Source organism: Aquamicrobium soli (assembly GCF_042646345.1).
Classification (GTDB): Bacteria; Pseudomonadota; Alphaproteobacteria; order Rhizobiales; family Rhizobiaceae; genus Mesorhizobium; species Mesorhizobium soli_A.
Map to the genome: position 1 here is coordinate 1 of NZ_JBHRTK010000030.1, position 55,705 is coordinate 55,705.

The 55,705-nt window shown below is 65.1% G+C and carries 53 protein-coding genes and 1 tRNA gene (1 of these 54 cut by a window edge); 36 read left to right on the forward strand and 18 right to left on the reverse strand.

Going from position 1 to position 55,705, the window contains the following annotated elements:
* Window positions 1-244 precede the first annotated feature (244 nt).
* Window positions 245-1,567: a thymidine phosphorylase gene (gene deoA, locus ACFOHJ_RS21830; RefSeq protein WP_378224769.1), complete on the forward strand. Its 1,323-nt coding sequence runs from the start codon at window positions 245-247 to the stop codon at window positions 1,565-1,567.
* A gap of 1 nt (window position 1,568) precedes the next feature.
* Here the strand turns inward: deoA and ACFOHJ_RS21835 are convergent, their stop codons facing one another.
* Together ACFOHJ_RS21835 and upp are read right to left on the reverse strand one after the other, a co-directional pair.
* On the reverse strand, window positions 1,569-2,111 hold the full coding sequence (locus ACFOHJ_RS21835) for a TIGR02281 family clan AA aspartic protease (protein WP_378224771.1): 543 nt from the start codon (window positions 2,109-2,111) through the stop codon (window positions 1,569-1,571).
* A 128-nt stretch (window positions 2,112-2,239) separates the two neighbouring features.
* Window positions 2,240-2,869: a uracil phosphoribosyltransferase gene (gene upp, locus ACFOHJ_RS21840; protein WP_378224886.1), complete on the reverse strand. Its 630-nt coding sequence runs from the start codon at window positions 2,867-2,869 to the stop codon at window positions 2,240-2,242.
* A gap of 233 nt (window positions 2,870-3,102) precedes the next feature.
* On the opposite strand from upp, the gene ubiE reads away from it, so the two are divergent.
* The 5 genes from ubiE to coaBC are packed head-to-tail and all read left to right on the forward strand — an operon-like array spanning window position 3,103 to window position 7,443.
* Entirely contained in the window at window positions 3,103-3,879 is a 777-nt protein-coding gene (ubiE, locus tag ACFOHJ_RS21845) for a bifunctional demethylmenaquinone methyltransferase/2-methoxy-6-polyprenyl-1,4-benzoquinol methylase UbiE (RefSeq protein ID WP_378224774.1), read from the forward strand.
* A 19-nt stretch (window positions 3,880-3,898) separates the two neighbouring features.
* Window positions 3,899-5,473, forward strand: coding sequence for a 2-polyprenylphenol 6-hydroxylase (gene ubiB / locus ACFOHJ_RS21850; RefSeq protein ID WP_378224775.1), 1,575 nt, complete (start codon window positions 3,899-3,901; stop codon window positions 5,471-5,473).
* 55 nt (window positions 5,474-5,528) lie between these two features.
* Window positions 5,529-5,792 carry a FitA-like ribbon-helix-helix domain-containing protein gene (locus tag ACFOHJ_RS21855; protein WP_378224777.1) on the forward strand — a complete coding sequence of 88 codons (264 nt, stop codon included), beginning with the start codon at window positions 5,529-5,531 and terminating at the stop codon, window positions 5,790-5,792.
* Between the two features lie 2 nt (window positions 5,793-5,794).
* Entirely contained in the window at window positions 5,795-6,220 is a 426-nt protein-coding gene (locus tag ACFOHJ_RS21860; RefSeq protein ID WP_378224888.1) for a type II toxin-antitoxin system VapC family toxin, read from the forward strand.
* Window positions 6,217-7,443: a bifunctional phosphopantothenoylcysteine decarboxylase/phosphopantothenate--cysteine ligase CoaBC gene (gene coaBC / locus ACFOHJ_RS21865; RefSeq protein ID WP_378224780.1), complete on the forward strand. Its 1,227-nt coding sequence runs from the start codon at window positions 6,217-6,219 to the stop codon at window positions 7,441-7,443. The genes ACFOHJ_RS21860 and coaBC overlap by 4 nt, the downstream gene beginning before the upstream one ends.
* Before the next feature lie 181 nt (window positions 7,444-7,624).
* On the opposite strand, the gene ACFOHJ_RS21870 is transcribed toward coaBC, so the two are convergent.
* The 4 genes from ACFOHJ_RS21870 to ACFOHJ_RS21885 form a co-directional block, all read right to left on the reverse strand.
* Window positions 7,625-8,095 carry a DUF992 domain-containing protein gene (locus ACFOHJ_RS21870; RefSeq protein ID WP_378224783.1) on the reverse strand — a complete coding sequence of 157 codons (471 nt, stop codon included), beginning with the start codon at window positions 8,093-8,095 and terminating at the stop codon, window positions 7,625-7,627.
* 113 nt (window positions 8,096-8,208) lie between these two features.
* Entirely contained in the window at window positions 8,209-9,054 is an 846-nt protein-coding gene (locus tag ACFOHJ_RS21875; RefSeq protein ID WP_378224786.1) for a tetratricopeptide repeat protein, read from the reverse strand.
* 141 nt (window positions 9,055-9,195) lie between these two features.
* Window positions 9,196-9,456: a 30S ribosomal protein S21 gene (gene rpsU, locus ACFOHJ_RS21880; RefSeq protein WP_378224789.1), complete on the reverse strand. Its 261-nt coding sequence runs from the start codon at window positions 9,454-9,456 to the stop codon at window positions 9,196-9,198.
* Window positions 9,457-9,610: 154 nt separating this feature from the next.
* Window positions 9,611-11,119, reverse strand: coding sequence for a helicase HerA domain-containing protein (locus tag ACFOHJ_RS21885; protein WP_378224791.1), 1,509 nt, complete (start codon window positions 11,117-11,119; stop codon window positions 9,611-9,613).
* A 216-nt stretch (window positions 11,120-11,335) separates the two neighbouring features.
* On the opposite strand from ACFOHJ_RS21885, the gene ACFOHJ_RS21890 reads away from it, so the two are divergent.
* The 5 genes from ACFOHJ_RS21890 to ACFOHJ_RS21910 all read left to right on the forward strand — a co-directional run bounded on the left by ACFOHJ_RS21890 (window position 11,336) and on the right by ACFOHJ_RS21910 (window position 16,800).
* The gene (locus tag ACFOHJ_RS21890; RefSeq protein ID WP_378224793.1) at window positions 11,336-12,589 is read left to right on the forward strand and encodes a sarcosine oxidase subunit beta family protein; all 1,254 of its coding nucleotides are present in this window, start codon (window positions 11,336-11,338) and stop codon (window positions 12,587-12,589) included.
* Between the two features lie 13 nt (window positions 12,590-12,602).
* Window positions 12,603-12,899, forward strand: a complete 297-nt coding sequence (locus tag ACFOHJ_RS21895; RefSeq protein ID WP_378224795.1) for a sarcosine oxidase subunit delta — start codon at window positions 12,603-12,605, stop codon at window positions 12,897-12,899.
* Window positions 12,896-15,892: a sarcosine oxidase subunit alpha gene (locus ACFOHJ_RS21900; RefSeq protein WP_378224797.1), complete on the forward strand. Its 2,997-nt coding sequence runs from the start codon at window positions 12,896-12,898 to the stop codon at window positions 15,890-15,892. Before ACFOHJ_RS21895 ends, ACFOHJ_RS21900 begins: the two co-directional genes overlap by 4 nt.
* Window positions 15,885-16,511, forward strand: coding sequence for a sarcosine oxidase subunit gamma (locus ACFOHJ_RS21905; RefSeq protein WP_378224799.1), 627 nt, complete (start codon window positions 15,885-15,887; stop codon window positions 16,509-16,511). The genes ACFOHJ_RS21900 and ACFOHJ_RS21905 overlap by 8 nt, the downstream gene beginning before the upstream one ends.
* 70 nt (window positions 16,512-16,581) lie before the next feature.
* Window positions 16,582-16,800: a hypothetical protein gene (locus ACFOHJ_RS21910; protein WP_378224800.1), complete on the forward strand. Its 219-nt coding sequence runs from the start codon at window positions 16,582-16,584 to the stop codon at window positions 16,798-16,800.
* A gap of 208 nt (window positions 16,801-17,008) precedes the next feature.
* On the opposite strand, the gene ACFOHJ_RS21915 is transcribed toward ACFOHJ_RS21910, so the two are convergent.
* The 4 genes from ACFOHJ_RS21915 to ACFOHJ_RS21930 form a co-directional block, all read right to left on the reverse strand.
* Window positions 17,009-17,488, reverse strand: coding sequence for a MaoC family dehydratase (locus tag ACFOHJ_RS21915; RefSeq protein ID WP_378224802.1), 480 nt, complete (start codon window positions 17,486-17,488; stop codon window positions 17,009-17,011).
* Between the two features lie 73 nt (window positions 17,489-17,561).
* Window positions 17,562-20,699, reverse strand: a complete 3,138-nt coding sequence (locus ACFOHJ_RS21920; protein WP_378224803.1) for an efflux RND transporter permease subunit — start codon at window positions 20,697-20,699, stop codon at window positions 17,562-17,564.
* Window positions 20,696-21,847 (reverse strand): efflux RND transporter periplasmic adaptor subunit, encoded by a 1,152-nt coding sequence (locus tag ACFOHJ_RS21925; RefSeq protein WP_378224804.1) that lies wholly within the window; start codon window positions 21,845-21,847, stop codon window positions 20,696-20,698. Before ACFOHJ_RS21925 ends, ACFOHJ_RS21920 begins: the two co-directional genes overlap by 4 nt.
* Before the next feature lie 185 nt (window positions 21,848-22,032).
* Complete coding sequence (locus tag ACFOHJ_RS21930) at window positions 22,033-22,860, reverse strand: MurR/RpiR family transcriptional regulator (RefSeq protein WP_378224806.1); 828 nt, start codon at window positions 22,858-22,860, stop codon at window positions 22,033-22,035.
* A gap of 143 nt (window positions 22,861-23,003) precedes the next feature.
* Between ACFOHJ_RS21930 and ACFOHJ_RS21935 the strand changes: the two genes are divergently transcribed.
* The 14 genes from ACFOHJ_RS21935 to ACFOHJ_RS22000 all read left to right on the forward strand — a co-directional run bounded on the left by ACFOHJ_RS21935 (window position 23,004) and on the right by ACFOHJ_RS22000 (window position 37,468).
* Window positions 23,004-23,816, forward strand: a complete 813-nt coding sequence (locus tag ACFOHJ_RS21935; RefSeq protein WP_378224808.1) for an N-formylglutamate amidohydrolase — start codon at window positions 23,004-23,006, stop codon at window positions 23,814-23,816.
* Window positions 23,809-24,321 carry a TRAP transporter small permease subunit gene (locus ACFOHJ_RS21940; RefSeq protein WP_378224809.1) on the forward strand — a complete coding sequence of 171 codons (513 nt, stop codon included), beginning with the start codon at window positions 23,809-23,811 and terminating at the stop codon, window positions 24,319-24,321. The genes ACFOHJ_RS21935 and ACFOHJ_RS21940 overlap by 8 nt, the downstream gene beginning before the upstream one ends.
* Window positions 24,318-25,646 carry a TRAP transporter large permease gene (locus ACFOHJ_RS21945; RefSeq protein WP_378224811.1) on the forward strand — a complete coding sequence of 443 codons (1,329 nt, stop codon included), beginning with the start codon at window positions 24,318-24,320 and terminating at the stop codon, window positions 25,644-25,646. Before ACFOHJ_RS21940 ends, ACFOHJ_RS21945 begins: the two co-directional genes overlap by 4 nt.
* A gap of 131 nt (window positions 25,647-25,777) precedes the next feature.
* Entirely contained in the window at window positions 25,778-26,842 is a 1,065-nt protein-coding gene (locus ACFOHJ_RS21950; RefSeq protein ID WP_378224813.1) for a TRAP transporter substrate-binding protein, read from the forward strand.
* An 87-nt stretch (window positions 26,843-26,929) separates the two neighbouring features.
* Window positions 26,930-28,300, forward strand: a complete 1,371-nt coding sequence (locus ACFOHJ_RS21955; RefSeq protein WP_378224815.1) for a glutamine synthetase family protein — start codon at window positions 26,930-26,932, stop codon at window positions 28,298-28,300.
* 64 nt (window positions 28,301-28,364) lie between these two features.
* The gene (locus ACFOHJ_RS21960; RefSeq protein WP_378224817.1) at window positions 28,365-29,753 is read left to right on the forward strand and encodes an aldehyde dehydrogenase family protein; all 1,389 of its coding nucleotides are present in this window, start codon (window positions 28,365-28,367) and stop codon (window positions 29,751-29,753) included.
* A 188-nt stretch (window positions 29,754-29,941) separates the two neighbouring features.
* Window positions 29,942-31,108 (forward strand): iron-containing alcohol dehydrogenase, encoded by a 1,167-nt coding sequence (locus ACFOHJ_RS21965; RefSeq protein WP_378224819.1) that lies wholly within the window; start codon window positions 29,942-29,944, stop codon window positions 31,106-31,108.
* A 246-nt stretch (window positions 31,109-31,354) separates the two neighbouring features.
* Window positions 31,355-32,455: an ABC transporter substrate-binding protein gene (locus ACFOHJ_RS21970; protein WP_378224821.1), complete on the forward strand. Its 1,101-nt coding sequence runs from the start codon at window positions 31,355-31,357 to the stop codon at window positions 32,453-32,455.
* Between the two features lie 61 nt (window positions 32,456-32,516).
* On the forward strand, window positions 32,517-33,425 hold the full coding sequence (locus ACFOHJ_RS21975) for an ABC transporter permease (protein WP_378224822.1): 909 nt from the start codon (window positions 32,517-32,519) through the stop codon (window positions 33,423-33,425).
* Window positions 33,422-34,213 carry an ABC transporter permease gene (locus tag ACFOHJ_RS21980; RefSeq protein ID WP_378224823.1) on the forward strand — a complete coding sequence of 264 codons (792 nt, stop codon included), beginning with the start codon at window positions 33,422-33,424 and terminating at the stop codon, window positions 34,211-34,213. Before ACFOHJ_RS21975 ends, ACFOHJ_RS21980 begins: the two co-directional genes overlap by 4 nt.
* 16 nt (window positions 34,214-34,229) lie before the next feature.
* On the forward strand, window positions 34,230-35,294 hold the full coding sequence (locus ACFOHJ_RS21985) for an ABC transporter ATP-binding protein (protein WP_378224825.1): 1,065 nt from the start codon (window positions 34,230-34,232) through the stop codon (window positions 35,292-35,294).
* Between the two features lie 135 nt (window positions 35,295-35,429).
* A complete protein-coding gene (locus ACFOHJ_RS21990) occupies window positions 35,430-36,350 on the forward strand; it encodes an endonuclease/exonuclease/phosphatase family protein (RefSeq protein WP_378224826.1) in 921 nt (306 codons plus the stop codon).
* Window positions 36,347-37,192 carry an EamA family transporter gene (locus tag ACFOHJ_RS21995; protein WP_378224828.1) on the forward strand — a complete coding sequence of 282 codons (846 nt, stop codon included), beginning with the start codon at window positions 36,347-36,349 and terminating at the stop codon, window positions 37,190-37,192. The genes ACFOHJ_RS21990 and ACFOHJ_RS21995 overlap by 4 nt, the downstream gene beginning before the upstream one ends.
* Window positions 37,193-37,309: 117 nt before the next feature.
* Window positions 37,310-37,468: a hypothetical protein gene (locus ACFOHJ_RS22000; RefSeq protein WP_378224830.1), complete on the forward strand. Its 159-nt coding sequence runs from the start codon at window positions 37,310-37,312 to the stop codon at window positions 37,466-37,468.
* A gap of 19 nt (window positions 37,469-37,487) precedes the next feature.
* Here ACFOHJ_RS22000 and ACFOHJ_RS22005 read toward each other — a convergent pair whose 3' ends face one another.
* Window positions 37,488-39,152 carry an FAD-dependent oxidoreductase gene (locus tag ACFOHJ_RS22005; RefSeq protein ID WP_378224831.1) on the reverse strand — a complete coding sequence of 555 codons (1,665 nt, stop codon included), beginning with the start codon at window positions 39,150-39,152 and terminating at the stop codon, window positions 37,488-37,490.
* A 211-nt stretch (window positions 39,153-39,363) separates the two neighbouring features.
* Between ACFOHJ_RS22005 and ACFOHJ_RS22010 the strand changes: the two genes are divergently transcribed.
* Entirely contained in the window at window positions 39,364-39,537 is a 174-nt protein-coding gene (locus ACFOHJ_RS22010; RefSeq protein ID WP_378224833.1) for a hypothetical protein, read from the forward strand.
* A gap of 305 nt (window positions 39,538-39,842) precedes the next feature.
* On the opposite strand, the gene ACFOHJ_RS22015 is transcribed toward ACFOHJ_RS22010, so the two are convergent.
* Both ACFOHJ_RS22015 and ACFOHJ_RS22020 read right to left on the reverse strand, forming a co-directional pair.
* A complete protein-coding gene (locus ACFOHJ_RS22015; protein WP_378224835.1) occupies window positions 39,843-40,160 on the reverse strand; it encodes a hypothetical protein in 318 nt (105 codons plus the stop codon).
* Window positions 40,161-40,274: 114 nt separating this feature from the next.
* Window positions 40,275-40,718, reverse strand: coding sequence for a hypothetical protein (locus tag ACFOHJ_RS22020; protein ID WP_378224837.1), 444 nt, complete (start codon window positions 40,716-40,718; stop codon window positions 40,275-40,277).
* Between the two features lie 21 nt (window positions 40,719-40,739).
* On the opposite strand from ACFOHJ_RS22020, the gene ACFOHJ_RS22025 reads away from it, so the two are divergent.
* The 5 genes from ACFOHJ_RS22025 (at window position 40,740) to ACFOHJ_RS22045 (ending at window position 44,252) form a co-directional block, all read left to right on the forward strand.
* Window positions 40,740-40,940, forward strand: coding sequence for a hypothetical protein (locus ACFOHJ_RS22025; RefSeq protein ID WP_378224840.1), 201 nt, complete (start codon window positions 40,740-40,742; stop codon window positions 40,938-40,940).
* 31 nt (window positions 40,941-40,971) lie between these two features.
* A complete protein-coding gene (locus ACFOHJ_RS22030; protein WP_378224841.1) occupies window positions 40,972-41,349 on the forward strand; it encodes a VOC family protein in 378 nt (125 codons plus the stop codon).
* Between the two features lie 106 nt (window positions 41,350-41,455).
* Window positions 41,456-41,893: a YqaA family protein gene (locus tag ACFOHJ_RS22035; RefSeq protein WP_378224843.1), complete on the forward strand. Its 438-nt coding sequence runs from the start codon at window positions 41,456-41,458 to the stop codon at window positions 41,891-41,893.
* 142 nt (window positions 41,894-42,035) lie between these two features.
* Window positions 42,036-43,265, forward strand: a complete 1,230-nt coding sequence (locus ACFOHJ_RS22040; RefSeq protein WP_378224845.1) for a TadE/TadG family type IV pilus assembly protein — start codon at window positions 42,036-42,038, stop codon at window positions 43,263-43,265.
* Between the two features lie 321 nt (window positions 43,266-43,586).
* Window positions 43,587-44,252, forward strand: a complete 666-nt coding sequence (locus ACFOHJ_RS22045; RefSeq protein ID WP_378224847.1) for an outer membrane protein — start codon at window positions 43,587-43,589, stop codon at window positions 44,250-44,252.
* Window positions 44,253-44,395: 143 nt separating this feature from the next.
* Here the strand turns inward: ACFOHJ_RS22045 and ACFOHJ_RS22050 are convergent, their stop codons facing one another.
* Window positions 44,396-45,301 (reverse strand): outer membrane protein, encoded by a 906-nt coding sequence (locus ACFOHJ_RS22050; RefSeq protein ID WP_378224849.1) that lies wholly within the window; start codon window positions 45,299-45,301, stop codon window positions 44,396-44,398.
* Between the two features lie 428 nt (window positions 45,302-45,729).
* Between ACFOHJ_RS22050 and ACFOHJ_RS22055 the strand changes: the two genes are divergently transcribed.
* On the forward strand, window positions 45,730-46,041 hold the full coding sequence (locus ACFOHJ_RS22055; protein ID WP_378217858.1) for a hypothetical protein: 312 nt from the start codon (window positions 45,730-45,732) through the stop codon (window positions 46,039-46,041).
* 418 nt (window positions 46,042-46,459) lie between these two features.
* Here ACFOHJ_RS22055 and ACFOHJ_RS22060 read toward each other — a convergent pair.
* Window positions 46,460-46,534: transfer RNA gene (locus ACFOHJ_RS22060), tRNA-Val, on the reverse strand.
* A gap of 184 nt (window positions 46,535-46,718) precedes the next feature.
* Window positions 46,719-47,081, reverse strand: coding sequence for a cell cycle two-component system response regulator CpdR (gene cpdR, locus ACFOHJ_RS22065; RefSeq protein ID WP_006199474.1), 363 nt, complete (start codon window positions 47,079-47,081; stop codon window positions 46,719-46,721).
* A gap of 162 nt (window positions 47,082-47,243) precedes the next feature.
* Here cpdR and ACFOHJ_RS22070 point away from each other — a divergent pair, with 162 nt between their 5' ends.
* Both ACFOHJ_RS22070 and hisN read left to right on the forward strand, forming a co-directional pair.
* Window positions 47,244-48,185 (forward strand): N-formylglutamate amidohydrolase, encoded by a 942-nt coding sequence (locus tag ACFOHJ_RS22070; protein ID WP_378224867.1) that lies wholly within the window; start codon window positions 47,244-47,246, stop codon window positions 48,183-48,185.
* A 39-nt stretch (window positions 48,186-48,224) separates the two neighbouring features.
* The gene (gene hisN, locus ACFOHJ_RS22075; protein ID WP_378224870.1) at window positions 48,225-49,001 is read left to right on the forward strand and encodes a histidinol-phosphatase; all 777 of its coding nucleotides are present in this window, start codon (window positions 48,225-48,227) and stop codon (window positions 48,999-49,001) included.
* A gap of 58 nt (window positions 49,002-49,059) precedes the next feature.
* Here the strand turns inward: hisN and ACFOHJ_RS22080 are convergent, their stop codons facing one another.
* A complete protein-coding gene (locus tag ACFOHJ_RS22080; protein ID WP_378224873.1) occupies window positions 49,060-50,019 on the reverse strand; it encodes an alpha/beta fold hydrolase in 960 nt (319 codons plus the stop codon).
* Window positions 50,020-50,477: 458 nt separating this feature from the next.
* On the opposite strand from ACFOHJ_RS22080, the gene ACFOHJ_RS22085 reads away from it, so the two are divergent.
* On the forward strand, window positions 50,478-50,948 hold the full coding sequence (locus ACFOHJ_RS22085; protein WP_378224876.1) for an Hsp20 family protein: 471 nt from the start codon (window positions 50,478-50,480) through the stop codon (window positions 50,946-50,948).
* 61 nt (window positions 50,949-51,009) lie between these two features.
* Here the strand turns inward: ACFOHJ_RS22085 and ACFOHJ_RS22090 are convergent, their stop codons facing one another.
* Window positions 51,010-52,062 (reverse strand): threonine aldolase family protein, encoded by a 1,053-nt coding sequence (locus ACFOHJ_RS22090; protein WP_378224879.1) that lies wholly within the window; start codon window positions 52,060-52,062, stop codon window positions 51,010-51,012.
* Window positions 52,063-52,528: 466 nt separating this feature from the next.
* Here ACFOHJ_RS22090 and gltB point away from each other — a divergent pair, with 466 nt between their 5' ends.
* Window positions 52,529-55,705, forward strand: the 5' portion of a protein-coding gene (gene gltB / locus ACFOHJ_RS22095; RefSeq protein WP_378224882.1) for a glutamate synthase large subunit. The gene runs 1,545 nt beyond the window's last position; 3,177 of the gene's 4,722 nt are visible here — the first part of the coding sequence; the start codon lies at window positions 52,529-52,531; the stop codon falls past the right edge of the window.

Here is a 55,705-nt window from a genome sequence, read left to right on the forward strand (position 1 = left end):
GACATAACCCTCGCCCTGTTCTTCAACAGACACCTCATCACGAGTCCAATGTAAACACTGCCCTCAAAAGGGGAGAGGAAGGGCGCCGCGCTTGTGATTGGCGTTTCCTCTCCCCCGTCGATCGGGGGAGAGGTGGCGCGCGAAGCGCGACGGAGTGGGGGTCGGACCTCATAGGCAGTAGCCTTGCCGGCGGGCCAGAGGGAGACGGCATGGGGCGCTGCCCTCAATTGCGTCGGTGAATCCCATGCTGCCACAGGAGATCATCCGCAGGAAACGCGACGGCCAGAGGCTCGCAGCCGAGGAGATCGCGGCTTTCATCGGCGGGCTGGCGGTGGGAACGGTTTCCGACAGCCAGGCGGCGGCCTTTGCCATGGCCGTCTTCTTCAACGGCATGAGCCGCGACGAGGCGGTGGCGCTGACCCTGGCGATGCGCGATTCGGGGACCATGCTCGACTGGTCGCACCTGCCCGGCCCGGTCACCGACAAACATTCCACCGGCGGCGTCGGCGACAACGTCTCGCTGGTGCTGGCGCCCATCGTCGCTGCCTGCGGCGCCTATGTGCCGATGGTTTCGGGGCGCGGACTCGGCCACACCGGCGGTACGCTGGACAAGATGGATTCCATTCCTGGCTATAAAAGCCAGCCCGACCTCGCGCTTTTCCGCAAGGCGGTGCTGGAAACGGGCTGCGCCATCATCGGCCAGACGGCCGACGTCGCGCCAGCCGACCGGAAGCTCTACGCCATCCGCGACGTGACGGCGACCGTCGAATCGGTGCCGCTGATCACCGCCTCCATCCTGTCGAAGAAGCTGGCTGCCGGGCTGGGCTCGCTGGTGCTGGACGTGAAACTCGGCAACGGCGCCTTCATGGAAAAGTCGCGCGATGCGACCGCCTTGGCGACCAGCCTAGTCGAGGTCGCCAACGGGGCCGGCCTGAAAACCTCTGCGCTGATCACCGGCATGGACCAGCCGCTGGCCTCGGCTGCCGGCAACGCGCTGGAAGTAAGGAACGCGGTCGACTTCCTGACCGGCCGTGCGCGCGATCCGCGTCTTGAAACGGTGACGTTGGCGCTGGCCGCCGAAATGCTGGAATCGGCGGGCCTGGCGCCGACCCATCAGGACGCCGCCCGACGCGCCGTAGATGCGCTGGACAGCGGACGTGCCGCGGCGGTGTTCGGACGGATGGTGGCGGCGCTCGACGGGCCGGCAGATTTCATCGAGAAGATGGAAACCTACCTGCCGAAAGCGCCGGTCGAACATCCGGTGCGGGCGCCGGCCGGCGGTTTCGTCACCGAGATCGCTACCCGTGACCTCGGCATTGCGGTGGTCGCTCTCGGTGGCGGACGCAGCCGGGCGGAAGATGCGATCGACCATTCGGTCGGGTTCGACCGGTTGTTGCCGCTGGGTGCGGAAGTGGCGGCGGGCGAGGCGCTGGCCGTGGTCCATGCGCGCTCGCAAGACGATGCCGAGCGGGCGGCCGCGGCCGTTCTGCGCTGCTACGGGATCGGTCCGGCAAGGCCGACGGCGAAGAAGGCGGTGCTGCGGCGCATCGGCCCGCGCGAGGCGTAACCTACTGCGCCAGCAGCAATTCGCCGTCCTTTGCCTGGAATTTTTCCAGGCGGTTGAGGAAGCTCATGCCGATCAGGTTGGTCTGAAGCGCGTGGTCGTCGAGCACCACGGCCTGCACGTCGTCGAGTGAGATGCGGCCGATCTCCAGCCGGTCCAGCGTGACCAGCGCGGCCTTGGTGACGCCATTGGCGGTGGACACCGATTGCCGGAAATCCGCAGGATTGAGCGACAGGCCGACACGGCGCGCGGTCGAACTGGTGATGGCGACCAGCGTTGCGCCGGTGTCGATCAAGGCGTCGATCTGCCGGCCGTTCAGCCGGAACGAGGCCGCGTAGTGGCCGCGCGCATCGGCGGGAACGCTGACCTTGCGGCCGAGCGGTTGCGCCGTGACCGGGTGAACCGCCGCCACGGTAGAGGCGGGCGCCTCGTCGCGCGGCGCGGGAGAAAACAGGGCGTGGAAAGCATCCGGGTTCGATTGAAAGACAACCGGTACGGCCGCGAAGGCGACGGCTATTCCACCCAGGACGACGAGATTGCGTAGCATGCCGATACCCTCCGAAGGCAGCATGCTGGATCGGCAATGGTGTTTTTCGCCTTTACCCGGCGCGCAACGCGTGCGCGTGGCCGGGAAAACCGTTTGTTTCGGTCAATGGACGGTAAAGGAAACCCAGCCTATTTGGTGCCGTAGAGGCGGTCGCCGGCGTCGCCGAGGCCGGGCAGGATGTAGCCCTTCTCGTTGAGCTGGCGGTCGATGGACGCGGTATAGACCGGAACGTCGGGATGCGCCTTGGTGAACCGCTCGATGCCCTCGGGGGCTGCCAGCAGGCACAGGAAGCGCAGGTTGGTGGCGCCGCGTTCCTTCAGCTTCTCGACCGCCGCGATGGCCGAATTGGCGGTCGCCAGCATCGGGTCGACGACGATGACCAGACGGTCGCCGAGGTCGCTGGGCGCTTTGAAGAAATATTCGACCGCCTCCAGCGTCTCGTGGTCGCGGTAAAGGCCGATATGGGCGACGCGCGCCGCGGGCACCAGGTCGAGCAAGCCTTCGAGCAGGCCGTTGCCGGCGCGCAGCACCGAGGCGAACACCAGCTTCTTGCCCTCGAGGATCGGCGCTTCCATGGTTTCCATGGGCGTCTCGATCGTGGTGGTCGTCAGTTCGAGGTTGCGCGTCACCTCGTAGCCGAGCAGCAGCGATATTTCGCGCAGCAGGCGCCGGAAGCCGGCCGTGGAGGTTTCCTGCTTGCGCATGATGGAAAGCTTGTGCTGCACCAGCGGATGATCGACGACGGTGACGCCCTGCATGATGTGCTCCGGCAAAAGGTGATCCTTCGTGAATAGTGAATGGCGCATGGTTTGGCGAGTCCTTGTCGAAGCCGAACAGGGCCAACTCCACAACTGATCCTGATTTGGCCCCGCCCTGCCTTGCCCCGCCACCTTCCCGCCTGCGGCCGCGCGGCGCACCGCCGCGCCTTAAACGATAGCGCCCGCTATCCTGATCGGTTATGGTCGCGCCCGTTTCAAGGCGGATCGGAATAATGTCAGTTGAGCGAACCAAAGCCACCGGCGGCATGGAAACCTCCTATGGCTTCAGGCAGGTGGCTGAGGGCGAGAAGCAGCCGCTGGTCAACGAGGTGTTCCACAAGGTCGCCGACCGCTACGACCTGATGAACGACCTGATGTCGGCCGGCATGCACCGGGTCTGGAAGGACGCCGCCGTCGCCTGGCTCAACCCGCCGAAGCGGCCGGGCTGGCGTTCGCTCGACGTCGCCGGCGGTACCGGCGACATCGCCTTCAAGATCATCGAGGCCAGCCAGCGAAACGCCCATGTGACGGTGCTCGACATCAACGGTTCGATGCTTTCGGTCGGCCGCGACCGGGCCGGGAAGCGGGGCCTTGCCGCAAACGTCGATTTCGTCGAGGCCAATGCCGAGGAACTGCCGTTCGAGGACGCCAGCTTCGACGCCTATACGATCGCCTTCGGCATCCGCAACGTGCCGCGCATCGACACCGCCCTTTCCGAGGCGTTCCGGGTATTGAAGCCGGGCGGGCGCTTCCTGTGCCTGGAGTTTTCGGAAGTGGACATGCCGCTGCTCGAAAAGGTCTATGACGCGTGGTCGTTCAACGCGATCCCGAAGATCGGCAAGGCCGTCACCGGCGACGGCGAGCCTTATTCCTATCTGGTGGAATCGATCCGAAAATTCCCCAACCAGGCCAATTTCGCCGCCATGATAACGCGCGCCGGCTTTGGCCGCGTCACCTGGCGCAACTATTCCGCCGGCATCGCCGCCGCCCATTCGGGCTGGAAGCTTTGATTTCGAGAATGAGGTGGCGATGAGCAGGTTCGGCGCCGGGTTCCGGCTCGCGAAGGCCGGCTGGGTGCTGGTGCGCGAGGGCGTGGTCGCGGCGCTGCCCGGCGACCAGCTTTCCGGCCTGCCGAAATTCGGCTGGCGGATGGCGCGGCTCGCCACCCGCCGCAGCGCGCGGCGCTACCGGCGCAGCGACCGGCTGGCCAAGGCGGTGGCGCGGCTCGGTCCCTCCTATGTCAAGCTCGGCCAGTTCATGGCGACGCGGCCCGACGTGGTCGGCAACGACATCGCGCTCGACCTCGCCCTGCTGCAGGACAAGATGCCGACCTTTCCCAAGGTCGAGGCGCTGGCCGCCATCGAGTCGTCGCTCGGACGCGCGCCCGAGGACCTCTACACCAGCTTCGGCGAGGCGGTGGCCGCCGCCTCGATCGCCCAGGTGCATCCTGCGGAAGTGGCTGGAGAGAACGGCAGCACGACGGTGGCGGTAAAAATCATCCGGCCTGGCGTGCGCCGCCGTTTCGCCCACGATCTCGAAAGCTTCTTCCTCGCCGCGCGCCTGCAGGAAAGATACATCCCCTCGTCGCGCCGCCTGCGTCCGGTCGAGGTTACGGAGACGCTCGCCCAGACCACCAAGATCGAGATGGACCTGCGGCTGGAGGCGGCGGCCCTTTCGGAACTCGGCGAGAATACGAAGGACGATCCGGGCTTCCGCGTTCCCGTGGTCGACTGGGAGCGTACCGGCCGCGACGTGCTGACGATGGAATGGATCGACGGCATCAAGATGAACGACGTAGCCGGCCTTGCCGATGCCGGCCACGATCTCAAGGTCATCGCCGCCAACCTCATCCAGTCGTTCCTGCGGCACACGCTGCGTGACGGCTTCTTCCATGCCGACATGCATCCGGGCAACCTGTTCGTGGAGGCGAACGGCACCATCGTCGCCGTCGACCTCGGCATTGCCGGGCGGCTCGGCAAGAAGGAGCGGCGGTTCCTGGCCGAAATCCTCTACGGCTTCATCACGCGCGACTACCTGCGGGTCGCCGAGGTGCATTTCGAGGCCGGCTATGTGCCGATGAAGCATGACGTCGCGGCCTTCGCACAGGCCATCCGCGCCATCGGCGAGCCGATCCACGGCCAGCCGGCGGAAACCATTTCCATGGCCAAGCTGCTGACGCTTCTGTTCGAGGTGACGGAACTGTTCGACATGCAGACGCGGCCCGAACTGATTCTGCTGCAAAAGACCATGGTGGTGGTGGAAGGGGTGGCGCGCACCCTCGACCCCGCCTTCAACATGTGGAAGACATCCGAGCCGGTGGTCGGCGGCTGGATCCGCGACAATCTCGGCCCGCGCGGGATTTTGAGCGATGCACGCGAAGGCGTCGGCGCGCTGATGCACCTGGCGCGCCAGGCTCCGGAGTTTGCGCAGCGCACCGAGCGGCTGTCGCGGGAAATCGACCTGATGGCCGAGCACGGCCTGCGCTTCGACGACGCGACGGCAAGGGCGATCGGCAAGGCCGAAGCGCGCGCCACACGCTCCGGCCGGGTGGCGCTGTGGGTGATCGCGCTGGCGCTGGTGTGGCTGGTGTGGAAATTGGCGTGATTTGACTGCAATGCATGCAGTGCATACATTGCAGTCATGGCAGGAGGATTGTTCGATGGCCACGCTGACGGTTCGGAATGTCAAGGAATATACCAAGCAGGCGCTGAGGTTGCGAGCGGCACGTAAAGGCATATCCGTCGAACAGGAGGTACGGTCCATTCTCGATCGCGCTGCGGATGAGCCTGTCGGCGAAAACGACGAGCCGCGCGAAGGTGCGAGCCTGTATGAGGCGATCAGAAATCTGGTGGAATCCTATGGAGGCTTTGAAATCGAATTGCCGGAACGCGGTCCACCCCGTGACCCACCGATATTCGAGTGACCATGTTCGTCCTCGATACGAACGTGATATCAGAAAGTTTCCGGCCGCGTCCCGATCCCGGGGTTGCCGCATGGATGGATGCCGTAATTCCGGAAAACATATTCGTGACGTCTCCAAGCAAGGCTGAGTTGCTCTTAGGCTTGGCCTACATGCCTGCGGGAAGGCGCAAAGCGGAGTTCGGCTTGGTCATCGGAGCATTTTTCAGCCGCTGGTTGAAAACGCCCGTCTTGCCATTCGGGACTTTGGAGGCCGAGGCTTATGCTGGGATCGTTGCCGACCGGCGACGGATCGGGCGGCCTGTCGCACAGTTCGACGCGCAAATCGCCGCAATCACCAAAACGCGAGGTTTCGCTATCGTTACCCGCAATGTCCGTGATTTCGAACATTGCGGCGTCGAAATCATCAACCCTTGGGAAGCAGCGGCATGATCCTTTCCGGCAAGCGCGTCCTGTTGATCGTGGGAGGCGGCATCGCCGCCTACAAGGCGCTCGATCTCATCCGGCGGCTGCGCGAGCGCGGTGCGGCAGTGCGTTGCGTGATGACGGCGGCGGCGCAGGAATTCATCACGCCGCTGTCGGTTGGAGCCCTGAGCGCCGATCATGTCTTCACCGACCTGTTTGACCGGCAGGACGAGCAGGATGTCGGCCATATCAGGCTCGCCCGCGACACCGATGTCATCGCCGTGGCGCCCGCTACCGCCGACCTGATGGCGAAGCTGGCGAACGGACTGGCGAACGATCTGGCCTCCGCCGTGCTGCTTGCCGCCGACCGGCCGGTGCTGATGGCGCCGGCGATGAACCCGAAGATGTGGGCGCATCCGGCGACGCGGCGCAACCGCGCGACGCTGGAAAGGGACGGCATCGCCTTCGTCGGGCCGGGCAGGGGCGAGATGGCGGAAAGCGGCGAGGCGGGCGAAGGGCGCATGGCCGAGCCGCTGGAGATCGTTGCCTCCGTCGAGGCGCTTGTTGCCGGCGGCGGCAGGCCATTGACGGGGAAGAAGATCATCCTGACCTCAGGCCCGACGCACGAGCCGATCGACCCGGTGCGCTATATCGCCAACCGTTCGTCGGGCAAGCAGGGCCATGCCATTGCCGCGGCATTGGCGAAGCTCGGCGCGGAGGTACACCTCGTTTCCGGCCCGGTGACGATCCCCGATCCGGCGGGCGTTCGCACCATCCACGTGGAGACCGCGCGCGAAATGCAGGCTGCGGTGGAAAAGCTGCTGCCGGCCGATGCGGCCGTGTTCGTCGCCGCCGTGGCCGACTGGCGCATGGCGGATTCGGCCGGCGAAAAGATCAAGAAGGTTGCGGGCGAGGGGCCGCCGGCCCTGCAGATGGTCGAGAATCCCGACATCCTCGCCGGCGTCGGACATCACAGGAACCGACCTGCGCTCGTCGTCGGTTTTGCTGCCGAGACGCAGAACCTGATCGCCAACGCGCAAGCCAAGCTGAACAAGAAAGGCGCGGACTTCATCGTCGCCAACGACGTTTCGCATGGTGGCGGCAAAGCTGGCGTGATGGGTGGCGAGCGTAACCGCGTGCGCATCGTCTCCAAGGCAGGCGTCGAGGAATGGCCGGAAATGAGCAAGGACGAAGTGGCCACGAAGCTGGCCGCGCTCATTGCCGAAAAGCTGGGCGCGGCGGGCGGCTGACGGGACCTTTCTGTAGGGCATTTACCTGGCAAGATACCCCCACCCCTACCCCTCCCCACAATGGGGAGGGGAGTGGAAAGGTCGCAACCAAGTCCCCCTCCCTCTTGTGGAGAGGTGCTGGAGCCGGCAGGAGGGTGGTTTCTTGGCAGGTGGCGCCCCACTCCCTGTCAGCGAAATCCCGCTACTTGAAGGAGCGGATGAGTTCCAATTGGGTCACCGCCACGGCGAGGTTGAGGCCGGTCTGTGCCTGGACGCTCAATGGCTGCAGGGTGATGGAATCGTGAAAGCCGCCGACCAGGAGGTTGGCGCCGCCGCCAGTCACCACCGAGGCTTCAGCGTTGACGCCGACATAGTTGCCGGCGAGCTTGTCGCCTACGCCGCCCCGGGTGGCCGCGAGCACGGCCCATTGCAGGCTGCCCTGGTTGGTGGCGCCGAGATCGACGCCCAGCTTGCTGATCATGCCGGTGTAGACTTCCGAGCCGCCGCGATGCGGCCGGAAGGTGCAGGTCACGCCCTTGTTGGAGGTGACGACATAGCCGGTACCGCCGTCGATGGCACAATCGAGGATGCCAAGTTCGAGGGCGGCGGCGCTGGCCGGAGCGGCCATCAGCGTGGCGAGAAGCGCGGTGGCGCAGGCGAGTTTGATTGTCATCGGGAAATCCCTCGTTTCAGTTCACTGGAATAATGATGAACTGGCAAAAGGGTTCCTGCCCAACCGTGGCACAAGCATGGCAGGACAGGCATGACGGGGTGGCCGATGCGGCGTCAGCCGGCGCTGGTGCGGCTGAGCCCGTCCTTGGCCGGCTGGTAGTTCGGGTTGAGGCGCACCGCCTCGCGGTAGGACTTCGCTGCCTTCGCCTTGTCGCCGCGCCGCTCGTAGACCAGCGCCTGGTTGGCCCAGGCCTCGGCGTTCTTGCTGTCGAGCTTGATGGCCATGTTGAAGTCGGCGAAGGCGTTGTCTTCCTGGTTGAGCGCCAGGTAGGACAGGCCGCGGCCGTTGTAGGGTTCGGAGGCGTCGGGCGCCAGCGAGATGGCCGTCGAGAAGTCCTCGATGGCGAAGTTGTGCTGGCCCTGCTGCTGGTAGATCAGGCCGCGATTGTGGTAGGCGCGGGCGTCCGTGGTGTCGAGCTGGATCGCCTTCTGGAAGTCGTTGAAGGCATCCCGTGTGCGGCCCGCCTTGCGGTACAGGTTGCCGCGCCCGATATAGGCCGCGTCATAGCTGGGGTTGATCTGGATGGCGCGGTTGTAGTCGTTGAGCGCGCTCGCCTGGTCGCCCATGAAGCGGTAGATCAGCGCGCGGTTCGAATAGGCCTGGTAGAAATCCGGCTTGAGCTGGATCGCGGTGTCGAAGTCCTTCAGCGCCGCCGGGTACTTGCCGCCACGGCCGAGCGCCGAGCCGCGCACGTTGTAGCCTTCCGGGTCGCGCGGGTTGGCGTTGATCACCTGCGTCAGCGAGGAGATGTTCTCGCTCGATCCCTGCGCCGTGTCGATCCTGGAAAGTTCGCCGGCAGGGCCGCTCTGGCAAGCCGCCAGGGCCAATCCCGAAAACAGGGCTGCCGTCAGAGCCAATGCGCGTGCTGCGCCCCCGCGCTTTTCGGTCACTGCGTTCATTTCGTCCTGATCCTCACTGGCTCGCCGCCGTTAAGATCCGGGTCCCCCTCCGGGCCTGGTCAATTAAAAACAAAAAGGTGGCGACGATTTAACATCGCGCCACCTCGGGGTATTCGTCGAAAGGGACGAAAGATAGGCGCTTCAGCGCGCCGGACGCGCGGCACCCGCAGCGCCGACGGCCGGACGGGGCGTCATCGGCAGCAGGCCTTCGCGCTGGGCGCGCTTGCGCGCCAGCTTGCGGGCGCGGCGGACGGCCTCGGCCTTCTCACGCGCCTTCTTCTCGGAAGGCTTCTCATAATGACCGCGCATCTTCATTTCGCGGAAGATGCCCTCGCGCTGCATCTTCTTCTTCAGCGCGCGAAGCGCCTGGTCAACATTGTTGTCGCGGACGAGTACCTGCACGGGCAATCCTGTCTTTCGTGTTTGAAATCAGAAGGCAAGCGGCCACGGCCACCCGCCTCCGCGGGGAAATCCGCCGCGAATTGCGGGGGCTGATAGCAGAAAGCGGGAAAGCTGTCCACAAAAAGAGTGCGTGCCGGGCACGATTTCGCAACCGCTATTCGGCGGCGTCGCGCGTCGGCGTGGCCGTGTCGGGCGCGTGCGGGTCGCCGGGAGCGGTTTCGCAGCCGAGATCGGGGAATGCCAGCACGCGGCGGCCGTGGAAATCGGTGCGTGATACGAGCAGGTCGCGCTCCTCGAAATAGGCGAGCAGGCGTGCGGCGCGGCGGGCGGAGTGACTGCCATAGATGCGCGCCAGCGTCGCGTCCGGCGGGCAGGGGGCGCCGGCAAGGGCCGCCTGCGCGACGAACAGGAAGACCCCTTGCAGGTCCGCCGGAAGCCCTTCGGAAAGCTTCAGCGCGACCGGCCAGCCTTCGCCGTTGGCCGTGCTGCGGTCGACCCCGGCGCGAGCGACCGCGAACATCCGGCGAAAGGCCGCAAGGTCGAGCGGCTCGCCCGGCACGCGGCGGATGCGGCAGCGAACGAGGAAATCCTGGTAGAGCACGGCGTCGGTGCGGAACGCCGCGTCCGGGTCGTCCAGAATCTCCTGCAGAACCGTTTCTATTCCCGCCGTGCGCTCCGCCTCGTCGATGATGGCGAACACCGGTTCGGCGGGCGGCTCCGGCGCCGGCGCGGGGCGCGCCAGCTGCGCCAGCAGTTCGGCGGTGGGCACCGGGGCCGGTGGCGGCGGGCGGCGCACCGGCATGCGGGCCTCTTCCGGGCCGGGCGTGAAGATGAGGTCGTGGGCGTCATCCTGCGCCTGCGGCAACGGCGTCAGCTTGGGGCTGGTCGAGCGGGCGGAGGTCTCGACCGCGCCGATGGTGACCGGCAAGGGCCGCCGCGACAAGGCGGGGCCGAGGGCGACGAAATGGCCGCGCGCCAGGTCGCGGAACATTTCGGCCTGCCTGCGGTCCATGCCCAGCAGGTCGGCTGCGCGGGCCATGTCGATGTCGAGGAAGGTGCGGCCCATGAGGAAGTTGGAGGCTTCGGCGGCCACGTTCTTGGCGAGCTTGGCCAGGCGCTGCGTGGCGATGACGCCGGCAAGGCCGCGCTTGCGCCCCCGGCACATCAGGTTGGTCATGGCGCCGAGAGACACTTTGCGCGCCTCGTCGGAAACCTCGCCGGCGACGGCCGGGGCGAAAAGCTGCGCCTCGTCCACCACCACCAGCACCGGATACCAATGGTCGCGTTCGGCATCGAACAGGCCGCCGAGAAAGGCGGCAGCCGCGCGCATCTGCTGCTCGACGTCGAGGCCTTCGAGGTTGAGCACGACCGAGACGCGATGCTGGCGGATGCGCCCGGCGATGCGTGTCAGTTCCGCCTCGGTGCGCTGCGCGTCGACCACGACATGGCCGAAGCGGTCCGCCAGCGTGACGAAGTCGCCTTCCGGGTCGATGACGCATTGCTGCACCCAGGGCGCGCTCTGTTCGAGCAGGCGGCGCAGGAGGTGCGACTTGCCGGACCCCGAATTGCCCTGCACCAGCAGGCGGGTCGCCAGCAGTTCTTCGAGATCGAGCATGGCGGGCTTGCCGGGGGAAGCCGCTCCCATGTCAATGTCAACCTTCATCGTCGCTCCTTGTCGGGGCCTTCCTAGCATCCGTTTCCGGCAATGCGAACCGCCGGCGCGCGATACCCACAGACGCCTTAGCCGAGTCGGCCATTGCGGCGCAAAACGCCACGTGTCGTCGCAAACAGCGCAAGGATGACAAAAGCGTTTCGCTAGTGATACACCACGCACGCCGGACGCTGAACGATGCCGGCTGCCATTCGCGAGGCCAGAAACGTGAAGAGATATTCGGTATTCGCCATCGCCCGAGAGGCCATGCGCGGCCATAAGGGCTGGGAACAGCAATGGCCGTCGCCAGAGCCGAAGAAGGAATATGACGTCGTCATCGTCGGCGCCGGCGGGCATGGCCTCGGCACCGCCTATTATCTCGCGGCCGAACACGGCATCACCAACATCGCGGTGATCGAGAAGGGTTGGCTCGGCGGCGGCAATACCGGCCGCAACACCACCATCATCCGCTCCAACTACCTCTATGATGAATCGGCCGGCATCTATAACCACGCGCTGAAGCTGTGGGACGGGCTGTCGCAGGAACTCAACTATAACGTCATGTATTCGGCGCGCGGCGTGATGATGCTGGCGCACAACACCCACGACGTGCAGAGCTTCAAGCGCCACATCCACGCCAACCGGCTGAACGGCATCGACAACGAATGGCTGACGCCCGAGCAGGCCAAGGAATTCTGCCCGCCGCTCAACATCTCGCCGAACGCCCGCTACCCGGTGGTGGGGGCCGCCCTGCAGCGGCGCGGCGGCACGGCACGGCACGACGCGGTCGCCTGGGGCTATGCGCGCGGCGCGGCAGCGCGCGGCGTCGACATCATCCAGAACTGCGAGGTCACCGGCATCAAGCGCGCCGCCGACGGTCGCGTCACCGGCGTCGAGACGACGAAGGGCTTCATCGGCGCCAAGAAGGTCGGCGTGGTGGCCTCCGGCCATACCTCGATGATCATGGGCATGGCCGACGTGCGCATGCCGCTGGAAAGCTATCCGTTGCAGGCGCTGGTTTCGGAGCCGGTCAAGCCGGTGGTGCCCTGCGTGGTGATGTCCAACACCGTGCATGCCTATATCTCCCAGTCCGACAAGGGCGAACTGGTGATCGGCGCCGGCACCGACCAGTACACGTCCTATTCGCAGACCGGCGGCCTGCACATCCTCGAGCATACGCTCGACGCCATCTGCGAGATGTTCCCGATCTTCACGCGCATGAAGATGCTGCGTTCGTGGGGCGGCATCGTCGACGTCACGCCCGACCGTTCGCCGATCGTGGCCAAGACGCCGGTCAAGGGCCTCTACGTCAATTGCGGCTGGGGCACGGGCGGCTTCAAGGCGACGCCGGGTTCGGCCAACGTCTTTGCCCACACCATCGCCAAGGACGAGCCGCACCCGATCAACGCGCCGTTCACGCTGGAGCGGTTCCGCACCGGCCGGCTGATCGACGAGGCCGCCGCGGCCGCCGTGGCGCACTGAGGGGGAATAAGAAATGCTGTTGATACGCTGCCCCTATTGCGAGGAAGAGCGGCCGGAACTGGAGTTCCGCAACGCCGGCGAGGCGCATATCGCGCGCCCGACCGACATCGCCTCGATCAGCGACGAGGACTTCGAGAAGTTCTTCTTCATCCGCACCAACACCAAGGGCATCGTCTACGAGCGCTGGCGGCACGTGCATGGCTGCGCGCGCTTCTTCAATGCCGTTCGTGACAGCGTGTCCGACAAGTTCGTCATGACCTACAAGGCCGGCGAGCCCAAACCCACCAAGCTGCCGGGAGCCGGCAAATGAGCGCCTCCTCTTTCCGTATCCCCAGCGTCGGCCGTCTCAAGCAGGCGAGGACCGTCAGCTTCACCTTCGACGACAAGGCCTATACGGGCGTGGAAGGCGACACGCTGGCTTCGGCGCTGCTGGCCAACGGCGTTCACCTCACCGGCCGCTCGTTCAAGTACCACCGCCCGCGCGGCATTCTTTCGGCCGGCGCGGAAGAGCCGAACGCGCTGGTCGGCATCGAGCGCGACGATGCGCGCAAGGCGCCGAACGTGCGCGCCACCGTGCAGGAAGTCTATGACGGGCTGAAGGCGGTGTCGCAGAACCGCTGGCCGTCGCTGTCCTTCGACGTCGGCGCGGTCAACGACGTCTTTTCGCCGTTCTTCTCGGCCGGCTTCTACTACAAGACCTTCATGTGGCCGAAGTCGGCCTGGAAGTCGCTCTACGAGCCGAAGATCCGGGCCGCAGCCGGCCTCGGCGTCGCGCCGGACAAGGCCGACCCCGACCACTATGCGGCGCAATACGCGCATTGCGACGTGCTGGTGCTGGGCGGCGGTGCTGCCGGCATCGCGGCGGCGCTGGCCGCGGCCGAAACGGGCGTGCGTGTCATCATCGCCGACGAGCAGGCGGAACTGGGCGGCGCGCTGCGCTTCGAGAGCGGGGCAAGGATCGACGGCAAGGACGGCTGGGCGTGGGCGCAGGCCTCCGTCGCCCGGCTGGCGGCGATGGACAATGTCCGTGTACTCTCGCGCACGACCGCCTTCGGCTACTACGCGCAGAACTTCGTCGGCCTGACCGAGCGGGTCAGCGACCACCTGCAGAACCCGGGCGCCGACCTGCCGCGCGAGCGGCTGTGGCAGGTGCGGGCCAAGCGCGTGGTGCTCGCCACCGGCTCGATCGAGCGCCACATGGTGTTTGCCGACAACGACCGGCCGGGCGTCATGCTGGCTTCGGCGGCTCGCACCTACCTCAACCATTACGGCGTTGCGGTGGGCAGGAACGTCGGCATTTATACCGCCAATGACAGCGCCTATGCGGCGGCGATCGACCTCAAGAAGGCGGGCGTCAACATCGCCGCGCTGGTCGACCTGCGCGACAATCCGACCGGCGACCTGATCGACGAGGCGCGCGGCCTCGGCATCGAGATCCACGCGGGCCGCGCGGTGGTCCGCGTCGGCGGCAAGCTGCGCGTCTCCTCCATGGTCGTGCAGCCCAAGAACGGCGGCGGCGGGCGCACGATCCCGGTCGACGCGGTGCTGATGTCGGCGGGCTGGACGCCTTCGGTGCACCTGTTCTCGCAGTCGCGCGGCAAGGTCGCCTTCAACGACGAGGTCAAGCGCTTCCTGCCCGGCACCTATGCGCAGGATTGCGTGTCGGTCGGCGCCTGCAACGGCACGGACGGGCTGTCGGCGACCATCGACGAGGCCTATGCGGCCGGCGCGAAAGCCGCGAAGGACGCGGGCGCCAAGGCGGCCAAGGGCACCAAGCCGAAGGTCGACGCCAGCGAGAACTGGTCGCGCGGCATGCTGGGCGCTGCCCCCGGCGCCGGCCCGGGCACGACGGTCAAGGCGTTCGTGGACTTCCAGAACGACGTGACCGCCAAGGATATCCGCCAGGCCGTGCACGAGGGCATGCGCTCGATCGAGCACGTCAAGCGCTTTACCACCAACGGCATGGCGACCGACCAGGGCAAGACCTCCAACATGCACGGGCTGGCGATCGCCGCCGACGAATTGGACAAGCCGATCCCGCAGGTGGGGCTCACCACCTTCCGCGCCCCCTATACGCCGGTGACCTTCGGCTCCATCGTCGGCCATGCGCGCGGCAGTCTGTTCGACCCGACGCGGCGCACCGCCACCCACGGTTGGGCGGAGAAGAACGGCGCGGTGTTCGAGGACGTGGGCAACTGGAAGCGCGCCTGGTATTTCCCGAAGCCTGGCGAGGACATGCACGCCGCCGTCAACCGCGAATGCGTGACGGTGCGCAAGACGGCCGGCCTGTTCGACGCCTCGACGCTCGGCAAGATCGAGGTGGTGGGGCCGGATGCGGCCACCTTCATGGAACTGATGTACACCAACCCCTGGCAGAAGCTCGGGGTCGGGCGCTGCCGCTATGGCCTGATGCTGCGCGAGGACGGCTTCATCTATGACGACGGCGTCGTTGGCCGGCTGGCGGAAGACCGCTTTCACGTCACCACGACGACGGGCGGGGCGGCGCGCGTCATGAACATGATGGAGGATTACCTCCAGACCGAGTTCCCGCATCTCAACGTCTGGCTGACCTCGGTTTCCGAGCAGTGGGCGGTGGTCGCCGTGCAGGGGCCGAACTCGCGCCAGATCATCGAGCCGCTGATCGAGGGCATCGATATTTCGGACGAGGCGATGCCCCATATGTCGGTGCGCGAAGGCAAAATCTGCGGCGTGCCGACGAGGCTGTTCCGCATGTCCTTCTCGGGCGAGCGCGGCTTCGAGGTCAACGTGCCCGCCGACTACGGCGAGGCGGTATGGGAAGCGCTGTGGGCGGAAGGCCAGAAGCACGGCGCCTGCGCCTACGGCACCGAGACCATGCACGTGCTGCGCGCCGAAAAGGGCTACATCATCGTCGGCCAGGACACGGACGGAACCGTGACCGTCCACGACGCCGGCCTCGATTGGGCGATCGGCAAGAAGAAGACCGATTTCGTCGGCATCCGCGGCATGAAGCGGCCGGATCTCGTCGCCGGCGGGCGCAAGCAGCTGGTCGGCCTCAAGACCAAGGACCCGAAAGTGGTGCTGGAGGAGGGCGCGCAGATCGTCGCCGACCCGAAGCAGCCGATCCCGATGAAGATGATCGGCCATGTCACGTCGAGCTACTGGTCGGAGAACTGCGGTCGCTCGATCGCGCTGGCCGTGGTCGTCGACGGCCACAAGCGCATGGGCGAGACGCTGTACGTGCCGATGCCGGACCGGACGATCGAAGTGGAAGTCTGCGGCACGGTATTCTTCGACGAGAAGGGGGAGCACCTCAATGGCTAAGGCAACTGGGGCCAAGGCAACCGGGGCTAAGGCGACTGGAGCCAGGCAGGCGGCTGGAGCGGCCACCCAAGCCGCCGCGCCTTCGGTCGAACGCCGTTCGGCGCTGGCTGGCTGGGCGGTTTCGGTGAACGAGGTCTCGCTGGCGGAAATGCCGCCGGCAGAGCGTGTTTCGCTGCGCGTGCCCGCCGATTCGGTCGCTTCGCTGTCGCGTGCGCTCGGCGTCACGCTGCCGCAGAAGCCGAAGACCTCCGCCGCCAAGGGCGAGCGCATCGCGCTGTGGCTGGGCCCGGACGAATGGCTGGTGCTCGACGCCGAGGGCAGCGACATCCTCGGCGACTGCGCCAAGGCCAAGGGGCTGCATTCGGCGGTCGGCATCTCGCACCGCAACGTCGCCATCTCGGTGACCGGGGCGAAGGCGGCGGCGGCCATCAATTCCGGCTGCCCGCAGGACCTGTCGCTGGAGGCCTTCCCGGTTGGCGCATGCTCGCGCACGGTGTTCGGCAAGAGCGAGATCGTGCTCTACCGAACGGCCGCCGACGCATTCCGGGTCGAGTGCTGGCGCTCCTTCTCCGACTACGTCTTCACGCATCTGAGCGAAGGCGCGCGCGGCGCAGCCTGACTATTCGACCCGGGCCCGGAACCTTCGTCATCGGCGTTCGTTTCAGCGTTACCTGAAACAGGAGGAACGCATGACCGCGTCGTCAAAAGCCGCCGAAAACAAGAAGGCGCCGAAAACGCCGGCCGTCCGCTCTTTCGAAAAGGAGAAGCGGGAGGAAACCGCCGTGACGCCGGAGGAAGAACTGGAAGCAGGGCTGGAAGGTACTTTCCCCGCCAGCGATCCGGTCTCGACCATCTCGACGTCGATCCCCGGCAAGCCGAAGAGGCGTCGACCCGAGGACGGGAAATAGCGCCTTTCGGGTGGTCCGCTGTTTATGGCGACTCTGCTTTCGTCTTGAACGTCTCCGCTCCGTCGCGGATTTAAAGACCCCCACCCCTAACCCCTCCCCACAGGGGGAGGGGGACTTGGCTCTGCGTTTTCGCTTCCCTCCCCCTTGTGGGGAGGGGTTAGGGGTGGGGGTATCGACGCTCGGAGATTTTTGCTGGGCGCCGCCGCGCTCAGGCGGTTTCTTCCTTCGGTTCGACGAAAGTCAGCGTCAGCCAGCGGGCGGTGAGCGCCGGCGTTTTCTCGCCCTCGATCTCGAGCGTCACGTCGTGGGCCATCTGCACCCAGCCCGACGGCCGGACCTTGACGCTCGCCAGCACGAAACGGGCGCGGATGCGCGAGCCGGTCCTGACCGGCGACTTGAAGCGGATTTCATCGAAGCCGTGGTTGACGCCCATCTTGCTGCCCGCGATCGGCGGCATGGTCTCGAAGGTCATCGCCGACAGCAGCGACAAAAGCAGGAAGCCATGCGCGATGGTGCCGCCATAAGGTGTCTCGCGCGCCGCGCGTTCCGGGTCGCAATGGATGAACTGATGGTCGTCGGTGGCGTCGGCGAACTGGTCGATCATGTTCTGCGTGACCGCCCGCCACGGCGAGACGCCCACTTCCTTGCCTTCGCTGGCGACAAGGGCTTCGAGGCTGATCGGCTGCATTCTTCACACTGTCCACGCTGCTTTTCGCGACAGATAAAGCCTTGCGCCGGCAATGTCACCCGTGCGGGCCGGCCTATTCGGCCGGTTCCATGTCGATATAGGCGGCTTCCGACAGTTCGCGCTTGAGCCGGCCCTCTTCCTCCACGTTCGGCGTGATGAAGCGGCCGAGCAGGAGGTAGGCGACCGGGGTCAGGAACAGCGTCGATATGGTGGCGAGGCCGAGGCCGCCGACGATCACCCAGCCGAGCGCGATGCGCGCTTCCGCGCCGGCGCCGCTGGCCAGCACCAGCGGCACGCCGCCGAGGATGGTGCAGATCATCGTCATCATCACCGGGCGCAGGCGGATGGTAGCGGCTTCTTCGATCGCCTGGCGCACGTTCATGCCCCGGTCGCGCATCTGGTTGGCGAATTCGACGATGAGGATGCCGTTCTTGGCCATGACGCCGACCAGGAGCACGAGGCCGATCTGGCTGTAGGCGTTGAGGCTGGTGCCGGTCAGGATCAGCGCGATGATAGCGCAGGCCAGCCCCAGCGGCACGGTCGCCATGATGATGACGGCGCTGACGAAGCTTTCGAACTGGGCGGCCAGCACCAGGAGGATGATGACCAGCGCGAAGCCGAAGATGGTGGCCATGGCGCTGTTGGATTCGCCGAGCGTCGCGGCTTCGGCGAGCGGCAGCACGCGGGCGCCGGGGGGCAACAGTGGCTGGGCGATGCCCTCGGCGACGCCCAGGGCGTCGCCGAGGGCGAAATCGCTGCGCAGGTTGGAAGTGATGCCGACCGAAGGCTGCCGCTGCTCGCGCGTCAGCGAGGGCGGCACCGCCTTTTCCGTCAGCGTGGCGATGGTCGACATCGGCACGAAGCGGCCGTCCTGCGTCTTCAGGAACAGGTTTTCGAGGTCGGTCGGGTCATTGACCGGATTGGTGGTGGAGACGAGCTTCACGCCATAGCTGCGGTCGGCGATGTAGACGTCGCCGATCTTGTTGCCGTCGAGCATCGCCTGGAGCGTGTCGGCAAGCCCGGTGATGTCGATGCCGAGGTCAGAGGCGCGCTGGCGGTCGATGGCGACGGCGAGCTGGGGCTGGGTCGGGTCGACGCTCAGGCGCGGCTGCTGGAAGCGCGGGTCCTTCTGCATGGCGTCGATGATGTTGTTGGCGGCTGCGCCGAGCGCCTGGCGGTCGTTGCCGACCAGTGCGAACTGCAGGCCGTTGCCGGCGCCGCGGATGCCGAGGCTGTTGGGCTGCACCGGGAAGACGCGCAGGCTGGGCACCTGTCTGGTCAGGGTGCTGATCTCGGCCATGATCTGCTGCTGGCTGCGCGTGCGCTGTTCCCACGGCGCCAGCGTCATGACCATGAAGCCGGTGTTGTAGGCGCCGTTGTTGCCGGCGAACTCGAACGTGCTTTCGATCTCGCCGGAATCGCGCATCGGCTGGATCAGCCGCTCGATCTTCTCCATCTGCGAGGCGGTGTATTCGAGGCTGACGCCCTGCGGCGCGTTGATGCGCAGGAGCACGACCGAACGGTCCTCGGTGGGGGTCAGTTCCTGCCGGATGGTGCCGAACAGCGAGAAGGCGACGCCGGCGAACAGGACCGCGACGAGAACCACGATCCACGGCGCGCCGAGGCAGGCGTGCAGGCAGCGGCGATAAAGCGCGTTCAAGGCGGCGCCGATCTGGGAGCCGATGCCTTTCTTGCGTGGCGCTTCCTCTTGCGAGGGGGCTGTGGTCAGCAGGCGGGAAGCCAGCATCGGGCAGAGCGACAGCGCCACCACGCAGGACAGGATCACCGACATCGCCAGCACGAAGCCGAACTCGCGGAACAGCCCGCCGGTCTGGCCGGGCAGGAACGAGATCGGCACGAACACGGCGACGAGGGTTGCGGTCGTGGCGATGACGGCGAAGAACACTTCCTTGGTGCCGAGCACGGCGGCGGCGCGCGGGCCCATTCCCTGGTTGCGCCGGCGCACGATGTTTTCAAGCACCACGATGGCGTCGTCGACGACGAGGCCGGTGGCCAGCACCAGCGCCAGCAGCGTCAGGATGTTGATGGAAAAGCCGGCGAGGTAGATGGCGGCGATGGTGCCGATCATGGCGACCGGCATCGACAGGCCCGGAATAAGCGTGGCGCGCCAGTCGAGCAGGAACAGGTAGATGACGAGCAGCACGAAGCTGACGGCAAGGCCGAGCGCGAGTTCGACTTCGTGCACCGCGCCGTTGACGAACACGGCGTCGTCGCTGGTGATCTTGATCGACATGCCCTTGGGCAGCGTCTGCTGCAGCCTGGCGACCGCCGCCTTCACGCCTTCGGAGATTTCCAGCGTGTTGGATTCGGCCTGGCGCACGATGCCCATGCCGATGCCGGCCTTGCCGTCGGAGCGCAGCGTGGACTGGCCGATGTCGGGGCCGAGCGTCACGGTGGCGACGTCGCGGATGCGGGTGTTGCCGCCCAGCACGATGTCCTCGAAGGCTTCCGGCGTGGTCACGTCGGCGGTCGTGCGGACGATCAGGTTCTGGTTGGAGGTGCTGATCGAGCCGGCGGGGGAATCGAAGGCGACCGAGGCGAGGGCGGCCCTGAGGTCGGCGATGGTGAAGCCGTGGCTGGCGAGCTTGGTCTGGTCGACGTCGATGCGGAAAATCTTGTCGCGGTCGCCATAGACCTGCACGTCGGCAACGCCGGGAACGGCGGCCAGCGTGTCCTCGATCTGCTCCTCGACGATCACCGTCATGTCCTGGATGGACATGTTGTCGGCGGTGACGGCGAGCCGCATCACGGCATCGGAATTGGCGTCGGCCTTGACGATGCGCGGCGGGTCGGCCTCGTCCGGCAACTGGTTGGCGACACGGCCGACTGCGTCACGCACGTCGGAAGCGGCGACGTTGAGGTCGACGCCGTCGTTGAACTCGATGGTGACGCGGCTGCGGCCGTAGGAGGAGGTGGACGAGATCGACTTGACGCCGGAGACGCGCGCCACCGTGCCCTCGACGGTGTCGGTCACCTCGCGGTCGACGGTTTCGGCCGCCGCCCCGGTGAAGTCGGTGGTGACGGAGATGACGGCGCGGTCGACGTCGGGCAGTTCACGGATTTCGACACCGTAGAAGGCGGCGAGACCGGCAACCGCGATCAGCGTGTTGAGCACGAAGGCCATGACCGGCCTGCGGACGAAAAGAGCGGTGATACCCGTTTCGCTGGCGGCGTTGCGGACTTCCGTCATGAGCCGCTGGCGCCCGTCGCCGGCCGGCCCTGGTTGGCGGTAAGGACCTCGCCGTCCTCGCGAACGCTCTGCACGCCTTCGGTCACCACCATGTCGCCGCTGGTCACCGGCGCGTCGATGAGCACGGTTTCGGTGTTGCGCTGGATGATGCGCACGCCGACGCGGCGGGTACGGCCGTCCTTGACCGTCCAGATGTAAGCGCCGTCGGTGCCCCACTGGATGGCGAGCGGGCTGACCGCAGGATAGGTGTCGCCGGGGAATTTCATCGTGACCTGGAAGGCCATGCCGGCGCGCAGCGAATCGGCGGGGTTCTCGATCAGGCCCTGCACCCACAGCGTGCGGCTTTTCTCGTCGACCCGGTTGTCGATCGCCGACACCGTTCCCTGGAACACGCCCTTGGCGTTGGCGATGGGGGAGGCGGTGAGCGGCGCACCGACCTTGACCGCGGCGGCGAAGCGCTCCGGCACCCAGAAATCCACCAGGATGGCGGAGCGGTCGTCGATGGTGGCGATGGCCGACTGGCTGGTGACGTAGTTGCCGGCCTCGATCGGCAGGATGCCGACGGTGCCGCCGATCGGCGCGACGACGGAGCGGCGCTTGAGCGCAAGCTCGGCCTCGCGCAACTGGAGCCTGGCGTTGTCCAGCGCGACCTGCGCATCCGAGACGGCGACCGCCGTCGCGGCCTTCGAGGCCTGCAAGCGGGTTACCCGCTCCAGCTTCGCCTCGGCGTCCTCGACGCCGACCTTGGCGCGGTCGACGGCGATGGCCTCGGTTTCGGAATCCAGCTCGGCGATGGTCTGGCCTTTTTCGACATGCGCGCCGGACTGAACCAGAAATTCCGTCAGGCGGCCGGCGGTATAGGGGGTGACGGTGACCGTCGCCTTGGCGCGGCCGGTGCCGATCGCCTGCAGGCGATCGTTGATGGTGGCGCTCGCCACCGGCGCGGTCACGACCGGGACCTGCGCACCACCGCCGCCGCCGGTGCGGGCAGTGGTTTCGCCGCCCTCCTGCTTCGGAGTCGAGGCATGCGCCCATTCGATGCCCCAGCGGTCGAGGATTTCCGGGGCGCCCGGAAAGTACCGGATCCACGCGACACCCGCGGCGACCAGCACCACGAAGGCAAAAGCTATTTGTTTCCAGGCAGCCATCGGCACTCCGGTTGGCAAAAAGTCTTCCTCGGGCTCACCGGCTCCTTGGGGCAGGCCCTCTCCGGAGTAGACAACGAAGAACACGGCGTCGCCCGGACACCGATCTAGTGCGCCTTTATGTCAATTTTCCACGGCTTGCGCACATTAAATCTGCGTAAGGTTTGCGTGCCGCCGAGGCGGCACGCTCAGCGCAGGCGTTCCATTTCCTGCAGGCGGCGCGCGGTATCCGCTTCGGACCGGCGGGTGACGGCGGCGATGACGGCCTCCGTCGCCACGAAAAGCGAGGCCGAGGAATCCCACGCGGACGGCACGGCGGTGCGGCCGGCGATGACGTGGCGGGCGAAGCGGGCGACCGGCGACAGCCACTGGTCGGTGAACAGCACGATCTGCGCGCCGCGGCCATGCGCCAGTTCGGCCAGCCGGATCAGGCTTTCCTGATAACGGCGGATGTCGAAGATGAGCAATATATCGCGCTTGCCCATGTCGATCAGCCGGTCGCGCCAGATGCTTTCCTGCCCGGCCAGGTGGAAGACATTGGGCCGGATGATCGCCAGATGCGCCGCCATGTAGCGGGCCAGCGGATCGGTGAAGCGGCCGCCGATCAGGTAGACGTGGCCGCGCCGGTCGGAAAGCCGCGAGGCGATTTCGTCAAGCTGGGCATCGGAGAGATGCCGGAAGGTCTCGCGCATGTTGTCGAGCGTGGCTTCAAGGAGCGGGGAAACCGCGCTGTCCTTGACCGCGTTGGGCAGGGTCGTGCGGGTGGCCGGAGACTGCAGCTGGGCGGCCAGTTCCTCCTGCAGCGCCGACTGGAAATCCGGATAGTGCTGGAAACCGAGCCGGGCGACGAAACGCAGGATCGTCGGCGACGACACGCCCGCCGCCTGCGAGAATTCCGCCACCGTCTTGAGGCCCACCACCGGATAATTGGCGATCAGGGTCTGGGCTGCCCGGCGTTCGCCGGTCGGCATGGCGTCGATCCGCTCGGCAATGCGTTCGGCAACATTCGAGGCCATTCCTGCCCACTCCCGTGTTGAACCGGCACTGCCTGAAAAACGTATTTGACAAAACCGGATATTGCGTATGAAATCATCCATGATGGCGCGGTAAAACGCAATAAGTAACATATGATACGGCGCCCAGGAGGATTTCGGAGGGGATGGGGACAGCTTCGGGGGAGCATCATGCAGCTGCGAGCGCGGCAAGGGTAACGAATCCCGAAGGGGCGAGCCCCTACGTGTTCACCTGCGACCACGCGTCGAATTTCGTGCCGCCCGCGTTCGGCACGCTCGGGCTGGCGCCCGAGGAGTTCGAGCGGCACATCGCCTGGGACCCGGGTGCGCTGCCGGTGGCCCGGCTGATGGCCAAGGCGCTCGACGCGACTCTGGTCGAGACCTGCGTTTCGCGCCTGATCATCGACTGCAACCGCCCGCTCGACGCGCACAACCTCATTCCCGAAACCAGCGAGACGACGACGATCCCGGGCAATGCCGGGCTCTCCGCCGCCGACCGGCAGGCACGGATCGACCTGGCGTGGCGGCCTTTCCACGACGCGGTGGAACAGACGATCGAGGCGCGGCTGGCGGCCGGGCGCGAGACGCGGCTGGTCTCCGTGCATTCCTTCACGCCGGTCTATTTCGGCAAGCAGCGGCCGTGGCACATCGGCATCATCCATGACGAGGACGAGCGCATCGCCACACCGCTGGTGCGGGCGCTGAACGCGGTTGCCGGCACCACGGTCGGGGTCAACGAGCCCTATTCGCCGGCCGATCTCGTCTATTTTACGCTGGAAAAGCACGCGCGCTCGCGCGGGCTCGCCTGCGCCATGATCGAAATCCGCAACGACGTCATCGCCGACGAGGCCGGCCAGGTACGCTGGGCAAGGCTGCTTTCGGCCATTCTGGGAAAGCTCGAGGTTTCAAGCGAGGGAGGGACGGCCATGGCCGCGACGGCAGGGGGGCGGCATGCCTGAGCCCATCAAGCTTTTCGTTCGCACCGTCGACCGCGTCAACTACCGCGTCGGCCGCTTCGCCATGTACCTGATCTTCCCGATGGGAGCGATCCTGCTCTACTCGACGGTGATGCGGCTCATCCTCGGCTATCCGGTCAACTGGGCGCTGGAGATGACGCAGTTCATGCTGTCGGCCTACTATCTTTTGGGCGGCGCCTACTCCATGCAGCTCGACGCGCATGTGCGCATGGACCTGTTCTACTCCAACATGAAGCCGAAGACGCGGGCGGTCACCGATTCGATCACGATCGTGGCCGTCATCTTCTATCTTTGCGTGCTGTTCTGGGGCGGCGTGTCCTCGACCAACTATTCCATCGTCTACAACCAGAAGAACTACACGGCCTGGGCGCCGGTGCTGTGGCCCGTCAAGGTGGCCATGACGACCGGCATCTTCCTGATGCTGCTGCAGACCATTTCCCAGTTCTTCAAGGACGTCGCCGAGGCGCGTGGAAAGCCGATCGCATGAGTTCCGAATTCATCACCCTTTTCATGTTCGCCTCGATGCTGATCCTGATGGCCACGGGCCAGCGGGTCTATGGCGTCATCGGTGCGGTCGGCTCCGCGGCGGCCTTGTGGCTCTGGGGCACCGGCTCGTTCGAGCTGCCGTTCAACGCGGCCTTCCAGGTGCTCAACTGGTATCCGCTGATCACCCTGCCGTTCTTCGTGTTCATGGGCTACATGCTCTCGGAGTCCGGCATCGCCAACAATCTCTACCGCATGTTCCACGTCTGGTTCGGCAATGTGCGCGGCGGCCTGGCGATCGGCACCATGGGGCTGATGATCGTCATCTCCATGTTCAACGGCCTGTCGGTCGCCGGCATGGCAATCGGCGCGACGGTGGCGCTGCCGGAACTGCTCAGGCGCGGCTACGACAAGGTGATGATCACCGGCGTCATCCAGGGCGGCTCGTCGCTCGGCATCATGGGGCCGCCCTCGGTGGTGCTCATCCTCTACGCGATGATCGCACGCCAGCCGGTGCTGCAACTTTGGCTGGCCGGCATCGGCCCCTTCATCCTGATGGCGATCGTCTTCACGCTCTACATCTACATCCGCTGCCGCATGCAGCCGGAACTCGCGCCGATCCTGCCGGCCGAGGAGCGCGCCAACATCACCACGCGCGAGAAGCTGGTGCTCCTGCGCGAGGGCCTGCTGCCGTTCGGCCTGTTCGCGGCGATCATGGGCCTGTTCTTCTCGGGCACCACCAGCCTTGTCGAAACCTCGATGGTCGGCGCGCTCCTGTCGCTGCTGGCGGCGTGGTTCTCGGGCAAGCTGACCAAGGACGTGCTCGAGGTGACGACGCGCAACACGCTGGCGGTCTCGGCGATGTTTTTGTGGATCATCCTCGGCGCGTTGTGCTTCAGCGCCGTCTATGACGGGCTCGGCGCCATCAAGGCGATCGAGAGCCTGCTGCTCAACACCTTCGATCTCAGCCCCTGGGGCGTGCTGTCGATGATGCTGTTTTCCTTCATCATCCTCGGCATGTTCCTGGACGACACCGCCATGCTGGTGATCGTGGCGCCGCTCTATATTCCGCTGGTCAAGCTGCTCGGCTTCGACCTGATCTGGTTCGGCATCCTCTACACGATCACCTGCCAGATCGCCTATATCGTCCCGCCCTTCGGCTACAACCTGTTCCTGATGCGGGCGATGGCGCCGCCGGAAATCACCATCGTCGATATCTACAAGTCGATCGTGCCGTTCTTCTTCCTGATGGTGTTCTGCATGATCGTCATCATGGTGTTCCCCGATATCGCGATGTACCTGCCCGACCTCTACTCGGGCAAGAGATGAGGACATTCAGCTTTTTGGGAGGGTCAATGGAACATTGGATGAATAAGACCGCGAGCAGGGCCGGTTCGGACTGGACCCTGCCTGCCGCGATAACGGAATTGATCTAGTAACTTCAACGGGAGAGAGATGAAATGAGCGATACGAAAGCGATCAGCAAGCGGGACTTCCTGCGCAAATCGGTCCTGACCGGCGCGGGCGCCGTCGGCGCCACCGCGCTCGCCACGCCCTATGTGAAGGCGCAGGCGCCGATCAAGTGGCGCCTCCAGACCTATGCCGGCCCGGCGCTCGCCGACCACGTCTGCAAGCCGGGCGTCGAGGCCTTCAACAAGGCCGCGCATGGCGAGATGGAAATCGAGATGTACACGGCCGACCAGCTCGTGCCGCAGGGCGAGCTGTTCCGCGCCGTTCAGTCCGGTACGCTCGACGCCGCCCAGAGCGACGACGACTCGGCCGCCGCCCCGGTGGACGTCAAGGTGTTCGGCGCCTACTTCCCGCTTGCTTCGCGCTATTCGCTCGACGTGCCGGCGCTCTGGCACTGGCACGGCCTCAAGGAGATCTGGGAAGAGGCCTATGCCGAAATCCCCGGCGTGACCTGGCTTTCGAGCGGCGCCTGGGACCCGTGCAACTTCGGCACGACCAAGCCGATCAAGTCGATCGACGACCTCAAGGGCCTGCGCGTCTACACCTTCCCGACCGGCGGCCAGTTCCTGTCGCGCTTCGGCGTCGTCCCGGTGACGCTGCCCTATGAAGACGTCGAGGTGGCGCTGCAGACCGGCGAGCTCGACGGCGTGTGCTGGTGCGGCATCACCGAGATGCACACGGTGGGCTGGGCCAACGCGCTGAAGTACTTCCTGACCAACCCGCTGTCGGGCGCCTGGGCAGGTTCCTACTTCGTCAACACCGACAAGTGGAAAGCCGTTCCGGAGCATCTCCAGACGCTGTTCATGATGGCCATCGACACCTCGCACTACTACCGCCAGCACTGGTACTGGGCGGGCGAGGCCAAGTATCGCAACGAGGGCAAGCTGGAACTGACGACGGTGCCGGCCGACCAGTGGAAGCAGGTGGAAGACGAGGCGACCAAGTTCTGGGACGAGATCGCCAGCCAGAGCCCGCGTTCGGCGAAGGTCGTCGAGATCATCAAGAAGTACAACGAATCCATGGTCAAGGCTGGCGCGCCCTATCGCTACAGCTAAGCCCGTGGAGCATGGCAACCCGGCCGCTCCGGCGGCCGGGTTCATCCGTAGAAATCCCAAGCGCCCGCCTATGCGGGGGAGAAAAGAATGGCCGGAAATCTTTCGTTCGATCAGTTGAAGAGTGCGGTGTCGGCAGGTGAGATCGACACGGTGCTGGCGGCCGCCACCGACATGCAGGGCAGGCTCATCGGCAAGCGGTTCCTGGCGTCCTTCTTCGTCGATTCGGCGCATGACGAGACGCATGGCTGCAACTACCTGATGGCCGATGACATCGATATGGAACCCGTGCCCGGCTACAAGGCGGCGAGCTGGTCGAAGGGCTACGGCGATTTCGTGCTGAAGCCGGACCTGTCCACCATCCGGCTGGTGCCGTGGCTGGAAAAGACCGCGCTGGTCCTGTGCGACGTGCTCGACCACCACACCCATGACGACCTGCTGCATTCGCCGCGCGCGATCCTGCGCAAGCAGGTGAAGCGCCTCGCCGAGCGCGGCTACATGGGCTACTTCGCTTCCGAACTGGAATTCTACCTGTTCTCCGAAACCTACAAGTCGGCCCGCGCCAAGCGCTGGCACGAGCTGGAGACGGCCTCGCCCTATATCGGTGACTACCTGATCGGCATCACCACCAAGGAAGAAGGCTATATGCGCCGCCTGCGCAACGACATGAACGCGGCCGGCATCCCGATCGAGAACTCCAAGGGCGAATGGGGCCCGGGCCAGGAGGAGATCAACGTCCGCTATGCCGAGACGCTGGAGATGGCCGACCGCCACGTATTCCTGAAGAACGGGGCCAAGGAAATCGCCGACATCGAGGGCAAGGCCGTGTGCTTCATGGCCAAGTACAATTACGGCCTCGCCGGCAATTCCAGCCACATCCACAATTCGCTGTGGAGCGCCGACGGCAAGACGCCGCTGTTCTTCGACAGGAACGCGCCATGGACCCTGTCCGAACTCGGCCGGCAGTGGTCGGCAGGGCAGCTGAAATACGCCAAGGAATACACGCTGCTTCTGGCGCCCTACATCAACTCCTACAAGCGCTTCCAGTCCGGCACCTTCGCGCCGACCAAGATCATGTGGTCGGAAGACAACCGCACCGCCGGCTTCCGCCTGTGCGGCGAGGGCACCAAGGGCATCCGCATGGAATGCCGCATCGGCGGCGCCGACCTCAACCCCTATCTGGCCTTCGCCGGGCTGATCGCGGCGGGGCTGGCCGGCATCGACGAGAAGCTCGAACTGCAGAAGCCGTTCGTCGGCGACGCCTACCAGGCTGCGCGCCTGCAGGACGTTCCCAAGACGTTGCGAGACGCCACCGAGGCCTTCGCCAAATCGAAGATGCTGAAGGAAGCGCTCGGCGAGGAAGTGGTGGACCACTATGTCCATACCGCGCGCTGGGAGCAGATGGAGTATGATCGCCGCATCACCGACTGGGAACTGCACCGCGGCTTCGAGCGGTATTGATCGATCAATGACACCGGACGGCCCCTCCCAGGCTGCCCGCAACCCTGACTGAAGGACAAGTACGATGACCGAAACGGTCAAGCTCAAATCCCCCATCGACGGCTCGATCTATGCGGAACGGCCCGTCGCCACCGATGTGCAGGTGAGCGCCGCCGTCGAGCGGGCGCGCGCCGCCCAGGCCGACTGGGCGCAGGTCCCGATCGCAAGGCGCGGCCAATACATGCTCGCCATGCTGGAAAACCTCGTCGCCATGACCGACGAGATCGTGCCGGAGATCGCCTGGCAGATGGGCCGCCCGGTGCGCTACGGCGGCGAATTCGGCGGCGTGAAGGAACGCACCCAGTATATGGTCGAGATCGCGGAAAAGGCGCTGGCGCCGATGCCGGCGTCGAACCCCAAGGACGGCTTCCGCCGCTACGTGAAGAAGGACCCGCTCGGCGTCGTCATGGTCATTGCGCCGTGGAACTATCCGTATCTCACTGCCGTCAACACCATCGTGCCGGCGCTGATGGCGGGTTCGACCGTCATCCTCAAGCATGCCGCGCAGACGCTGCTGGTCGGCGAGCGCTTCGCGCAGGCGTTCGAGAAGGCCGGCCTGCCCAAGGGCGTGTTCCAGAACGTCGTGCTCAACCACGCGCAGACGGAAAAGCTGCTCGGCTCCGGCAAGATCGACCATGTCAATTTCACCGGCTCGGTCGGCGGCGGCCGCGCCATCGAGAAGGCGGCGGCCGGCACCTTCATGACGCTCGGGCTGGAACTCGGCGGCAAGGACCCGGCCTATGTGCTGCCCGACGCCAAGATCGAGCATGCGGTCGCCAACCTCGTGGACGGCGCCTTCTTCAACTCCGGCCAGTGCTGCTGCGGCATCGAGCGCGTCTATGTGCACGAGAAGGTCTATGACCAGTTCGTCGACGGCTTCATCGCCGAGACCAAGAACTATGTCGTCGGCAATCCACTGGAGCAGGCGACCACCATGGGCCCGATGGCGCAGGCGCGGTTCGCCGACCTGATCCGCGAGCAGAAGGCGGAGGCGCTGCGCAAGGGCGCTAAGGCGCATGTCAACATGAAGGTCGACAAGGACGCCGCCGGCTCACCCTATATCGCGCCGGAAGTGCTGACCAATGTCGATCACCAGATGTCGGTCATGCGCGAGGAAAGCTTCGGCCCGATCGTCGGCATCATGAAGGTGCGCAACGACGAGGAAGCGATCGCGCTGATGAACGACAGCCCCTATGGCCTCACCGCCTCGATCTGGACCACCGACACCGAGCACGCGATTGCCCTCGGCGACCGCGTCGAGACGGGCACCGTGTTCATGAACCGCTGCGACTATCTCGATCCGGCGCTGGTGTGGACCGGCGTGAAAGACACCGGCAAGGGCGCCGGCCTCAGCCAGATCGGCTACGACAATTTGACCCGGCCGAAGAGCTATCACCTCAGGGAAGCTATCTAGGTTTCGTCAATGCTAATCGACCCCCATTCCGTCTTGCTTCGCAAGCCACCTCTCCCCCGCTCGACGGGGGAGAGGAAAGCGGTTGCGGCCTTGACGCCATTCCTCTCCCGCCGGGCAGGGGGAGAGGCGGACCGGCGAAGCCGGGACGGAGTTGGGGTGCTTCTAACCTTCGGAAAGCCAATAAACCCATGACCACCCTCGTCTCCAAATGGAACTACCCCACCACCGTCCGCTTCGGCGCCGGCCGCATTAAGGAACTGCCGGAAGTGCTGGAAGCGACCGGCATCAAAAATCCGCTGTTCGTCACCGATCCGGGACTGGCGAAGCTGCCGGTCGTGGCTTCGACGCTGAAAATCCTCGACGATGCGAAAATCCCGCACGGCGTCTTTTCCGACGTCAAGCCGAACCCGGTGGAATCCAACCTCACCGCCGGCATCGAGGTGTTCAGGAAGGGCAAGCATGACGGCGTCATCGCCTTCGGCGGCGGCTCGGCGCTCGACCTCGGCAAGCTGATCGCCTTCCAGGCGGGCCAGACGCGCCCGGTCTGGGACTTCGAGGACATCGGCGACTGGTGGACGCGCGCCGACGCCGACGCCATCGTGCCGATCATCGCCGTGCCGACGACGGCCGGCACCGGCTCGGAAGTCGGCCGCGCCGGCGTCATCACCCATGAGGCGACGCACACCAAGAAGGTTATCTTCCATCCGAAGATGCTGCCGGCCATCGTCATCGCCGATCCGGAGCTCACCACCGGCATGCCGCCCTTCATCACCGCCGGCACCGGCATGGACGCGCTGGCGCACTGCCTGGAAGCGTACTGCGCCCCCGGCTACCATCCGATGGCGGACGGCATTGGCGTCGAGGGCGTGCGGCTGGTGTTCGAGAACCTGCCCAAGGTGTACGCCAACGGCAACGACCTTGTCGCCCGCGCCCACATGATGTCGGCGGCGGCCATGGGCGCCACCGCGTTCCAGAAGGGGCTCGGCGCGATCCACTCGCTGTCGCATCCGATCGGCGCGCTCTACGACACCCATCACGGCATGACCAACGCCGTGTTCATGCCCTATGTGCTGGCCTTCAACCGCGAAGCGATCGAAGGCAAGATCGAGCGGCTCGCCGCCTATTGCGGCATTGCCGGCGGCTTCGACGGCTTCACGAAGGCGATCCTCGATTTGCGCCGGACGCTGAAGGTGCCGCACACGCTGCCCGAATTCATCAAGGGGCTGGAGATGGACGCTGAGCGCAAGGGGCTGATCGCCGACATGGCGATCGTCGATCCAACCGCTGGCGGCAACCCCATCGAGCTTACGCGCGCGGGGGCTTTGTCGCTGCTGGAAAGCGCCTTGAAAGGATAAGCTCCACGGCCGGCAGGTGCGTGCGCCTGCCGGCCTCAAGGGGCAGGGAACACCGGGAAACAGGATGGGAGAGGAGGGCAAATAATTAGCCGGAAAAACAAATCGGCGCCAATTGCAGGCGACCGACAAAAGTAGTTAACTTTCATGCCTTTCGGGTGCGGGCGGTTCGATCTTCATCGGACTGTCACGGAACGTGGATACCGCATCGCAGGCGTCCAACGGCGTCAGTTCAACGGAGAGAGCGAAATGTTCAGATTCACCGGGAAAGTCCTTTCCCTTTCGGCCGTCGCCCTTATGGCGACCTCTGCCATCTCGTATGCCGAACCATCGGAGGAACTCATCGCGGCGGCCAAGGCGGAAGGGATGTTCTCGCCGATCGCGCTGCCGCACGACTGGTGTGGCTGGGAAGGCATCTTGAACGGCTTCAAGGCCAAGTATCCGTTCATCACGCTCAACGAGCTCAATCCCGACGCCGGCTCGGCCGACGAGATCGAGGCGATCAAGGCCAACAAGGACAACAAGGGCCCGCAGGCGCCCGACATGGTCGACGTCGGCCTCTCCTTCGGCCCGGCCGCGACCAAGGAAGGCCTGTTCCTGCCCTACAAGGTCGAGACCTTCGACGAGATCGAGAACAAGGACCCGGACGGCCACTGGTACGGGGGCTATTACGGCGTACTCTCCTTCGAGGTGAACACGGACATCGTCAAGAACGTGCCGCAGGACTGGCCGGACCTGTTGAAGCCGGAATACGCCAACAGCGTCGCGCTGGCGGGCGATCCGCGCGCGGCTAACCAGGCGATCCTGTCGGTCTATGCGGCCGGTCTCGCCGCTGCCGGCGGCGATGCCGCCAAGGCTCCGCAGGCCGGGCTCGACTATTTCAAGAAGCTCAACGATGCCGGCAATTTCGTCCCGGTCATAGGCAAGGCCGCTTCGCTGGCGCAGGGCACGACGCCGATCGTCATCCGTTGGGACTACAACGCGCTCGCCGACCGCGACACGCTGAACGGCAACCCGCCGGTCGAGGTGGTGGTGCCGAAGTCGGGCGTGCTGGCCGGCGTCTACGCGCAGGCGATCAGCGCCTACGCGCCGCATCCGAACGCGGCCAAGCTGTGGATGGAATACATCTATTCCGACGAAGGCCAGCTCGGCTTCCTGAAGGGCTATTGCCACCCGGCGCGCTTCAACAAGCTGGTCGCCGACGGCAAGGTGCCGCAGGAAATCCTCGACAAGCTGCCGCCGGCCGAGCTCTACAAGCAGGCGATCTTCCCCTCGCTCGAAGAGCAGGACGCCAACAAGACCGCCGTCACCGGCGGTTGGGATAGCGTCGTGGGCGCCAACGTCCAGTAAGCTTGGTGAAAAAGGGCGCGCCGTCCCGCACGGCGCGCCCGCTTCGATGAAACGGTAACGGATGACTTTCTCGACAGGCGAAGGCAAAAGCCCGCTCGTTGCGGCGCCCGTATCGACCGCCCGGCGGCGGATTTCGTTCGCATGGCTCGGCGTCGCGCCGTTCCTCCTGTTCGCGCTGCTGTTCCTGATCCTGCCGACGATGAAGATCGTCATCGGCAGCTTCCAGACCAATGACGGCGGCTTCACGCTCGCCAACATCGCCAACCTGTTCCAGCCTTCGATCGTCGCGGCCTACTGGATCTCGATCAAGATCAGCGTCGCCTCGGCCCTGCTCGGCTGTTTCTTCGGCTTCCTGATCGCCTGGGCGATGGTGCTGGGCGGGCTGCCCGGCTGGCTGCGCTCGCCGATCCTGACCTTTTCGGGCGTCGCCTCCAATTTCGCCGGCATTCCGCTGGCCTTCGCCTTCCTCGCCACCTTCGGCCGCCTCGGGCTGGTGACGCTGATCCTGCGCGACTGGTTCGGCGTCAATCTCTACGGCCTCGGCTTCAACCTGTTGAGCTTCGGCGGCCTGACGCTGACCTACCTGTTCTTCCAGATACCGCTCACCATCCTGATCATCACGCCGGCGCTCGACGGCATGCGGCGCGAGTGGCGCGAGGCCGCCTCGATGCTCGGCGCCACCGGCTTCCAGTACTGGCGCATGGTGGCACTGCCGATCCTGTGGCCGAGCCTGCTCGGCACCTTCGCGCTTTTGTTCGCCAACTCCTTCGGCGCGGTCGCCACCGCCTATGCGCTGACCGGCTCCTCGCTGTCGATCGTGCCGATCCTGCTCTTCGCGCAGATCCGCGGCGACGTGCTGCAGGACCCGCATCTCGGCTACGCGCTGGCCTTCGGCATGATCGTCATCACCGGCATCGCCAATTTCATCTACATCTGGCTCAGAAGCCGTAGCGAACGGTGGGTCAAATGAGAGCCAACCGGCTATGGTCCTGGCTGTTCATCGCGCTGGGCATCGTCTATTTCGCGCTGCCGCTGATCGGCACGCTCGAGTTCTCGCTGAAGCTCAGGCGCGGCGCCTACAGCCTCGATGCCTACTGGGCGGTTCTCGGCGATCCGCGCTTCCAGCAGACGTTCATGTATTCGGTGCTGATGGCGCTCGCCACCATCGTCGTCGGCGTGCTCCTGGTGGTGCCGACCGCCTACTGGGTGCGGCTGAAACTGCCGCGCTGGCGACCGTTCATGGAATTCATCACGCTCCTGCCGCTGGTCATCCCGCCGATCGTCATCGTCTTCGGCTATATCCGGCTCTACAACACCTCGTCCTGGCTGCCGCTGACCGGCTCGGCCATGGGCACCAACATCCTGCTGATGTTCGGCTATGTCGTGCTGGCGCTGCCCTACATGTACCGCGCGGTCGACACCGGCCTGCGCGCCATCGACGTCACCACGCTGACGGAAGCCGCCCAGAGCCTCGGGGCAGGATGGGTGACCATCCTTTCGCGCGTCATCCTGCCCAATGTCGCGGTGGCGGTACTGTCAGGCGCATTCCTGACCTTCGCCATCGTCATCGGCGAGTTCGTCATGGCCGCCCTTTTGAGCCGGCCGGCCTTCGGCCCCTACATGCAGCTTCTGGGCGCCAACCGCGCCTACGAGCCGGCGGCGCTGGCGGTCATCGCCTTCGCCATCACCTGGGCCTGCATGGCGCTGATCCAGGTGGTGTCGCGCTTCGCGCCGAAGCCGCCCGAACAGTTGCACTGACCGGAGAGAGAATTCGATGGCCGATCCGTTCCTTTCGATCCTGCATGTCGAAAAATCCTTCGGCTCCACCAGGGTCGTGCAGGACTTCAACCTCGACGTGAAGGCGGGCGAGTTCGTGTCCTTCCTCGGTCCGTCGGGCTGCGGCAAGACCACGGTGCTGCGCATGGTCGCCGGCTTCGAGGAGCCGAGCGCGGGCGCGATCGTCGTTGGCGGCAAGGACATCACGCGGCTGCGCCCCAACCAGCGCAACATCGGCATGGTGTTCCAGGCCTATGCGCTGTTCCCGAACCTGACGGTCGCGCAGAACATCGGCTTCGGCCTCAAGGTCGCGGGCGCTTCGCGCGCCGATATCGACAAGCGCGTGGCCGAGATGCTGGCCCTGATCAGCCTGCCGCAGATGGCCGACCGCTACCCTTACCAGCTTTCCGGCGGCCAGCAGCAGCGCATCGCGCTGGCGCGGGCGCTGGCGCCCAAGCCCAAGCTGCTCCTGCTCGACGAGCCGCTGTCGGCGCTCGACGCCAAGGTGCGCGTGTCGCTGCGCGAGGAAATCCGGGCGATCCAGAAATCGCTCGGCATCACCACCGTCTTCGTCACCCACGACCAGGAAGAGGCGCTGTCGATTTCCGACCGCATCGCCGTCATGTATGGCGGCAGGGCCGAGCAGGTCGGCACGCCGTTCGAGATCTACAACCGGCCGCAGACGAAGTTCGTCGCCAATTTCGTCGGCACGCTGAACGTGCTGGAAGGCACCGTCACCGATGCCGCGGCCGGCAAGGTCGGGGTCGACGGCGGTGAACTGGTGCTGAAGGACCGGCTCGGCGAAGCCAGGAACGGCGACAAGCTGTCCCTGGCGCTCAGGCCCGAGGCGATTTCGCTCGGGCCCCAGCCGGGGCGCAACACCCGCCTTGCCGGCGAGATTTCCGAGGTGCATTTCCTCGGCTCCGTCATCCGCGTGCGGGTCGGCGTCGGCGGCCGCACCGTCTCGCTCGATACCTTCAACAACCCGGCCTCGCCGCCGCCCGCCGTCGGCGAGAAGGCCGAGATCAGCTTTTCCTCGGGCGACCTGCTGGTGCTGAGCTAGGCCAGCTACCGGCGCGCCGCAGCGGCATTTGTCCTGCGGTGGGACGCGGCGTGGCCCAAGCTGTCGTTCCGCTCCTGCTCATTGCCTCGGCCGCGCCGAACGGCTAGTTGGCGGGCGAAACTGAGCCGGGTAACCATGAAACTCGTCAGCTACAACATCCAGTATGGCTTCGGCTCCGACGGCCGCTACGACCTCACGCGCGCGGCGCGGCTGGTCGATGGCGCCGATATCATCGCCTTGCAGGAAGTGGAGCGGCACTGGCTGCGCAGCAACCAGGACGACCAGCCCGAAATCCTCTCGCGCCTGCTTCCCGGCTACTACTGGGTCTACGGCCCGGCCTACGACATGGATGCCAGCGAGCGGCGCGACGGCCGCGTGCTCAATCGCCGCCGCCAGTTCGGGACGATGCTGCTTTCACGGCTGCCGATCGCCTGGTCGCGGCTGCACGCGCTGCCGATGCGGCGCACCGTACACCCGCTCAATACCCGCAACGCCGCGCTCGAATGCATGATCCGCACGCCGGCCGGCCCGGTGCGGGTGCTTTCGCTGCATCTCGCCCATATCGCCGCCGAGGAGCGGCTCGAGCAGATCGACTATCTGCTCGGCGAGCACCGGCGCGCCCATGCCGACGGCGGGCCGTGGAGCGGTGTCGACGACGAACCCGCGCGCAACTGGTCGAACGGGGAAGGCGAGCCCGAAAGCCCGCTGGCGGCGATCTGGATGGGCGATTTCAATTCCGAACCCGGCAGTGCCGAGTACCGGCGCATCGTCGGCGACATTCCCTATCATCCGGGTGCCGCCTATGCCGACGGCTTCGTCGACGCGGCGGCGGTCGCGGCGGAACCCGCCAGCTATCACACCCATGTCAAGACGATCGCGGGCGAGGTTCGTCGTCGCCGGCTCGACCATTGCTTCGTCGGCGGCCTGCTCTCGGAGCGCGTGCGCTCCGTCAGCGCCGATATCGGCGAGGTCGCATCCGACCATTTCCCGGTGCGCATCGACATCGACCTCGAAACGCCGTTTGCGGCTGCAACGCAGGGGCGCGCGGGCCGATGACGCCTTTCGTCTTCGCGGTGGTGCTCGCCGCGGCCATCATGCATGCCACGTGGAACGCACTGATCAAGGTCAGGGCGGATCGCTTCGCCTCGATTTCGCTGACTACCTTCGGCATGGCCTGCACCGCATTGCCGGTAATCCCCTTCGTCGCCTTTCCTTCGGCCGCCGTCTGGCCGTGGATCATCACCTCGACCGTCATCCATGTCGGCTACAGGCTCTTCCTGACGCGGGCCTATGAAGCAGGCGACCTGGCGCAGGCCTATCCGCTGGCGCGGGGGACGGCGCCGCTGATCACCACGATCGGCGGCATCGTGCTGCTGTCCGAGTTGCCCGGTGCGGTCGCGCTGGCCGGGATCGTGCTCCTTTCGCTGGGGACGTTCCTGATGTCGCTGCGGGGCGGCGGGCCGCTTGCCAGGCTGAACGGCGCCGTCGTCGGCTATGCGCTGACCACCTCGCTGTTCATTGCGGGCTACACGCTGTCGGACGGCGTCGGCGCCCGGCTTGCCGACACGGCGCTGAGCTACGCTGCGTGGATGTTCTTCTGCGACGGCGTCAGCGCCATGGCGATCGGCTTCTTCTACCGGGGCCGCCGCATGCTGACCGTGCTCGCCGCCGAGTGGAAGGTGGGCGCGCTGACCGGCTTCCTCAGCGCCGCCGCCTACGGCATCGTCATGTGGGCGATGACCCAGGCGCCGATCGCTTCGGTCGCCTCCTTGCGCGAGACCTCGATCCTGTTCGCCATGGCGATCTCGGTGTTCGCGCTGGGCGAGAAGATGACGGCATGGCGCAGCGCGGCGGCGCTGAGCATCCTTGCCGGCGTCATTGCACTGCGGCTTGGCTGAAGGTTTGCCTCGTCGCGAATTTCGGCTAAAAGCCCCACCGACAGCAGAGTCGGCGGCGTCGGAGCCGCCATCGCAAGCGGCAGGCGGCGCCTGCCGTTCACGAATGAAAGTCTATCCATGACAGAAACGACACGGGTTGCCGACAAGGCGGCCGATCCCGAAAACGCGCGGCCGGCAGTCGACCTGTACGATCCCTGGCAGCGGCAGTTCACCTCGCACAACAAGCAGAACGAATTCCGCAAGGCGATCGAATCCGCAGGCAAGTCCGGCGCCTGAACGACCGTCCACCCGGCCGCTACTCTGCGGCGGTGAGGCGGGCATCGGCGCTGTGGACGAGCCCGATCGGCCCCCGCTGGGCGGCGAGGTGGTCGGCGAGCCGCAGCGTAAGCGCCACGATGGTCAGGGTCGGCATGTCGTTGCCGCAGGTCGGGAACACGGAACTGCCGGCGATGTAGAGATTGTTCATGCCGTGGACCTTGCAGTTGGTGTCGACGACGCCGAGGCGCGGGTCCGGGTCCATCCGCGTCGTTCCCATGTGATGGTCGCAGCCGAGGATTTTCGGCAGCCGCCCTTCGTCTGCCTGTTGCAGGTCGACCGTGCCCACGCCGAAGGCTTCGAATTCCTGCTTGATCAATGACAGCATGCGCACGAGCGTGCGCTTCTCCAGGTCGCCGATGCGCCAGTCGAGCCGGGCCTCGTTCAGGCCCAGCCGGTCGCGCCGTGATGACAGCGTGACGCGGCTTTCGCGGTCGGGAACCGGCTCGACGACGCTTTCGACCTGGAAATAGGTCGAGGCGGCGGCAAGCTTCAGCCGCCGGTAGACGAGCGATGCGATCAGGTTGGGGCTGCGGCGCGCCACCGTCGCTATGGCGCCCAGCCGGATGTCCCTGAACAGGCGCCAGCGCAGGGCGTCGTAGAGTTCGTGGAAACTGTCGTTGACCTCGCGGTCCTCGCCGGCCCGGCAGGCGCGGAAATAGGTGCGGCATTGCACCAGCTGCTCTTCGCGCTGGACCCGTTCGACCAGCCCGATATAGGCGCTGGTGCTGGTTCCATCCACGGCCAGGGCCGGATTGTGGTAGGTGTAGCTGGTGTCGTAGAACCGAAAGCCGGTCGCGTTGCCCGACGAGATCATCCGCCCGATGCGGATGCGCGGGTGTTCCATGAAATAGCGGCCGACCACGTCATGGCGGTTGCCGAGGCCGCGCGGATCGACCTTGTTCGACAAAAGCAGCAGGCGGGCGTTCTCGATGCCGCCGGCGGCGAGGATGGTCCGGGTCGCCCTGACGAAGAAGCGCTTGCCCGCCGAATTGGCGAAATGGACGCCGGTGGCGGTCGCGGCATCCTCGGTGGTGGCGATCTCGGTCGCGCTGGCGTTGAGCAGCACCTTGGCGAGCTTGGCGGCGGCGAGCTGCTTTTCGTAGACATAGCCGAAATGGGTCGGCGGGCTGAACTTGTTGACCACCGTTTCGATGGCGCCCCCCTGCAGCGTGAGCAGCCGGACCAGGTCGTGGTCGAGGTGTTCGTACCAGGCCTGCGGATCGAAATCGCGATCGTTGACCTCGACCAGCCGGTTGGCCCGGGGATAGAGCGCCGCGATCTCCGAATAGGCCAGCGGCCAGCCGCTGTTGGGCATCCAGTCGCGCTTTTCGAAATCGATCGGGATGAACGGGCGTATCCAGCCGCCCCAGCAGTTGGAACTGCCGCCCAGTTGCCGGGTCCGGCTGGTCTGCAGATTATAGGGAAGGCCGACGTTCTCGCCGTGGTAAAGGGCTTGCGAGGCCGCGCTGAAGTCGATCCTGCCGCCCTCGATCACGCAGGTGGCGATGCCGCGCCGTTCGAACTCGAGCGCGAGCGTGATGCCGGCAACGCCCCCCCCGATCACGCAGACTTCGGTCTCCAGGGCCGTCCCCCCTGGCAGTTTTCGCGCATCGATGAACATGGCGGTGCGACCATCTCTCACGCTGGAAGCTTTCCGAGCAGTGATAGAGTGGAAGCCGGCCGGGTAGAATTGCGCCATGTTGGGTGAGGGCGTATCCCTTTGGTGGAGGCGATCTCCATCGCAGGGATGCCGTTACTCGCCAAAGGCGGATGGCCGATCTCGCAGCATATTGCTCCTGCAATGCCCCGGCTGCGCGGCCGAGATCGGCTTTTGAGGAAAGGAAATGCCTGCGATGCCTGGAAGTCCTAAAGCCGTGCTGGCGCTCGCGCTGGTCCTGCTGCTGGCGATCGTCGCCGCCTGCGCGAGCTTTGGCGTGATCCCGACGCTGCTCACGGTGGCCATTGCCGCCTCGGCCGCCATACTGGCGACGATGCTCGGCGTTGCCATGAACCGGCATGGCTATTGACCGACCGGGCCTTCCGCTGAAGCAGGCGGCGCGCTCTTGCCATTCCTTGCGCGGGCGCAAAGCGGCGGGCGCGTGGGGCGGCTAGGGAAGCCGAAAGCGTTCTCGACTTTACAGGAGCCTGCCATGAACTACGTCGTCTTCCTCGGATGCCTCGCCCTGGCGCTGGTAGCGGCGCTGTATTCGTTCGGGTTTTCCTGAAAGGCGAACTGAACGGCGCGGCGCTGTCGGCGCCGCGCTAGGATGGATCGCCGGGGCAGGGGATGTTTGCCAGTCTCCCGCCCCGACGGACCTCGCATGCCGGCCGATTACCAACGAACGACCGGGCAGTTGCGCGCCTTCGAGAAGGTGAGGTTCACCCGATGCCCGTAGCGGGTGCCGGTGACGCGGATCGTGCGGTGGCCGATGCTGCGCACGCGGGCATGGCGAACGCCGAGACGCCGGGCCTTGGCAACCGCCTTGCCGGGCGTGCAGACGCGATTCCAGCCGTGGCCGTAGCCGACGTTGAGGTTGTGCGTCGAAATGCCGATCTGGACGTTGGCGGCCTGTGCCGTCGCCGGAACGGCGGCCAGCGCACCGAGGCCGAGGAAGGCGGAAAGGGCGGCGATCTTGATGGAGTTGAGCATGGTGTTCTCTCCCGTTTCAAAAGTGTGTTTCCAAACGACACGGAGAGAATGGCGTGAACGGACTGAACCGGCTCGGAACGGCTCGTTCACGCCACGTTAATCGACGCCAGCCGCTTATTGGGACGGCATCTGCGGCGGCGCGAAGACGATGAACGGGGTCTTGGGCGCATCGCCCGGCTTCACGTAAGCGGGAGCAGGGTCTCCCGGCGCTCCGAGCGATTTCACGTATTGATAGATCGAGCGCAACTCGTTGTCCGTCATCGCGTGAAGGGCGAACCACGGCATGGGGGGCCGCGTCTTGATCTCGTGGCCATAACGGACGAATTCGTCCTCACTCATCTTCGACAGCGCGACGCGTATATTGGCGGGATAGGTGGTGCCCCAGGGTCCCTGGAACCCGACCTGGCTGCCCATCAGCGCCTTTGCCGGGTCGACCTGCCCGCCGCTGGCGGCAAACCCGTCGGTATGACAGTCATGGCAACCGCCGATCGTGGCGATGCGCAATCCTTCCTTCACCGAAACCGCGTCGGCCGCCATCGCCGTCGACGTGAACATCATGAAACAGAGTACCAGACCCCCGTGACGCATCATGTCCTCCTTTGCAAAAAATGGACGGCACGCACTTTATCAGAATTTGCTAAAGTTGCCGGGAATCTTTCTCAGGCGGCGGTGCGCCAGCCGGTCGAAAATTTTGCTCCAGATCGTCGTTTTCCATCGAAACCGGCCATGCGCGACAAGCTGGTCCAAAACGCGCGGCTTGCAGCGGCCAGCGGCATTTGATTTGCTGTCCGGCAATCATCGGAGGGTGGAAATGTTCAGCCACATCGTCGTCGGCAGCAATGATCTCGATCGGTCGCGCAAATTCTATGACGCGACATTCGCCGTGCTGGGGGTGGCGGCGGGAACGCTCGACGCCAAGGGCCGGCTGGTCTACTCGAAGGACGGGGCGCGCTTTATGGTCACCGCGCCCATCGATGGCAAGGATGCGACCCACGCCAACGGCGGCACGATCGGCCTGCGGATGGAGGGCCCGGAGATGGTCAAGGCGTGGCATGATGCCGGCGTCGCCAATGGCGGCAAGTCGATCGAGAACCCGCCCGGCGTCCGGGAGGGCACGCGCCGCCTGTACCTTGCCTATCTGCGCGACCCCGATGGCAACAAGCTCTGTGGTGGCTGCCTGGCGTCATAGCCGATCCCGCGCTGTCCTTGATCGAAGCGTGCCGAATTTCCGGCCGTTGATCCCGAAACCGCCGGGAAGGCCTTGCATGAGCGCGTGACTCAGGCTCCATGTCGCCATGGGCGATTGGGCTGTTTATTTCGGGTTGTTTGCCGCGGCTTTCGTCGCCGCCACCGTCCTGCCGATGCAATCCGAGGCCGCGCTGGCGGGGTTGCTGCTTACCGAAGCCTTTTCCGTGCCGGTCCTGGTCACGACGGCTGCCGTCGGAAACGTTCTCGGCTCCACCGTCAACTGGGTGATCGGGCGCGGCGTGGAGCGATTCCGGGACCGGGCGTGGTTTCCTGTCGGTCCGGCAAGCCTCGAGCGTGCCGCGAGCTGGTACCGCCGCTATGGGCGGTGGTCGCTGCTGCTGAGTTGGGTGCCGGTGATCGGCGACCCGCTGACGGTGGTGGCAGGCGTCCTGCGGGAGCCGTTCTGGAGCTTCGTCGCCATCGTCGCCGTGGCCAAGACCTGCCGCTATCTGGCCATCGCCGCAGCGGTGCTGAACTGGCTCTGAAAGGGCTTTCCCTTGCGGGTGGTGGCCTGGCCGGCTGCCGTCCCGGAAAGAACTGGCGATTGCTCGGAATTTTAATTTTTAAGTGAGCACTAATTTTACCGGAGGGCGTCTAGCATGTAGCGCGTGTTCGTGTGGGGCCGACATGTTCAAAAAGTTCTGGCGCTCAGAGCAGGGAAACTACGCCGTCGCAACGGCGATCGCCATGGTGCCGTTGATGGCAGGCGTCGGCGGGGCAGTCGATTTCGCGGTCGCTACCCGTGAAGGGGCGAACCTGCAGAATGCACTGGATACCGCGGCCCTTGCGATCGGGTCCAAGTACGTCGCGGGCATGACGGAAGCCGAATACCAGGCGATCGGGTATAATTATTTCCAGGCAAACCTGAGGCTTCTCGTCAACCCGACCACGACGGTCGACCATGAGAACGGGCAAACCTCCGCGCGCACCGGCGGCTTCGACGCCTCGGTAAGCGGAACGGGTGCCTCGTATATGGTCCGCGCTTCGGCCAGCATCTCGTATCCGGGGCTCATCGGCGCGCTCGCCTGGCCGCTGACGCGTTCGGCGACGGCGACCATTTCGTCCGGGGATCCCGCCTGCCTGCTCGCGCTCAACCAGCATGCGTCGCAGGCGCTCGAATTCAAGGGAAATACGGACGTCGCGGTGGAGGGCTGCGTGATCGCCTCCAATTCGGACGCGTCGGATTCCATTTCCCGCGGCGGCTCGGCCAAGCTGTCGGCAAAGTGCGCGGTCGCCGTTGGCGGCATTTCCGGACTGTCGGATTCCAGCACCAAGCTGACCTGTCCCGGACCCATGCCCGGGCAATTCCCGTCGTTCGACCCGTTATCCGGTATCGTGCCCCCGCCTTACGGGAGTTGCCTGTCGGTCAAGGGGCTGACGATGCAACCCGGGACCTATTGCAACAAGACGATCAGCGGCACGGTGACCCTTGAGCCGGGCACCTATGTTTTCAAGGGCGGCAAGATCAACCTCGGGGGCAATGGCAGCCTTTCGGGGACGGGGGTCACGATTTTCCTCATGGATGGCGCGGAACTCTCCATGAACGCCAACCAGTCGATAAACCTCTCTCCGCCCGACAGCGGACCCTATTCGGGAATCGTGATCTACCAGGCCCGCAGCAATACCACCGGTATGACGATCAACGGCGGCTCCAATTCCAGCATCAGCGGGTTCGTCTATGCGCCGGGCGCCCAGGTGACCTATAACGGCAATTCCGATACGGCGAGCACCGCCTGCCTCCGGATCGTGGCCGACACGATCAAGATGAACGGCAATTCCAAGGTAAAGTCCGACTGCAACAAGGAGTTGGGCGGCCGCACGATGTATTCCGGCCGGTACCTGACCCTGGTGAGATAGCAGGGCTGTTGGCGGTGCGCCCATCCTTTCGCGAAGGGAGCAGGCAATCCGGCCTTGCGTGGCACGCGTGACCGCAAAAGGTACGGCACCTTTCGTCAAATCCATATCGCTGCCGGTCCCGGTTTTCCGCAACGAGCCCAGCGCGCTCGGCGTTGCTCGCAAGTTCTGATCGCGGCCTCTCCATCCGCCCAACGGCACCGAATCGAACCTGGTGCAAACAGGTCACATCGAAAGAAAAGTGAACATTAGTCGTGTCATCATTTCTTTCAGGCGTCGAAAAAAGGGGCGTACAACAACCCCCGGGATTGTTTGGGGGTTGCCATGAAATCGCTACTCATTGCGTCGGTCGCGCTGACTGCGCTGACCGAAGGAGCCATTGCGGCGGATGCCGGTGTTTCGCCTGGAATCGCTCCGGCTCCCGCTGCGGTGGCATACGATTGGTCCGGTCCTTATCTCGGCATTCAAGGCGGGGGAACGTACGTTCGATCCAGGATCTTCGACCAATACGGAGGCGACTATCAGAAGTTTGGCGGCCCGGTGCTAGGCATCTTCGGCGGCTACAACTGGCGGGCGTCGAACCTCGTTTATGGGCTCGATGGTTCCATCGGATACCGGTTCGGTGAGAATACCATCCATATTGAGGGCGGCCCCGGCGAGATGGAGACCAAGCTCGGTTGGGAGGGTTCGCTGCGTGGGCGCATCGGCGCGGATATGGGGGCGTTCCTGCCCTATGTCGCGGCTGGCGTTACAGCGACGCAACTGCGGACGTATTGGCCTCTGGGCCACGTTGCCCGCGGCGCGACCTTGGTGGGCTGGACAGCCGCCATTGGTGCGGATGTGAAGGTCACCAACCAGGTTTTCCTGCGTGCTGAGTATGCCTACTCCAACTACAGTTCGAAAAAGCTGGAATATTGCGGCCCGATTTGCAGCATGTCGTACAGGCCGCAAACCCACGATTTCCTGATGGGCGTCGGGTACAAGTTCTGATCGAGGCCTCTCCAGTCGATCGGGGCCCTGGCGAAAGACGAGGCCTTTTTCGTTGGCCGCTCCGAAACGACAAAACCCGCCCCGGCGAACCGGAGCGGGAAAATCAGCGAACCCTTCACGCCTTTTGATTGAGCGTCTTCCGCCTAAAATCGAACGTTCACACCGAGGCGCACAGTCTGCAGTGTTGGCTCAAAGCCAAGCGGCACGACGTAGCCGCCGGCCAAATATCGAACATCATAATTCTTTTTGCCGAAATCAGCGTAAAGGTATTCCAGTTTGAGCGAAACCTTTTCGGTGACCGCCAACTCGCTCCCCAGGCCGACAGCCCATCCGACATGCGTGTTGCTACTCCCCGAATAGCTTTCCTCAAGCTTGTAGTTGGCCACCGCCATACCGGCAGTCACGTATGGAAGGAACCGGCCAACCGAGTACCCTAGCCGCCCGCGAATCGTGCCCAGAAACCTGAGCTTTTCGTCCGGATCGATGGTGCCGACGTTCGTAAACAATATCCGGCCGCCCGTGACGTTCGCATAAGCAGCGTCTGCTTCGAAGCCGTAGACAAGATTGCCCGTCTGCCAGTTATATCCAGCTTGGACGCCGCCGATGAACCCGCGTCCGTCATCTTGCCGGAAATCTTCAAAGATAACGAACTCGTCGACGTGAGCCGGGCCAAGCAGGCCGCCGCTCGAATAATCCGCATTACCCCACCCATAACCAGCATGGGCACCTAGGTAGAAGCCGGACCAAGTATACTCTGGCGACGTTACCGCGACTTCATCTGCGGCGTGAGCGGCAGATACCCCCAGAAAGGCAAGCGCACCAATAGCTGCCTTAGTAACGATTTGCATGGCATTTCCCCCCGGAACCAATGCCAAGAAATTGATCGATTTCGCCATTGATGTCTGTAGCAAATTCGCCACAGAAAGCTGGCGATGATTGCTGGTCCGCGGGCGGTGTTCCCAAAAAGCTCGCCGGCCGGCGCCAGCGGGCAAGTAATGGAGGGGAATGATCCGCAACGCGGGAGAAAGTTCCTGCGGCTCCTGAACCACGCCCGAATCTTCGCTACGTCAGCTACACCAGCCGGGGACGGCAAAGGTGGCTTGGGAAATAGGGGTCGAGAAGAATGCGGCGGGCAAGGTCCAGGCGCCGGGTTTTCGTACCGGAGGGCAAAGGCAATCGGCTAAGTTATTGATTGGATGGCGGGTGTGACAGGGATTATGCAGTGCTTTTGCTGATTATATAGCGAAATCCCGCCCGAAAAACCCGAACGAAGCAAAAAGCATGCAAACGTTTCTGTGCCGTTTCTGTGCCACAAGGATGAACCGACAAAAGCCCGCCGCTCCGCGATACCTCCTCAGTCCACTCTCCTGGAGGTTGTTCCCTGTTTCGCATCCAAAGTTGGAACGGACTGGAGTGTCTCTCGTTGTCTCGCATGGTTGCCGTCGCCGAGACGGCTTCGAATCCACGGGAGATAGATATGAACATCAGGACGCTTTGCCTGGGGGCGCTCGCTATTTCGCTGACAAGCGGGGCAGTTCTTGCTGCGAGCGATACAACCGCCCTCGACAACCACGACACGATGAAGCCGTTCTACAGCGATTCCGATATGAAAACGCTGGTCCCCGAGGCTGAGTTCAAAGCAGCCTGGATGAAGCTGACCAAGGAGGATCAAGATAAGATCGTCCGGGAATGCAGCGAGGACGCCGCGGCAAAGGCACACGGTAATTTCTGCGCCATGACGAGAAAATTCGGCGAGGCTCACTCCAACACCAACAGCCAGAGCGATTGAAGGTCCAGAGCTGGCCGACCGATCGATTGGCGATAAGGGGCCTCGGCGCAAGCTGAGGCCCTTTTTGTTAGCGGACAAGCGAAAAAGCCCGCTCCGGCGAACCGGAGCGGGACTTAAGCCCTAATCGGCCCAACCGTCTTACACCGACTTCCGATGGTCGTGCCGTTCAAGTTTCCTCGCCGCCCGAATATCTTTCCAAAGCGGCTCTATACGCTGTCGCGCCAGTTCGAGACCAACCCGTTCGCCAGCACGGCGATGGAAGCGGCCGGCGCGCTCGGCATGTCGGCCAAGACGCTCGAAAGGTCTACGGTCACCATCACGGCGACTTCCAGAAGAACGCTGCGGAGGTCTAACTGCCGGGTTTCTGTGCCATTTCTGTGCCAAGCGGCAGAGGCAATCGGCTAAGTTATTGATTGGATGGTGGGCGTGACAGGGATTGAACCTGTGACCCCTGCAATGTCAATGCAGTGCTCTCCCGCTGAGCTACACGCCCATCCGACGCGGGGCTTACACCACTTTTGATGCAGCGCGTCAATAGCCGCTGATGCGAAACCGACAGGCTGTTGAAATGGGCGTTCTTTCGCTTGCCGTCGCGCCGCCAAAGCGCAGTTCGACCGTCCGCATTCCGGCGGCGCCAGACGATGTATTCGGCAGCGGATATTGGAAAAGGCCTGGGGTCAGGCCGCCTGCAGCATCTTCTCGACCTCATTGACGAGATCGCGCAGGTGGAAGGGCTTGGACAGCACCTTGGCGTCCTTGGGGGCCTTCGAATCGGGATTGAGCGCCACCGCCGCGAAGCCGGTGATGAACATCACCTTGAGGTCTGGGTCGATCTCGGTGGCGCGGCGCGCCAGTTCGATGCCGTCCATCTCGGGCATGACGATGTCGGTCAGGAGCAGCGAGAATGGCTCTTCGCGCAGGCGCTCATAGGCGCTGGCGCCGTTGTCGAAATCGCTGACCTGGTAGCCGGCGCGCTCCAGCGCCTTGACCAGGAAACGGCGCATGTCGTCGTCGTCTTCCGCCAGAAGAATGCGTGCCATTCGTATTCCGTCCGAATCACCCACCGGGGCTGCTGCTGAAGGCGCCCGTTAACCATCCCGTATATGAAGGCGTGACGGTAAAGATCAAGTGAACAATGGTAAAGGACGCCGCCTCCCAGGGGCTGCCAGAGGCGCCGGGGCGCTGGACATGCGCGGCCTGCGATGGCACGTTCGCGCCATGATGCGTCATTGCGTGCGATTGGGGTTCAAGTGACTACGGCAGCCGAGGATTTCGCGGGCGTGGCGCCGTTCGAGGTTCGCTCGAGCGCCGAGCAGCGCGTGCCGTTCGTCTTCAGTTCCCCCCATAGCGGCCGACTCTATCCCGAGCGCTTCCTGGCCATGAGCCGGCTCGACCGCGAGGCCATCCGCCGCTCCGAAGACTGCTATGTGGACGAGTTGTTTTCGGCAGTCGTGCCGCTCGGCGCGCCGCTCCTGGCGGCGAATTTTCCGCGCGCCTGGCTCGACGTCAACCGCGAGCCGTGGGAACTGGACCCGCGTATGTTCTGCGAGCCGGTGCCTTCCTATTGCAACGTGCGCTCCTCGCGCGTGGCGGGCGGCCTCGGCACGGTGCCGCGGCTGGTGGGGGAGGGGCTTGAGATCTATTCCGGCCGCCTGCCGCTCGGCGAGGCCATCGACCGGATCGAGACCGTCTACAAGCCGTTCCACGCGACGCTGAAGCGGCTCTTGATGCAGACCCACGCCGCCTTCGGCTATGCGGTGCTGATCGATTGCCATTCCATGCCAGCCGGCATTCGCGTCGGCGACAGCGGCATGCGGCCGGATTTCATCATCGGCGACCGTTTCGGCACGTCGGCGTCGGCCGTGCTCGCCGAGGCGGCGATCGGCCTGCTCTCGGGCATGGGCTATCACGTCACTCGCAACAAGCCCTATGCCGGCGGCTTCATCACGGAGCATTACGGGCGGCCGGCGAAGCACCTGCACGCGCTGCAGATCGAGATCAACCGCGGCCTCTACATGAACGAGCGCACCTTGCGCAAATCGGTCGGGTTCGAGGCGCTGGCCGACGACCTGGCGCGCTTCGCCGCCGACCTGATGGCCTTGCCCGATCACTATTTCCTCGACCTGCCGTTGGCCGCGGAATAGACCTCCATAGCGGCCCATTTTTCTTTCCAGGAGACGGTGTTGGACATTTCTTCCGAATTCATGCGGCGGATCGCCGGGGTGGCCGCCGCCGAGACGCTGCCGCGCTTTCGCAAGCAGGGCGTGGTCAGCAACAAGGAGCAGGAGAGCTTCGACCCGGTGACGGAAGCCGACCGCGAGGCCGAGCGCGCCATTCGCGCGCTGATCCATGCCGAATTTCCCGACCACGGCATCCTCGGCGAGGAGCACGGCAACGAGAACATGGCCAGCCGCCATGTCTGGGTGATCGATCCGATCGACGGCACCCGCGCCTATATTTCCGGCGTGCCGGTGTGGGGCACGCTCGTCGGCTTCACGGAAGACGGCGATGCGGTCGCCGGCATGATGTCGCAGCCGTTCACCGGCGAACTGTTCTACGCCAATGCGTCGGGCGCCCATTACGAAGGGCCGGGCGGGCCGCGCATCCTTTCCACCCGCAAGACCACCCGCCTTGCCGATGCGACGCTGTTCACGACCACGCCGGCGCTGTTCAAGGCTAGCGAGGCGCGGCAGCGCTACGACGGGTTGGAGGCGAAGGTGCGGCTCGCCCGCTACGGCACCGACTGCTACGCCTTCGCCATGGTGGCTTCGGGCAGCGTCGATGTCGTCGTCGATCCGGGGCTGAAGCCCTATGACATCGTCGCGCTGATTCCGATCATCGAGAAGGCGGGCGGCGTCATCACCACCTTCAACGGACGGCCGGCCGAGAACGGCGGCGACATCGTGGCGGCGGCGACGCCGGAACTGCACGAAGCGGCGATGGCGGCGCTGCGGGGCTGACCGCTATCTGGCCGCATTTCCGGGCGTAAAACCGCTTCCCGCTTGTGCCGGAAACGCTCTACAGGGTGCCGTCGTCGATGCCGGGAATGAAGGCGTCGAAGGCGGCGAGGAACTGCTCGCGGTAAAGATCCGCCTCCTGCAGGATCTCGTGGGCGGCGCCGTCGATGGTCAGCAGCGAGCCTAGGCGCAGATGCCTTGCATAGGCCTCCACCGCCCGCGTCGAGACCACGCGGTCGGCACCGGCCGCGACCACCAGCATCGGCACCTTGATGGCAGCCATGAACTCCGGCCGGGAGACCTTCTGTGCCGCCTCGCTGGCCGCCCGCAGCCAGCGGATCGTCGGCCCGCCGAGTGCGAGCTGCGGAAAGGTGTCGTAGAGATGCACGTTGCGCCGGTAGCGGGCCGCATCGGTGGTAAGCTTGTTGACCTCGAACGGGGTGCCGCCTTTCGGGCGTGGTCCCCACGCCGCATAGCGGTGGCCGAGGCCGAACAGGCCGAGAAGCGTGGTGAGCCGGTGGATGGCCTTCATCGACATGCGCTGGCCGGGCAGGGCAAGGAACGGCGCGATCAGCACCATGCGCCGCACGCGGTTGACCATGGACGGGCTTGAAAGCAGCGCGACCAGCGCGCCGCTGGAATGCGCCAATATGTAGTAGGGGCCGCGGCAGTCGGGCAGCACCACTTCCTCGAAGAACTGTTCGAGGTCGTCGGCATAGTCCGAGAAACTCTTCACGTAGCCGCGCTGCGGGTCGCGGATCAGCCGGTCGGAAGCGCCCTGGCCGCGCCAGTCGATCAGCGCGCTGCCGAGCCCGCGGCTCGACAGGTCGCGGATCGTCTCGAAATATTTTTCGATGCACTCATTGCGGCCGGGCAGGATGACCACGGTTCCCTTCATCGGCCGGCCGGTGGCGGCGAAGTGGGCATAGCGGATTTTCTTGCCGTCGCGCGCGTTGAAAAAGCCGACGGTCGCCTGCCTCGGCGTCGGATTTTCAGGAATCTCGTGGAAATTATCCGTCATTCGGCGCTTCGGCTGGCAAGATGCGCCCGTGCGTGAACAGGCCTCCCATGGTGATAGAAAGCCAGGCGGATAAAAGCAAACGACTTCGGATTTGGCGCTTGCGCAAGGGCAGGCCGGAAGCGACCTGCGGAGCGCTTCCGGCCTCTGTCGACCCGGGGGAAGGGACGTTGCACCCGGACCGGCCTCGTCGCGGCCCTGGCCGGCCGCCTGTCGGTAAATGCCGGGTCATTCTAGCGCGGCCGGCTGAACGCGGCCCGAAAGGCCGGTTCATCTGCCGTTCATCCGCAGGCCGCAGGCAACGGCCATAAAAGGCCGGCAAAAAGGCCTTGAAACCGCGTTTTGCCACCCCCAAATGACTGATGCGGTCGCCACATCGGGGCCGCTGGCCACGCCGATACGCCACTCAGGGGTCGGCACGGACCAACCGCAAACCATGTTGCTCGACAGGAGAACACACTATGCGTCATGTTGATTTTTCCCCCCTCTATCGCTCGACCGTCGGCTTCGACCGGCTGTTTACGATCCTCGATTCGCTGGCCCAGCCCGAAGGCGGCCAGACCACCTATCCGCCCTACAACATCGAGAAGACCGGCGACGACGCCTATCGCATCTCGATGGCGGTAGCGGGCTTTTCGGAAGACGAGATTTCGATCGAGGCCCACCGCAACGTGCTGACCGTGAAGGGCGAGCGCAAGGAAGAGGCCAATGAGGAAGGCAGCGAAGTGCTCTACCGCGGTATTGCCAGCCGCGCCTTCGAGCGCCGCTTCCAGCTTGCCGACCACGTCGACATCACCGGCGCGGTGCTGAAGAACGGCCTGCTCTACGTTGATCTGAAGCGCAACATTCCCGAGGAGCTGAAGCCGCGCAAGATCGCGATCACTTCCGCCCCGGCGAAAGCCCGGCAGATCGAAGCCAAGGCCGCCGCCTAAGGCCGGCCTGAACGGTTAGTCTCCTCCCGAGACGGAAACGGCGCCGAAAGGCGCCGTTTCTTTATCTGGCGATGAGGTCGCCGAAGCGGTCGACGGCCTCCGGTGTCGTCGCGAAGCTCGTAACGAAGCGGTAGAGCGCTTCGTCCCCGGCGATCCGGCCGTCGAAACCGGACGGGAGGTGCCAGTCGTAGAACGCGGCGCCTGCGGCCTGCGCCTTCTCGGCGTCGGCTTTCTTCATGATCGCGAACACCTCGTTGGCCTGGGGCTGCCACGCAAGCCTCGCCTGGGCAGATGCGTCGATGACTGCCGAAAGCCGTGCCGCCATCGCGTTGGCGTGGCGGGCGGTTTCCAGCCAGAGTCCGCCCTTGAAATAGGCGTCGAACTGGGCGGCGATGAAACGCGACTTGGACAAAAGCTGGGCCGAGCGCTTGCGCAGGAAGGCGAGTTCGCGCGCCCTGTCGAGGTCGAACAGCACCACCGCCTCGGCGCACCAGCAGCCGTTCTTGGTGCCGCCGAACGAGACGATGTCGACGCCGCGCTTCCAGGTCATTTCGGCCGGGGCCACGTCGAGCGACACCAGCGCGTTGGCGAAGCGCGCGCCGTCCATGTGCAGGGGCAGCTTGTGGCGCCTGGCGAGCGCCGAGATGCGGTCGATCTCGTCCAGGCTGTAGACGGTGCCGATTTCGGTCGACTGGGTGAGGCTGACGGCCATAGCGCGGCCGGCGTGGACGAATTCCGGCTCCAGGCGGCGCAACGCCTGCTCCAGTTCCTGCGGATCGATGCGCCCGAGCGCGCCGCCCACCGGCAGCAGGCGCGAACCGCCGGTAAAGAATTCCGGCGCGCCGCATTCGTCCTCGACGATGTGCGATTCGCGGTGGCAGAGCGATATGCCGCCGGTCTTGTTGTAGGCCGCGAGCGACAGCGAATTGGCGGCCGTTCCCGTCGCCACGAAAAACACCGCCACCTCGCGCTCGAAGATTTCGCTGAACCGCTCGTAGACGGCGCGGTCGAGGTCGCCGTCGCCATAGGCGGTGGAGAAGCCGGCGGCGTTGGCGGCGAGACCGGCGGCGATCTTCGGATGGGCGCCAGCCCAGTTGTCGGAAGCGAAAAACATGAACGTGCCTGTGTGAGCGTTGGATTCGAAAGCAGCGCGACCATGATGCCCTTGCCCCCTTCGGCGCAAGGGCCAGTGCGGGAAAACGGCCGGGCGCGGCCGAGCGGGAAGGGGCTCCGGCGAGGTAAAATGTCGCAATCCCGGCCCGGAGTGTAATTTTCGGTCGCAGGCGTCGTCGGTTTTTTGCGAATCGGTCTTGTGTTGGCCAAATCTTTCTGCCATAAAAATTAGGACAGCATTGCTGTCTTATTTGAGAAACCGTTACTGGTGCCGGGTGCAGATCGCCGGTATCCTGAACGGGTGCAGTGCGTGCACGGCGTTGCGGCCCGGCCCATGGCGAGGCGGCGGGCAGGTAGGCCGTGCGCATCGGTGGTCTATAGGCTTTGAACAGGCAGGCATGCCGCATTGTGGGGGAAGCGAACGCTTCCTGGCGCAGCCGGCGGCCGACCAGAAGAGGACGAAAGAGATGACGGAGCTGACGCTTTCTGCGGTAAACGGCATGGCCGCGCAGACGAAAGCGACCACCGTCAAACACGCTGCCGGCAACGGCCTGCCGCCTCCGGCGCAGGGCCTCTACGACCCGCGCAACGAGCACGATGCCTGCGGCGTCGGCTTCATCGCGCAGATGAAGAACAAGGCCTCGCACTCGATCGTCGTCGACGGGCTGGCCATGCTCGAAAACCTGACCCATCGCGGTGCGGTCGGCGCCGATCCGCTGGTCGGCGACGGGGCCGGCGTGCTGGTGCAGGTGCCCGACCGCTTCTTCCGCGAGGAAATGGCGAAGCTCGGCGTGACGTTGCCGCCGGCCGGCCAGTATGGCGTCGGCCATTGGTTCATGCCGCAGGACGAGAAGCTGCGCGCCCATATCGACGACATCATCCGCGAATCGGCGCAATCCGAGGGCCTGCCGCTCATCGGCTTCCGCGACGTGCCGGTCGACAATTCGTCGCTGTCGAAGGCGCCCGAGATCGTCGCCGCCGAGCCGTTCCATCGCCAGGTGTTCATCGGCCGCACACCCGACATCACCGACGACGAGGAATACGAGGCGCGGCTTTACCTGCTGCGCAAGGTCATTTCCGGCCGCATCTACGCCGAAAACGGCAACAAGGACATCGGCGCCTACTGCGTGTCGCTGTCGGCGCGCACCATCGTCTACAAGGGCATGTTCTTGGCCTACCAGGTCGGCGCCTACTACAAGGACCTTAAGGACCCGCGCTTCGAGACGGCGCTGATCCTCGTTCACCAGCGCTTCTCCACCAACACCTTCCCGTCATGGAAGCTGGCGCATCCCTACCGCATGGTCGCGCATAACGGCGAGATCAACACGGTGCGCGGCAACAACAACTGGATGGCGGCGCGGCAGGCCTCGGTCGATTCCGAGTTGTTCGGCAACGACATCTCCAAGCTGTGGCCAATCTCCTACGAGGGGCAGTCGGACACCGCCTGCTTCGACAACGCGCTCGAGTTCCTGTTCCAGGGCGGCTACAGCCTCGCCCATTCAATGATGATGCTGATCCCGGAAGCCTGGGCCGGCAACAAGCTGATGGACGACGACCGCCGCGCTTTCTACGAGTATCATGCGGCGCTGATGGAGCCGTGGGACGGGCCGGCGGCGGTGGCCTTCACCGACGGCCGCCAGATCGGGGCTACACTCGACCGCAACGGCCTGAGGCCCGCGCGCTACATCGTCACCGACGATGACCGCGTCATCCTGGCCTCCGAGGCCGGCGTGCTTGCCGTTCCTGAGGAGAAGATCGTCAGGAAGTGGCGCCTGCAGCCCGGCAAGATGCTTTTGATCGACCTGGTCAAGGGCCGCATCGTCTCCGACGAGGAAATCAAGTCCAAGGTGGCGGCGCAGCACCCCTACAAGAAGTGGTTGGCCAACACCCAGCTTATCCTTGAGGACCTTGCTCCGGTTGAGCCGCGCGCGCTGCGCCGCGACGTCTCGCTGCTCGATCGCCAGCAGGCCTTCGGCTACACGCAGGAAGACCTGAAGCTTTTGATGGCGCCGATGGCGACCACGGGCCAGGAGGCGGTCGGCTCCATGGGCACCGATACGCCGATCGCGGCGATGTCGGACCGGCCGACGATGCTCTACACCTATTTCAAGCAGAATTTCGCGCAGGTGACCAACCCGCCGATCGATCCGATTCGCGAGGAACTGGTGATGAGCCTCGTTTCCTTCATCGGGCCGCGCCCCAATATCTTCGACCTCGTCGGCACCTCGCGCCGCAAGCGGCTGGAAGTGCGCCAGCCGATCCTGACCAATGCCGACCTCGAAAAGATCCGTTCCATCGGCCACACCGAGGACCGGTTCGACACCAAGACCATCGACATCACCTATTCGGTGAACGAGGGCGCGGAAGGCATGCCTGCGGCGATCGAGCGACTGTGCGAGCGCGCCGAGGCGGCGGTCGCCGGCGGCTACAACATCATCATCCTGTCCGACCGCATGATCGGCCCGGACCGCATCGACATCCCGACGCTGCTGGCCACGGCCGCCGTGCACCATCACCTGATCCGCAAGGGCCTTCGCACCTCGGTCGGGCTGGTGGTGGAATCGGGCGAGCCGCGCGAGATCCATCATTTCTGCTGTCTCGCCGGCTATGGCGCGGAGGCGATCAATCCCTATCTCGCCTTCGATACGCTGGCCGACATGCACAAGAACGGCGCTTTCCCGCCGGAGGTTGACGCGTCGGAAATCGTGTCTCGCTACATCAAGTCCATCGGCAAGGGCATCCTCAAGGTGATGTCGAAGATGGGGATTTCGACCTATCAGTCCTATTGCGGCGCGCAGATCTTCGACGCCGTCGGCCTGAAGTCGGATTTCGTCGACAGGTATTTTACCGGCACGGCGACGCTGATCGAAGGCGTCGGGCTTGGCGAGATCGCGGCGGAGACGGTGAAGCGCCACGCCGCCGCTTTCGGCGACGATCCGCTGCTGCGCAATTCGCTCGACGTCGGCGGCGACTACCTATTCCGCATGCGCGGCGAGGCCCATGCCTGGACGCCCGATGCCGTCGCCACCTTGCAGCACGCCGTGCGGCAGGGCTCGTGGAAGACGTTCAAGGCGTTTTCGGCGCAGGTCGACAATGCGGTCGCCAGTGCGCACGCCATCCGCGGCCTGTTTCGCATCCGCACCGCCGAGGAAACCGGCCGCAAGAAGGTGCCGCTGGACGAGGTGATGCCGGCCAAGGAGATCGTCCGGCGGTTCTCGACCGGGGCGATGTCGTTCGGCTCGATTTCACGCGAGGCGCACACCACGCTGGCGCGCGCCATGAACGCCATCGGCGGCAAGTCGAACACCGGCGAGGGCGGCGAGGAAGCCGACCGCTACCGGCCGTTGCCGGGCGGCGGCGCCAACCCCGAGCGGTCGGCGATCAAGCAGGTGGCGTCCGGGCGCTTCGGCGTGACGGCGGAATATCTCGTCAATTCCGACATGATGCAGATCAAGGTGGCCCAAGGGGCAAAGCCCGGCGAAGGCGGCCAGCTTCCGGGCCACAAGGTCGATGCCACCATCGCCAAGGTGCGCCATTCGACGCCGGGCGTCGGCTTGATCTCGCCGCCGCCGCACCACGACATCTATTCCATCGAGGATCTGGCGCAACTCATCTACGACCTCAAGAATGTCAACCCGATGGGC

Bases quoted from the DNA above. Each gene is read 5' to 3' on its own strand.
- deoA (WP_378224769.1), top strand. From the start codon at position 245: ATGCTGCCACAGGAGATCATCCGCAGGAAACGCGACGGCCAGAGGCTC.
- ACFOHJ_RS21835 (WP_378224771.1), bottom strand. From the start codon at position 2,111: ATGCTACGCAATCTCGTCGTCCTGGGTGGAATAGCCGTCGCCTTCGCG.
- upp (WP_378224886.1), bottom strand. From the start codon at position 2,869: ATGCAGGGCGTCACCGTCGTCGATCATCCGCTGGTGCAGCACAAGCTT.
- ubiE (WP_378224774.1), top strand. From the start codon at position 3,103: ATGTCAGTTGAGCGAACCAAAGCCACCGGCGGCATGGAAACCTCCTAT.
- ubiB (WP_378224775.1), top strand. From the start codon at position 3,899: ATGAGCAGGTTCGGCGCCGGGTTCCGGCTCGCGAAGGCCGGCTGGGTG.
- ACFOHJ_RS21855 (WP_378224777.1), top strand. From the start codon at position 5,529: ATGGCCACGCTGACGGTTCGGAATGTCAAGGAATATACCAAGCAGGCG.
- ACFOHJ_RS21860 (WP_378224888.1), top strand. From the start codon at position 5,795: ATGTTCGTCCTCGATACGAACGTGATATCAGAAAGTTTCCGGCCGCGT.
- coaBC (WP_378224780.1), top strand. From the start codon at position 6,217: ATGATCCTTTCCGGCAAGCGCGTCCTGTTGATCGTGGGAGGCGGCATC.
- ACFOHJ_RS21870 (WP_378224783.1), bottom strand. From the start codon at position 8,095: ATGACAATCAAACTCGCCTGCGCCACCGCGCTTCTCGCCACGCTGATG.
- ACFOHJ_RS21875 (WP_378224786.1), bottom strand. From the start codon at position 9,054: ATGAACGCAGTGACCGAAAAGCGCGGGGGCGCAGCACGCGCATTGGCT.
- ACFOHJ_RS21885 (WP_378224791.1), bottom strand. From the start codon at position 11,119: ATGAAGGTTGACATTGACATGGGAGCGGCTTCCCCCGGCAAGCCCGCC.
- ACFOHJ_RS21895 (WP_378224795.1), top strand. From the start codon at position 12,603: ATGCTGTTGATACGCTGCCCCTATTGCGAGGAAGAGCGGCCGGAACTG.
- ACFOHJ_RS21900 (WP_378224797.1), top strand. From the start codon at position 12,896: ATGAGCGCCTCCTCTTTCCGTATCCCCAGCGTCGGCCGTCTCAAGCAG.
- ACFOHJ_RS21905 (WP_378224799.1), top strand. From the start codon at position 15,885: ATGGCTAAGGCAACTGGGGCCAAGGCAACCGGGGCTAAGGCGACTGGA.
- ACFOHJ_RS21910 (WP_378224800.1), top strand. From the start codon at position 16,582: ATGACCGCGTCGTCAAAAGCCGCCGAAAACAAGAAGGCGCCGAAAACG.
- ACFOHJ_RS21915 (WP_378224802.1), bottom strand. From the start codon at position 17,488: ATGCAGCCGATCAGCCTCGAAGCCCTTGTCGCCAGCGAAGGCAAGGAA.
- ACFOHJ_RS21920 (WP_378224803.1), bottom strand. From the start codon at position 20,699: ATGACGGAAGTCCGCAACGCCGCCAGCGAAACGGGTATCACCGCTCTT.
- ACFOHJ_RS21925 (WP_378224804.1), bottom strand. From the start codon at position 21,847: ATGGCTGCCTGGAAACAAATAGCTTTTGCCTTCGTGGTGCTGGTCGCC.
- ACFOHJ_RS21930 (WP_378224806.1), bottom strand. From the start codon at position 22,860: ATGGCCTCGAATGTTGCCGAACGCATTGCCGAGCGGATCGACGCCATG.
- ACFOHJ_RS21935 (WP_378224808.1), top strand. From the start codon at position 23,004: ATGGGGACAGCTTCGGGGGAGCATCATGCAGCTGCGAGCGCGGCAAGG.
- ACFOHJ_RS21940 (WP_378224809.1), top strand. From the start codon at position 23,809: ATGCCTGAGCCCATCAAGCTTTTCGTTCGCACCGTCGACCGCGTCAAC.
- ACFOHJ_RS21945 (WP_378224811.1), top strand. From the start codon at position 24,318: ATGAGTTCCGAATTCATCACCCTTTTCATGTTCGCCTCGATGCTGATC.
- ACFOHJ_RS21950 (WP_378224813.1), top strand. From the start codon at position 25,778: ATGAGCGATACGAAAGCGATCAGCAAGCGGGACTTCCTGCGCAAATCG.
- ACFOHJ_RS21955 (WP_378224815.1), top strand. From the start codon at position 26,930: ATGGCCGGAAATCTTTCGTTCGATCAGTTGAAGAGTGCGGTGTCGGCA.
- ACFOHJ_RS21960 (WP_378224817.1), top strand. From the start codon at position 28,365: ATGACCGAAACGGTCAAGCTCAAATCCCCCATCGACGGCTCGATCTAT.
- ACFOHJ_RS21965 (WP_378224819.1), top strand. From the start codon at position 29,942: ATGACCACCCTCGTCTCCAAATGGAACTACCCCACCACCGTCCGCTTC.
- ACFOHJ_RS21970 (WP_378224821.1), top strand. From the start codon at position 31,355: ATGTTCAGATTCACCGGGAAAGTCCTTTCCCTTTCGGCCGTCGCCCTT.
- ACFOHJ_RS21975 (WP_378224822.1), top strand. From the start codon at position 32,517: ATGACTTTCTCGACAGGCGAAGGCAAAAGCCCGCTCGTTGCGGCGCCC.
- ACFOHJ_RS21980 (WP_378224823.1), top strand. From the start codon at position 33,422: ATGAGAGCCAACCGGCTATGGTCCTGGCTGTTCATCGCGCTGGGCATC.
- ACFOHJ_RS21985 (WP_378224825.1), top strand. From the start codon at position 34,230: ATGGCCGATCCGTTCCTTTCGATCCTGCATGTCGAAAAATCCTTCGGC.
- ACFOHJ_RS21990 (WP_378224826.1), top strand. From the start codon at position 35,430: ATGAAACTCGTCAGCTACAACATCCAGTATGGCTTCGGCTCCGACGGC.
- ACFOHJ_RS21995 (WP_378224828.1), top strand. From the start codon at position 36,347: ATGACGCCTTTCGTCTTCGCGGTGGTGCTCGCCGCGGCCATCATGCAT.
- ACFOHJ_RS22000 (WP_378224830.1), top strand. From the start codon at position 37,310: ATGACAGAAACGACACGGGTTGCCGACAAGGCGGCCGATCCCGAAAAC.
- ACFOHJ_RS22010 (WP_378224833.1), top strand. From the start codon at position 39,364: ATGCCTGGAAGTCCTAAAGCCGTGCTGGCGCTCGCGCTGGTCCTGCTG.
- ACFOHJ_RS22015 (WP_378224835.1), bottom strand. From the start codon at position 40,160: ATGCTCAACTCCATCAAGATCGCCGCCCTTTCCGCCTTCCTCGGCCTC.
- ACFOHJ_RS22020 (WP_378224837.1), bottom strand. From the start codon at position 40,718: ATGATGTTCACGTCGACGGCGATGGCGGCCGACGCGGTTTCGGTGAAG.
- ACFOHJ_RS22030 (WP_378224841.1), top strand. From the start codon at position 40,972: ATGTTCAGCCACATCGTCGTCGGCAGCAATGATCTCGATCGGTCGCGC.
- ACFOHJ_RS22035 (WP_378224843.1), top strand. From the start codon at position 41,456: ATGGGCGATTGGGCTGTTTATTTCGGGTTGTTTGCCGCGGCTTTCGTC.
- ACFOHJ_RS22040 (WP_378224845.1), top strand. From the start codon at position 42,036: ATGTTCAAAAAGTTCTGGCGCTCAGAGCAGGGAAACTACGCCGTCGCA.
- ACFOHJ_RS22045 (WP_378224847.1), top strand. From the start codon at position 43,587: ATGAAATCGCTACTCATTGCGTCGGTCGCGCTGACTGCGCTGACCGAA.
- ACFOHJ_RS22055 (WP_378217858.1), top strand. From the start codon at position 45,730: ATGAACATCAGGACGCTTTGCCTGGGGGCGCTCGCTATTTCGCTGACA.
- cpdR (WP_006199474.1), bottom strand. From the start codon at position 47,081: ATGGCACGCATTCTTCTGGCGGAAGACGACGACGACATGCGCCGTTTC.
- ACFOHJ_RS22070 (WP_378224867.1), top strand. From the start codon at position 47,244: ATGGCACGTTCGCGCCATGATGCGTCATTGCGTGCGATTGGGGTTCAA.
- ACFOHJ_RS22080 (WP_378224873.1), bottom strand. From the start codon at position 50,019: ATGACGGATAATTTCCACGAGATTCCTGAAAATCCGACGCCGAGGCAG.
- ACFOHJ_RS22085 (WP_378224876.1), top strand. From the start codon at position 50,478: ATGCGTCATGTTGATTTTTCCCCCCTCTATCGCTCGACCGTCGGCTTC.
- ACFOHJ_RS22090 (WP_378224879.1), bottom strand. From the start codon at position 52,062: ATGTTTTTCGCTTCCGACAACTGGGCTGGCGCCCATCCGAAGATCGCC.